Annotated in this window: 49 protein-coding genes (2 of these 49 only partly in view); 31 read left to right on the forward strand and 18 right to left on the reverse strand. The window is 57.7% G+C overall.

Annotated elements, in window-relative coordinates; all coding sequences use genetic code 11:
• The 3 genes from L350_RS07700 to L350_RS07690 all read right to left on the reverse strand — a co-directional run.
• On the reverse strand, positions 1-225 hold the start of the coding sequence (locus tag L350_RS07700) for a nuclear transport factor 2 family protein (RefSeq protein WP_015571629.1). It extends 918 nt beyond the left edge of the window; only the first 225 of its 1,143 coding nucleotides appear in the window; the start codon lies at positions 223-225; its stop codon lies beyond the left edge, outside the window.
• Between the two features lie 106 nt (positions 226-331).
• Positions 332-1,303 (reverse strand): nuclear transport factor 2 family protein, encoded by a 972-nt coding sequence (locus L350_RS07695; RefSeq protein WP_032625868.1) that lies wholly within the window; start codon positions 1,301-1,303, stop codon positions 332-334.
• Positions 1,300-2,370, reverse strand: a complete 1,071-nt coding sequence (locus L350_RS07690; protein ID WP_032625871.1) for a LacI family DNA-binding transcriptional regulator — start codon at positions 2,368-2,370, stop codon at positions 1,300-1,302. Before L350_RS07690 ends, L350_RS07695 begins: the two co-directional genes overlap by 4 nt.
• A gap of 308 nt (positions 2,371-2,678) precedes the next feature.
• On the opposite strand from L350_RS07690, the gene L350_RS07685 reads away from it, so the two are divergent.
• From L350_RS07685 to L350_RS07660, 6 genes are all read left to right on the forward strand, one after another.
• A complete protein-coding gene (locus L350_RS07685) occupies positions 2,679-3,917 on the forward strand; it encodes an MFS transporter (RefSeq protein ID WP_022649095.1) in 1,239 nt (412 codons plus the stop codon).
• 75 nt (positions 3,918-3,992) lie between these two features.
• Positions 3,993-5,315, forward strand: coding sequence for a histidinol dehydrogenase (hisD, locus tag L350_RS07680; RefSeq protein WP_032625873.1), 1,323 nt, complete (start codon positions 3,993-3,995; stop codon positions 5,313-5,315).
• 3 nt (positions 5,316-5,318) lie between these two features.
• On the forward strand, positions 5,319-6,083 hold the full coding sequence (locus L350_RS07675; protein WP_032625875.1) for an SDR family NAD(P)-dependent oxidoreductase: 765 nt from the start codon (positions 5,319-5,321) through the stop codon (positions 6,081-6,083).
• A gap of 8 nt (positions 6,084-6,091) precedes the next feature.
• Positions 6,092-6,835: an alpha/beta fold hydrolase gene (locus L350_RS07670; protein ID WP_023298422.1), complete on the forward strand. Its 744-nt coding sequence runs from the start codon at positions 6,092-6,094 to the stop codon at positions 6,833-6,835.
• Positions 6,817-7,608 carry an HpcH/HpaI aldolase family protein gene (locus L350_RS07665; RefSeq protein WP_022649099.1) on the forward strand — a complete coding sequence of 264 codons (792 nt, stop codon included), beginning with the start codon at positions 6,817-6,819 and terminating at the stop codon, positions 7,606-7,608. Before L350_RS07670 ends, L350_RS07665 begins: the two co-directional genes overlap by 19 nt.
• Positions 7,609-7,619: 11 nt before the next feature.
• Positions 7,620-8,798, forward strand: coding sequence for a cupin domain-containing protein (locus tag L350_RS07660; protein WP_032625878.1), 1,179 nt, complete (start codon positions 7,620-7,622; stop codon positions 8,796-8,798).
• Between the two features lie 14 nt (positions 8,799-8,812).
• On the opposite strand, the gene L350_RS07655 is transcribed toward L350_RS07660, so the two are convergent.
• Complete coding sequence (locus L350_RS07655; RefSeq protein ID WP_032625882.1) at positions 8,813-9,742, reverse strand: LysR family transcriptional regulator; 930 nt, start codon at positions 9,740-9,742, stop codon at positions 8,813-8,815.
• 108 nt (positions 9,743-9,850) lie between these two features.
• On the opposite strand from L350_RS07655, the gene L350_RS07650 reads away from it, so the two are divergent.
• The 3 genes from L350_RS07650 (at position 9,851) to L350_RS07640 (ending at position 12,204) form a co-directional block, all read left to right on the forward strand.
• Complete coding sequence (locus L350_RS07650; RefSeq protein WP_032625884.1) at positions 9,851-10,456, forward strand: NADPH-dependent F420 reductase; 606 nt, start codon at positions 9,851-9,853, stop codon at positions 10,454-10,456.
• An 18-nt stretch (positions 10,457-10,474) separates the two neighbouring features.
• Positions 10,475-11,356: a helix-turn-helix domain-containing protein gene (locus L350_RS07645; RefSeq protein ID WP_050595080.1), complete on the forward strand. Its 882-nt coding sequence runs from the start codon at positions 10,475-10,477 to the stop codon at positions 11,354-11,356.
• Between the two features lie 101 nt (positions 11,357-11,457).
• Positions 11,458-12,204, forward strand: coding sequence for an SDR family oxidoreductase (locus tag L350_RS07640; RefSeq protein WP_032625890.1), 747 nt, complete (start codon positions 11,458-11,460; stop codon positions 12,202-12,204).
• A gap of 39 nt (positions 12,205-12,243) precedes the next feature.
• Here L350_RS07640 and L350_RS07635 read toward each other — a convergent pair whose 3' ends face one another.
• Complete coding sequence (locus L350_RS07635; protein WP_032625891.1) at positions 12,244-12,966, reverse strand: SDR family oxidoreductase; 723 nt, start codon at positions 12,964-12,966, stop codon at positions 12,244-12,246.
• Positions 12,967-13,064: 98 nt separating this feature from the next.
• Between L350_RS07635 and L350_RS07630 the strand changes: the two genes are divergently transcribed.
• The 6 genes from L350_RS07630 (at position 13,065) to nudI (ending at position 31,090) form a co-directional block, all read left to right on the forward strand.
• A complete protein-coding gene (locus L350_RS07630; RefSeq protein ID WP_023306787.1) occupies positions 13,065-13,982 on the forward strand; it encodes a LysR family transcriptional regulator in 918 nt (305 codons plus the stop codon).
• A gap of 894 nt (positions 13,983-14,876) precedes the next feature.
• Entirely contained in the window at positions 14,877-25,676 is a 10,800-nt protein-coding gene (locus tag L350_RS07625; protein ID WP_032625894.1) for a BapA/Bap/LapF family large adhesin, read from the forward strand.
• 82 nt (positions 25,677-25,758) lie between these two features.
• On the forward strand, positions 25,759-27,162 hold the full coding sequence (locus tag L350_RS07620) for a TolC family outer membrane protein (RefSeq protein ID WP_022649108.1): 1,404 nt from the start codon (positions 25,759-25,761) through the stop codon (positions 27,160-27,162).
• Positions 27,159-29,351, forward strand: a complete 2,193-nt coding sequence (locus L350_RS07615; protein WP_023306789.1) for a type I secretion system permease/ATPase — start codon at positions 27,159-27,161, stop codon at positions 29,349-29,351. Before L350_RS07620 ends, L350_RS07615 begins: the two co-directional genes overlap by 4 nt.
• Positions 29,332-30,531, forward strand: a complete 1,200-nt coding sequence (locus L350_RS07610) for a beta-barrel domain-containing protein (protein ID WP_032625897.1) — start codon at positions 29,332-29,334, stop codon at positions 30,529-30,531. The genes L350_RS07615 and L350_RS07610 overlap by 20 nt, the downstream gene beginning before the upstream one ends.
• A gap of 133 nt (positions 30,532-30,664) precedes the next feature.
• Positions 30,665-31,090 carry a nucleoside triphosphatase NudI gene (nudI, locus tag L350_RS07605; RefSeq protein WP_032625899.1) on the forward strand — a complete coding sequence of 142 codons (426 nt, stop codon included), beginning with the start codon at positions 30,665-30,667 and terminating at the stop codon, positions 31,088-31,090.
• Here nudI and L350_RS07600 read toward each other — a convergent pair.
• Positions 31,062-31,793 carry a helix-turn-helix domain-containing protein gene (locus tag L350_RS07600; protein WP_032625901.1) on the reverse strand — a complete coding sequence of 244 codons (732 nt, stop codon included), beginning with the start codon at positions 31,791-31,793 and terminating at the stop codon, positions 31,062-31,064. The genes nudI and L350_RS07600 overlap by 29 nt on opposite strands.
• Before the next feature lie 95 nt (positions 31,794-31,888).
• Between L350_RS07600 and L350_RS07595 the strand changes: the two genes are divergently transcribed.
• Positions 31,889-32,308 (forward strand): nuclear transport factor 2 family protein, encoded by a 420-nt coding sequence (locus L350_RS07595; protein WP_023298434.1) that lies wholly within the window; start codon positions 31,889-31,891, stop codon positions 32,306-32,308.
• A 54-nt stretch (positions 32,309-32,362) separates the two neighbouring features.
• Here the strand turns inward: L350_RS07595 and L350_RS07590 are convergent, their stop codons facing one another.
• Together L350_RS07590 and L350_RS07585 are read right to left on the reverse strand one after the other, a co-directional pair.
• Positions 32,363-33,544 (reverse strand): aminotransferase-like domain-containing protein, encoded by a 1,182-nt coding sequence (locus L350_RS07590; protein WP_032625904.1) that lies wholly within the window; start codon positions 33,542-33,544, stop codon positions 32,363-32,365.
• A gap of 20 nt (positions 33,545-33,564) precedes the next feature.
• The gene (locus tag L350_RS07585) at positions 33,565-34,452 is read right to left on the reverse strand and encodes a LysR substrate-binding domain-containing protein (protein WP_022649115.1); all 888 of its coding nucleotides are present in this window, start codon (positions 34,450-34,452) and stop codon (positions 33,565-33,567) included.
• Positions 34,453-34,549: 97 nt separating this feature from the next.
• Between L350_RS07585 and L350_RS07580 the strand changes: the two genes are divergently transcribed.
• Entirely contained in the window at positions 34,550-35,152 is a 603-nt protein-coding gene (locus L350_RS07580) for a short chain dehydrogenase (RefSeq protein ID WP_032625906.1), read from the forward strand.
• Here L350_RS07580 and L350_RS07575 read toward each other — a convergent pair.
• The 7 genes from L350_RS07575 to L350_RS07545 form a co-directional block, all read right to left on the reverse strand.
• Positions 35,149-35,880 (reverse strand): class I SAM-dependent methyltransferase, encoded by a 732-nt coding sequence (locus tag L350_RS07575; RefSeq protein ID WP_032625908.1) that lies wholly within the window; start codon positions 35,878-35,880, stop codon positions 35,149-35,151. The genes L350_RS07580 and L350_RS07575 overlap by 4 nt on opposite strands.
• A gap of 125 nt (positions 35,881-36,005) precedes the next feature.
• Positions 36,006-37,385 (reverse strand): amidohydrolase family protein, encoded by a 1,380-nt coding sequence (locus L350_RS07570; RefSeq protein WP_032625910.1) that lies wholly within the window; start codon positions 37,383-37,385, stop codon positions 36,006-36,008.
• Between the two features lies 1 nt (position 37,386).
• Complete coding sequence (locus L350_RS07565; protein WP_023306797.1) at positions 37,387-38,343, reverse strand: carbamate kinase family protein; 957 nt, start codon at positions 38,341-38,343, stop codon at positions 37,387-37,389.
• A complete protein-coding gene (locus L350_RS07560; RefSeq protein ID WP_022649120.1) occupies positions 38,340-39,920 on the reverse strand; it encodes a hypothetical protein in 1,581 nt (526 codons plus the stop codon). Before L350_RS07560 ends, L350_RS07565 begins: the two co-directional genes overlap by 4 nt.
• Before the next feature lie 11 nt (positions 39,921-39,931).
• The gene (locus tag L350_RS07555; RefSeq protein ID WP_032625911.1) at positions 39,932-41,347 is read right to left on the reverse strand and encodes a YlbE family protein; all 1,416 of its coding nucleotides are present in this window, start codon (positions 41,345-41,347) and stop codon (positions 39,932-39,934) included.
• Positions 41,347-42,888 carry an acyl-CoA synthetase FdrA gene (gene fdrA / locus L350_RS07550; RefSeq protein ID WP_032625914.1) on the reverse strand — a complete coding sequence of 514 codons (1,542 nt, stop codon included), beginning with the start codon at positions 42,886-42,888 and terminating at the stop codon, positions 41,347-41,349. Before fdrA ends, L350_RS07555 begins: the two co-directional genes overlap by 1 nt.
• 108 nt (positions 42,889-42,996) lie before the next feature.
• A complete protein-coding gene (locus tag L350_RS07545) occupies positions 42,997-43,602 on the reverse strand; it encodes an ankyrin repeat domain-containing protein (protein ID WP_032625916.1) in 606 nt (201 codons plus the stop codon).
• Between the two features lie 320 nt (positions 43,603-43,922).
• Between L350_RS07545 and L350_RS07540 the strand changes: the two genes are divergently transcribed.
• On the forward strand, positions 43,923-44,852 hold the full coding sequence (locus L350_RS07540) for a LysR substrate-binding domain-containing protein (RefSeq protein WP_032625925.1): 930 nt from the start codon (positions 43,923-43,925) through the stop codon (positions 44,850-44,852).
• Here the strand turns inward: L350_RS07540 and L350_RS07535 are convergent.
• Entirely contained in the window at positions 44,849-45,007 is a 159-nt protein-coding gene (locus L350_RS07535) for a YqaE/Pmp3 family membrane protein (protein WP_003862203.1), read from the reverse strand. The genes L350_RS07540 and L350_RS07535 overlap by 4 nt on opposite strands.
• A 179-nt stretch (positions 45,008-45,186) precedes the next feature.
• On the opposite strand from L350_RS07535, the gene L350_RS07530 reads away from it, so the two are divergent.
• Entirely contained in the window at positions 45,187-45,705 is a 519-nt protein-coding gene (locus L350_RS07530; protein ID WP_032625926.1) for a rhodanese family protein, read from the forward strand.
• An 82-nt stretch (positions 45,706-45,787) separates the two neighbouring features.
• Positions 45,788-45,967, forward strand: coding sequence for a YodC family protein (locus L350_RS07525; RefSeq protein WP_006811690.1), 180 nt, complete (start codon positions 45,788-45,790; stop codon positions 45,965-45,967).
• Between the two features lie 37 nt (positions 45,968-46,004).
• Here L350_RS07525 and stpA read toward each other — a convergent pair whose 3' ends face one another.
• On the reverse strand, positions 46,005-46,409 hold the full coding sequence (gene stpA / locus L350_RS07520; RefSeq protein WP_022649126.1) for a DNA-binding protein StpA: 405 nt from the start codon (positions 46,407-46,409) through the stop codon (positions 46,005-46,007).
• Positions 46,410-46,906: 497 nt separating this feature from the next.
• On the opposite strand from stpA, the gene alaE reads away from it, so the two are divergent.
• On the forward strand, positions 46,907-47,356 hold the full coding sequence (alaE, locus tag L350_RS07515) for an L-alanine exporter AlaE (RefSeq protein WP_022649127.1): 450 nt from the start codon (positions 46,907-46,909) through the stop codon (positions 47,354-47,356).
• 32 nt (positions 47,357-47,388) lie between these two features.
• Here the strand turns inward: alaE and L350_RS07510 are convergent, their stop codons facing one another.
• Positions 47,389-47,733 carry a DUF2002 family protein gene (locus tag L350_RS07510; protein ID WP_006811693.1) on the reverse strand — a complete coding sequence of 115 codons (345 nt, stop codon included), beginning with the start codon at positions 47,731-47,733 and terminating at the stop codon, positions 47,389-47,391.
• A 158-nt stretch (positions 47,734-47,891) separates the two neighbouring features.
• On the opposite strand from L350_RS07510, the gene L350_RS07505 reads away from it, so the two are divergent.
• The 10 genes from L350_RS07505 to emrR all read left to right on the forward strand — a co-directional run.
• The gene (locus L350_RS07505; protein ID WP_017382769.1) at positions 47,892-48,218 is read left to right on the forward strand and encodes an ElaB/YgaM/YqjD family protein; all 327 of its coding nucleotides are present in this window, start codon (positions 47,892-47,894) and stop codon (positions 48,216-48,218) included.
• 243 nt (positions 48,219-48,461) lie between these two features.
• Positions 48,462-48,701, forward strand: a complete 240-nt coding sequence (nrdH, locus tag L350_RS07500; protein ID WP_017382770.1) for a glutaredoxin-like protein NrdH — start codon at positions 48,462-48,464, stop codon at positions 48,699-48,701.
• Positions 48,698-49,108 (forward strand): class Ib ribonucleoside-diphosphate reductase assembly flavoprotein NrdI, encoded by a 411-nt coding sequence (gene nrdI / locus L350_RS07495; protein ID WP_022649128.1) that lies wholly within the window; start codon positions 48,698-48,700, stop codon positions 49,106-49,108. Before nrdH ends, nrdI begins: the two co-directional genes overlap by 4 nt.
• Positions 49,081-51,225 carry a class 1b ribonucleoside-diphosphate reductase subunit alpha gene (gene nrdE / locus L350_RS07490; protein ID WP_032625927.1) on the forward strand — a complete coding sequence of 715 codons (2,145 nt, stop codon included), beginning with the start codon at positions 49,081-49,083 and terminating at the stop codon, positions 51,223-51,225. The genes nrdI and nrdE overlap by 28 nt, the downstream gene beginning before the upstream one ends.
• A 9-nt stretch (positions 51,226-51,234) precedes the next feature.
• Positions 51,235-52,194: a class 1b ribonucleoside-diphosphate reductase subunit beta gene (nrdF, locus tag L350_RS07485; RefSeq protein WP_022649130.1), complete on the forward strand. Its 960-nt coding sequence runs from the start codon at positions 51,235-51,237 to the stop codon at positions 52,192-52,194.
• 333 nt (positions 52,195-52,527) lie between these two features.
• Complete coding sequence (gene proV, locus L350_RS07480; protein ID WP_032625928.1) at positions 52,528-53,730, forward strand: glycine betaine/L-proline ABC transporter ATP-binding protein ProV; 1,203 nt, start codon at positions 52,528-52,530, stop codon at positions 53,728-53,730.
• Positions 53,723-54,787 carry a glycine betaine/L-proline ABC transporter permease ProW gene (proW, locus tag L350_RS07475; RefSeq protein WP_022649132.1) on the forward strand — a complete coding sequence of 355 codons (1,065 nt, stop codon included), beginning with the start codon at positions 53,723-53,725 and terminating at the stop codon, positions 54,785-54,787. Before proV ends, proW begins: the two co-directional genes overlap by 8 nt.
• Positions 54,788-54,796: 9 nt before the next feature.
• Positions 54,797-55,792, forward strand: coding sequence for a glycine betaine/L-proline ABC transporter substrate-binding protein ProX (gene proX, locus L350_RS07470; protein ID WP_017382774.1), 996 nt, complete (start codon positions 54,797-54,799; stop codon positions 55,790-55,792).
• 209 nt (positions 55,793-56,001) lie between these two features.
• Positions 56,002-57,186: an MFS transporter gene (locus tag L350_RS07465; RefSeq protein WP_032625930.1), complete on the forward strand. Its 1,185-nt coding sequence runs from the start codon at positions 56,002-56,004 to the stop codon at positions 57,184-57,186.
• A gap of 314 nt (positions 57,187-57,500) precedes the next feature.
• Positions 57,501-57,671, forward strand: partial view of a multidrug efflux transporter EmrAB transcriptional repressor EmrR gene (gene emrR / locus L350_RS07460; protein ID WP_017694792.1) — the start only. The gene runs 360 nt beyond the window's last position; the window shows 171 of its 531 coding nt (coding positions 1-171); the start codon lies at positions 57,501-57,503; its stop codon lies beyond the right edge, outside the window.

Raw genomic sequence — 57,671 nt, forward strand, 5'->3', positions numbered from 1 at the left:
ATCGCGCTCGTCCCATATTTTATGGGTGCAGCGAACTATATAATCGACAATATCGGTATAGCAGTCATCAAAGCCGCGTAATGATTGCACGCGCGGTCTTTTTTCCGGTACCAGATCGACAAAATCACGACGTTCCACCTGTAATACAGGCTCCTCTTTCAGCGATTTCACGCTGCTTTTTTCGGGTACGGCTGGTGCTTTATTTGTTGCTTCGGTGGAAGACATATAAACTCCTGCTCTGTTTTCAGACAATAAGAACCCGCACCCGTAAGTGAGGGTGAATTAAACTCGATTATTTTCGGCAGCCAGAATAAGGGGGCTGCCGCCCCTGTTAATTCACTATTTGCGACCAGATCGCTAATTCATCGATCCCCAGATATTCACGGAAAATTAAACCATCACGTAATTCAAGCTGGCTGATACCGGTAATTGATATGGGTTTACGGGTTGGCGCACCAAATTTGCCGTAACCGTCATGCCAGGTTAATAACGACCAGCGCAGGGAAAGCCGAATCGGCTCGTTAGGATCTTTACGCACAATCAGATGATGGAGCTGCGTTTCGCTGTCGGCAAATGAAGCGCGGTAGCCAGAAAGCTGTGCGCTAATTTCCTGCTCACCGGTGCAGAGGCAATGACCCGGCGCGTAAAGCGTCGCCGCCGGGTGATAGAGACCGGGCACCACGCCACTGTTACCGCCCGCCCACATGGTTAAGTAGCGCTCAACGACGCCTGCCAGCGCCCCTTCTACGTCGTCGCCCTCGGGCCCGCCCGCCCAGCGGGCATCCAGCGTCTCGGCAGAGACCGCCTCCACGCCAAGCTGCTGGCGCATGGTCGCCAGGTTAAAGGCAAATTCGCGGATATCCAGCCCCAGTTGCGCCACAATCGCTGCACGATCCTGAAGCAGCCACTCCTGGCGTACGGCCCCATCAACACAGATGCGATCGGCCCAGGTGCGGACCCAGACATTTTTCCCGGTCGGCGGGCCAAAAAACCCCTCCCCCTGATGCTGAATGCGGGCTACGGTACGCTGAGCCGCATAGTACTCGTCCCCCGGGTTCTGGCTGCACAGAATATCCTCCGTCAGCACCGCTCGCTGCGGGAAGCTGTGCATCGCCTCAAGCGTCAGGCGCATAAACTGGGAAAGCTCATGCAGCTGTTTTTCGGGGGTAGTGAAAACCACCGGCGTGGCGTAAAAATCCGCCAGCTGGCCGATATCTTTCTGCTCCCAGACGACATGCGTCAGCGTCAAAATGAACTGCTGGATAGAGTCGAATTGAGGGCTGAAGCCCCGCAATCTGGTCATGTGCGCTCCTTAGACTGGAATAGCGTTAAACCATTGGTTTCGATAACGCCGCTGCGTGGGCGACGCGCCGAGTGGCGTATCACCAGCGTACCGGGCACCGTAATCTGTTCAGGCTCTATGGTTCCGCTGTCAATTTGCTTCATTAACAGTTCCACCGTGGCATCTACCATCGCGCCGACCGGCTGCGACGCCGAGGTCAACGCATAAGAGGGCCAGCCGGAAGGGCCGATGTCGTCATACCCGACAATGGAGACCTCCTCCGGAATGCGCAAACCAAACTCATAGCGCGCCACATCCATTACCGTGACGGCCATATGATCGTTGGCGACAAAGACCGCATCCGGCGCTGGCGACGCCGAAAACAGGGTATAAGCCGCCCGGGTGGTTTGCTGAGCGTCGTAATTCCCGTGCACCACCCGCACATCGGTGATGCCATGTTCTTCCAGCGTGGAGATGAACCCGTGCTGGCGGGCGATATTGACCGGGGAATCAGCCACGCCGCCCACGTAGGCAAAACGCTTGTGCTCCCCCGCCAGCAGAAACTCGGCAATCTGCCGCGCGGCCGCTTCGTTATTACTGTTGACGCTGGAGGCCATGCCACTCTCTTCGCTGCGGTTAAACAGCACTACCGGGATCCCGGCGGCAAGACACTCCTCGGACAACTCCAGCGACAGCGTCACCGAGGCCAGCACAATGCCATCCACCCGGTACTGCATAATCTGGTCAAAAATACGGTCAACGTTACCGTCCCGGTCGCCAACGAACAGCAGCAGGTGATAGTTCAGCGTATCCAGCTTTTGTGCCAGCGCCTCCAGCACCTGCGAGTAAAAGGGGTTATCAAAGTAAGAAATGACGACACCGATAATGCGCGAACGCGCCGTGTTGAGCGAACGGGCTATCGCATTCGGGCGATAGCCCAACTCGCGCGCCGCCTTCAGCACTTTTTCACGCGTTGCCGGTGAAATGCTGGCCCCCGGCGTGAACGTTCGCGACACCGCAGATTGTGATACCCCCGCCAGTTGAGCGACCTGTTGGGATGTGACTGCTGCAAAAGTCTTACGTTTCATTACCCCTGATTCCTTATCAACGTCCTGCCCATTTGCGCGTGCTTCAAACGCCTCAGCAAGTGGGTGTTTTTTATACTTACACCACCTTTGCATGCGTATGCAACACAAAAAATTAAAATTCTCACAACAAGATCGAGATCACTTTACAAACATGAAACCTTTTCGTAACTTCAAATCTTGAATACGTATGCAAAGAGTTTTCATACCGTCAAAGGTACCGGAGAGAACAGGAGTCGCCCAAAGGATTGAACCGGTAAACGTCGTCCCTGACTGGTTATAACCCATTAATTCTTAAGAGGTTCAAAACCATGTTTCAAGCACTGTTACGCCGTCGGGAAGCCCGGCTCTTTTTCATCATCAGCATCCTGTTCTTTATCTGCATCCATAGCATTGATGCATTCCTGGCCCCCATGATGATCAACCAGGGCATTGAGCCACAGATCATGGGCATCATCATGGGCGCATCCGGGCTGGCAACCCTTCTGATACGCTTCCCGTTAGGCATTATTTCCGACGTGGTTAAAAGCCGCAGGATCTTCATCCAGATTGGCCTGCTGCTGCCAATTATCGCCTGGCCAATTGCCTGGCTTGAACCCAATGCCATTACGCTGTATCTGGCGAAAGCGGCAGACGGCGTCACGGCGGCGACATGGGTGCTGTACAACATCCTGTTCATGCGTTACTTCGGTCGCAACGAAGCCCCTGCCGCCGTCGCGCTGCTGGCGCTGGCAGGGCCCATCGGCGTGTTTCTCGGCAACTGTATTGGCGCGGTGCTGATTCACTATTTTGCCAATAACATCGCCTTTTTTGTCTCCTGCATCTCCGCCCTGGTGGCGTTGATCCTGACGACCCGCATTCAGGACGTGCACGACCCGGTGCAGGCCCCCACGCTTAAAGCCTGCATCACCGGCGCGCGCCAGCAGCTGGCCGACCGTTCCGTCTGGCTGATTGGCATCCTGGCGACCGTCGTCATTCTGGTGCCCTTCGCCACCCGGGACACGCTGACGCCGGTCTACGCCGAACAGCTCGGCGCCCGGGCGGGGATCCTCGCGGTGCTCGGAAACATCCACCTTCTGTTTTACGGGCTGGCCATCGCCCTGTGCAGCTCGGTGTTTTATCAGCGCCTTGGGCTGGTAAAAACCGCCGTGCTCGGCATCGTTTTACAGGTGATCTCCACCTTCGGCATTCCCTTTACCAGCAATATGTACGTCATTTACCTGTGGCAGGCGCTGGCAGGTTTTTCGTTCGGTATGGCCTTTGCCGCATTCATGTCGCTCAGCGTAGTGAATACCTCGTCTGATGAACAATCCACGCGAATGGGACTATTCCAGACCATTTATTCCTGCGGCATGTTTGTCGGGCCGGTAATGATGGGCGTAATGATGCAACATATTAACCTGTCGTCCGGTTATATATTGATTGCCGCCCTTTCCGTTGTGGCCGCTATTGCCACGCCGCTGTCCGCTCGATGGGTATATGCCCGTAAAACGCAAACCTCAGCCCAATTATTAAAAAACGGTGCGTACGCCGCCGCGCCGGATCAATAACCCACTCTGAAGTAAACACCCTTTCCCGGTCTGCCGGGAGGACAACTGACATCTAAAAAAGGTAAGGAGAAGCGTGTGTCCTGGAAATTAAAAACCGGTAAATCTACCGAAGAGCGCCAGCAAGCCAACCAGCAAATAAGAGAAACGGTTGAGCAAATACTTGCGGATATTGAAAAGCGTGGAAATAAAGCCATTCGCGAATTATCCATTAAATTCGATCGTTATGACCGTCAGGATTATCGTCTGGCCCCCGCGGAGATCGACCGCTGCATAAAACAGTTAAGCCGCCAGGATATTCAGGATATTGAATTCGCCCAACAGCAGGTGGCGAATTTTGCCCGCGCGCAGAAAGAATGCCTGCGGGATCTGGAAATTGAAACGCGTCCCGGCGTTATTCTCGGGCATAAAAATATTCCGATTAACGCCGTGGGATGTTACGTGCCTGGCGGAAAATATCCCCTGCTCGCCTCCGCGCACATGTCGATTATCACCGCCAGCGTGGCGGGGTGCTCAAGAATTATCAGCTGTGCCCCGCCGTTTAACGGTCAGCCCGCCCCGGCGATTGTCGCGGCGCAAAAAATGGCTGGCGCAACGGAAATCTATGCCCTTGGCGGCATTCAGGCGATAGGCGCCATGGCGCTGGGCACGGACTCGCTGGCACCGGTCGACATGCTGGTCGGCCCCGGTAACGCCTTCGTCGCGGAGGCCAAACGCCAGCTGTTCGGCCGGGTAGGTATCGATCTGTTTGCCGGTCCGACGGAAACGCTGGTGATTGCCGATAACACCGTTGACGCGGAAATGTGCGCCACGGATCTGCTGGGCCAGGCCGAACACGGCGTCACCACCCCTGCCATCCTGCTGACGAACTCGCTCCAGCTTGCCAAAGAGACGCTCAGCGAAGTGGAACGGCTGCTGAAAAAGCTCCCTACCGCCGACATTGCCCGCCAGTCCTGGCAGGACTACGGGGAAATCATCGTCTGCGACAGCTACGAAGAGATGCTGCTGGAGGCAGATCGTATCGCTTCCGAACATGTTCAGGTGATGACCGACCGGGACGACTGGTTCCTGGCTAACCTGACCAATTACGGCGCGCTGTTCCTTGGGCCGCGTACTAACGTGGCCTATGGCGATAAGGTGATCGGAACCAACCACACCCTGCCGACGCAAAAAGCCGCACGCTATACCGGCGGCCTGTGGGTGGGCAAGTTCATGAAAACCTGCACCTTCCAGAAAGTCCTCAGCGACGAAGCCACCGCCGAAATCGGCAGCTATTGTTCGCGTCTGTCGTTGCTGGAGGGTTTCGCCGGACATGCCGAGCAGGCCAATATTCGCGTGCGCCGTTATGGCCAGACGGAGGTTCCCTACGCCACACCGGCCCCGGTCAGGGAAAAGGTGTAAGCCATGACGCTTTTGCAAACGCCCTCTTTCACCCTGCACGGCAAACGCGCGCTGGTAACCGGCGGGTCAAGAGGGATTGGCTTCGCTGCCGCCGTCGCCCTCGCACAGGCGGGCGCAGAGGTATGGATCGCCGCCCGGGGCCGCGAGGCGCTGGCGCATGCCGCAAGTCTGGCAGCGGAACACAGGCTCGCATTTCACCCGCTGGAGCTGGATATTACCGACGCTCAGGAGGTGGAGCGTGTGCTGGCGACATTGCCCACGCCCGACATTCTGGTGAACAGTGCCGGGCTGGCACGCCACCAGCCGTTTCTTGAGGTGAACGAGGACAATTTCGATGCGGTGATGGCGCTTAACCTGCGCGCCACCTTTTTTGTCAGCCAGCGCGTGGCGCGCAGAATGCGGGCGGGCGGTAAGGGAGGGTCGATTATTCACATCTCATCGCAAATGGGACACGTTGGTGGCCCCGAGCGTAGCGTGTACTGTGCCTCCAAATTCGCGCTTGAAGGGCTAACCCGAACGATGGCGCTGGAGCTGGGCGATGCGGGGATCCGCGTTAATACGCTGTGCCCAACCTTCATTGAAACCGACCTGACGCGCCCGGCGCTCGCCGATCCGGCGTTCCGCCACTACGTGCTGGACAACATCAAGCTGCGCCGGTTAGGCAGGCTGGAGGACATTATGGGCCCGGTAGTGTTTCTCGCCTCAGATGCCGCCGGGCTGATCACCGGCAGTGCCCTGATGGTTGACGGCGGCTGGACGGCTACGTGAGGGATGCAATGGAATATCCGCTTCTGGACAATACCGATCTGCCACTGGTGCTGCTTGGTGGCACGCTTTGTAACGCCCGGCTCTGGCAGCCCGTTATTGAACGGCTGAATGTCGCAGCGGTGTCGTGTATTACGCTGACGGGTGCGGAGTCCGCGCCGCAGGCGTCACGGCGGTTATTAGAGGTTCTGCCGCCGCGCTTTCTGCTGGCAGGGTTTTCTCTCGGTGCCATAGTCGCGCTGCAAATGGCCGCCGACGCGCCAGAAAGAGTGAACGGGCTGACGCTGATTTCCGTTAATCCGTTGCCCGTTGCGCCAGACACCCTCGCTTCACGCCGGGAAGCGGTACGCACCGCACAGGCGCGGGGCCTGGCCGACTGGCTGGTCTCCTCGCTGTGGCAGAGCTATGTCGCCCCGTCACGTCTGTCCGATCGGATCCTGCAAGAGACTATTTGCCGAATGGCGCAAGAGTGCGGCATTGAGACCTTTGCCGGGCAAACGGAAATGGCCATTCACCGGCAGGACAACCGGACTGCGTTTAACGCCCTCTCCTGCCCCACATTACTTCTAAACGGCGCGCAGGACGTTATCTGTACGCCCCATCATCATCAGCTACTGGCAGCAGGCAACGCGAACGTGACCAGGCATACGGTGGAGGCTGGCGGGCATTTTATTCCGCTGGAAACCCCGGATGAGATCGCGCCGCTGCTGCGTCAGTGGATAACGGAGTGCATACAGTGCGCAAAAACAGTTTAAAGACCGCATTTCTGGAAAATACTCCCATCATAAACGGCTGGCTGGCGATCCCGTCCGGTTATAGCGCGGAAATTATGGGCCATCAGGGTTACGACGCCGTCACCGTCGATTTGCAGCACGGCATGATTGATTTTGCCAGCGCGCTGTCAATGCTACAGGCGCTATCGGCCACGCCTGCCGTGCCGCTGGTGCGGGTGGCAGATAACGATCCGGCGCAAATCATGCGCGTATTAGACGCAGGAGCCTACGGCGTAATCTGCCCGATGATCTCCAGCGCGGAACAGGCTCGCCGTTTTGTCGCTGCCTGTCGCTATCCACCGCTGGGTGTTCGCTCCTTTGGTCCGGCCAGAGGTCTACTCTACGGCGGCAGTGATTATCCACAGCACGCTAACAACGAGATCCTGACGCTGGCGATGATCGAAACCCGCGAAGGGCTGGCTGATCTTGACGCCATCCTTGATACCGAAGGGCTGGACGGTGTGTTTATTGGCCCCAACGATCTCTCACTGACGCTGACCGGCAGCGCCAGCGCCGAATCCCAACATCCCGAAATGCTTGCTGCTATTGAGCGGGTGATTCACTGCTGCCGCCAGCAGCAGAAGATTGCCGGAATTTTCTGCACTTCCGGCGCGGCCGCCGCAGCGCGCATTGATCAGGGTTTTCAGTTTGTTACCCCTGCAAACGACGTCATGCAACTGGGTCGCGCCTCGCGTGAAGCCATTGCCCTCGCCCGCGGCAACGCTATCCCTACCACCGGTGCATCCGGTTATTAAAAGGAGAAATAATGAAAACCATCCATCTTACCCAGAGTCAGGCACGAACACGGTTAATCGCCCCCGAGGACATGGTTTCCTGTAATCTTGCTTTTATTGATTGCAAGCTACCCGGCTCGCATCTCAAACAAAACTATTCCTTCATCGGCCCGGGTGTAACCCAGTCCAGCGAGCAGGTCGTCAATATTCCCGAGCCGCACGGCTTTAACATTGGCGCGGCGGCTATGCCGAAAGGGGTAACGAATAATCTGCATCTGCATTTCACCGCCGAGGTGTTCCTGATCCATGAAGGAACATGGCGTTTTCGCTGGGGTGCCAACGGCGAGCATGAAGCTGAATTTAGCGCACCCACTATCCTTTCAATACCGACCTGGATCTTCCGCGGTTTCACCAACGTCAGTAAAGAAGAGACCAGCGGTATGGTGTTTACGGTGCTCGGCGGGGACAACACGGGCGGCATCATCTGGCATCCTTCCGTGCTGGCGGCAGCCAGCGAATACGGAATGTATTTGAGTAAAGACAACATGCTCATCACACAGGAAACCGGCGACCCGCGGCCTGACCCCGCCGCGCTGCTGACGCCGCTGTCAGAGGAATATATTGCCGGGCTGCGTGACTACAGCGTTGAGGAGATGCGCCAGCGTGCGGTAACCGGCGATGACCGCTGCTGGTCAGCCCAGGGACTGCTGGATTCGGTGCTGCCAGGACACGGCGGCGAAATTGCGCCGGTTATCGGTTTCGGCATTTCACAGGATCGGGATTCCGCTCCCGCTATCGTGAGCCCGCACGGTTTTTCCGTCGAATGGCTGCGTCTCGCCGAGGATCACGTTGTGGGCCGCCATCTCTGCCCGGATATTCAGGTCATTATGGTCTTTAAAGGCCAGCTGGAGGTCACCTGGAACGAGGCGGGCGAAGAAGTGAGCGTTATCGCTCCGGAACGTTCGGTGATCTCTGTTCCGGCAAACAGCTGGCGTCGCTACCGCGCGGTTGACGGCAAAACGGAGTTTATTCTGACGACCCGCGGCGATCAGCGTAAGCGCCTCTACTGGGATGAAGCGATCCTGCAACAGGCGAGAGAACACAATCGCTGTCTCGATCCCGATGGCTACGTAGCCGATGCCGACATCCTGCCTGCCACGGCCCGTCGGGCCGGTGCGATACTGGAGACATGCAACAGCAACAAAACCTGAATTATCCGTTGAGCTCACTTGCCGGATCCGCTGCGTTCGTTGAGAGGCATGCCAGCCTGCATTTTCAGCCTGTTAACGAACCAGCGTCCGGCCGGGCCGGGCGGATGTTCCTCCAGGTGCACCGCCTGCATGGAAAAACCGGGCCCGACGTCGGGCTGCATCGGCACGTTCAGCGTAACCAGTTTTCCCGCTGCGAGATCTTCCTCGACCATTGGCAGCGGCATATAACCCCACCCCAGTCCGGCACGCAGGAAGGCGTGCTTCGCGCCCATATCCGCTAAATGCCATGTCTTTGACGACATGACGCCAAAGCTTCGGCCCACGGTGAGAGAGGAGCGATCGGTCAGCACCAGCTGGACGTGTTCCTGTAAAAGTGAACGAAGGATCGGACCGGACGCGGTCGCCAGCGGATGCTCAGGGGAGACAACGGCCACCGCAGGCACGCTGAGAAGGAATTCTGAGATGCATCCCGCCGGAAGATGCGGCAGCGATCCGGTTATCGCCACCCGGCAATGACCGTCCAGTAAAGGCTGGAACACCGCCCCCAACGCTTCCACATACAAACGCAGCGGGGTGTCAGGAAATGCCTGCTGAAACGCCTGCACCGCAGCGGTGAGCTGCGCTACGGGAAACATCACGTCGACGGACACCGCCAGTTCAGGCTCAAGACCTTCGGCTAAGGTGCGCGCCTTAGCCTTAAAGGCGTCCATCCCGGCAGTGGCAAGACGCGCCGCTTCCAGCATGGCGACGCCCCCCTCCGTCAGCGTCGGATAACGCCCGGTACGATCGAATAATGGAAACCCGACCTGTGCCTCAAGGTTTGCCAGCGTCGCGCTGACAACCGACTGCGCGCGCCGCAGCCTGCGACCGGCGGCGGAAAAACTCCCTTCATCAACGGCAGCAATAAAGGTGCGGAGTTGATCAACAGACATACCGTCCAGCATGTATCGCTCCAGCAGATGGATCCCATCTAATTATATAGGCTATTCAGATAGGTCAAAGATTACTACTCTCAGTGCATGTTCACTACTCTTCAATGAAGGAAATACAATATGAAAACGACTACTGTAGGTATCATCGGCGCTGGCGCTATCGGACAAGCCTTTGCAGAACAACTGGTTAAAGCGGGCATGAACGCTATTCTGAGTAACAGCCGCGGGCCGGAAAGCCTGACTGCGGTGGTTGAGAAACTGGGCCACGGGGCTCGCGCTGGCACCGTAGAACAGGCCGCCCAGGCCGACATCGTTTTTGTCAGCACAAACTGGGACAAAACCGAGGCCGCGTTACGCGGCATCAACTGGGAGGGGCGTATCCTGATCGACGCGACCAACCCGGTCATACTGCCAGGCTTCACGCTGGCTGAACTGGGCGGAAAAAACTCAAGCCAGGTGGTGACACAGTGGGCTCCGGGTGCACGCGTCGTTAAAGCCTTCAATACTCTCCTTGCAGGGGTGCTGGCTCAGGATCCGGCGCAGGCGGGTGGCCGTCGTGTCGTCTTTATCTCCGGAGAACATCCTGACGCAAAGGCGGAAATAACAGCCTTAGCCGGGCAACTGGGCTTCGCAAGTATTGATTTAGGCAGCCTGGAGGTTGGCGGTACGCTACAACAATTCCCCGGAGGGCCTCTTCCGGCGGTGAACCTGGTGCAACTGGCATAGCTAAAGGCAACGATAAATATGACGCAGCGTACTTCCGCAGAGACCTTTGAAGAATACCTTCCCGGCAAGCTGATCAGGGAACATCGGGCGCAATCTTCCCGGGATGTATTCGTGCAAATTCTGGCGCGCAGACACGTGCAGGAAAACGTCATTATTCCGGCAGTGCCGGAGCCTTTTATCGTCTGGATCCTCTCAGGTAATGCCGTCGTTGAGGAGCGTTCCCCCGGTGAGCCGTGGTTAGCAAACCGCGTTACCGCAGGCGATTTCTTTCTCACAACGGCGGCTTCTCCTACTGAAATGCGCTGGCACGCCGGGCCAGATACGCCTTTCGTCGTTATGCATGTTTATATGGGAGTGGCTATGATGCAGGAGTATGAACTGCGGGAAGTCTCCGGCGCGCGCGACGACACGCTATCCGCCCTGCTGGAGCAGATACGTCAGGAGCTGTATCTGCAAAATCCACCCAGCGGCCCGTTTATCCAGGGCATTGCGCAGGCGCTGGCAGTACATCTGATTCGCACCTATGGCACACCTGCGAAACGACACCGCGGGGGCTTGCAGGCATTTAAGCTGCACCGGGTCTTCACGGCAATGCGTGAAGGGTTAGCCCAGCCGTTTGACCTGGCACGCCTGGCTGAACTGACCGATCTTAGCGAATACCATTTTAGCCGCGCCTTTAAACAGTCAACCGGACTTTCCCCTTCTCACTACTTTATCCGGCTACGCATGGAGGAGGCGCGTCGCATGCTATCGGAAAGCAATGATTCCATTATCAATATTGCACTGAACGTCGGATACACCAGCCCCAGCCACTTTGCTGCCGTATTCCTCAGGCATAACGGCGTGACGCCCTCCCACTATCGCAGCGATGCCGTTCGCAGCAAAAGCCCGACAGTTTGAGCAAAAGCCCGCGCGAAGCGATTGCCAGAAAGATCCATTATTGACCCGTACTTCAGACATTCTTTCTGAAGCGTTGAAATCAACTCTCAAGAGGATCAACTATGGAACTCAACGGTAAAGTCGCGCTCATCACCGGTGCTTCAAGCGGAATTGGTGCCTCCACGGCCAAAAAGTTAGCGGAACAGGGCGTCAGGGTGGGTCTCGCCGCCCGCCGTCTGGATCGTCTTCAGGCGCTGGTGTCTGAAATTGAGGCTGCTGGCGGGGAAGCCATGGCGCTGGCCATGGATGTCACTGACCCGGCCTCAGTTAATAAAGGGGTGGAGGCACTGCACAAACGCTATGGCCATATTGATATCGCCTTTAATAACGCCGGGCTGATGCCGATTTCGGATATCGCCAGCCTCCGGGTTGACGAGTGGCATCGAATGGTAGATGTAAACGTAAAGGGCCTGTTTAACACGGTCGCGGCCGTACTGCCGATTATGCAGTCACAGCGCTCTGGTCATATTATCAATACCTCGTCGATCGCCGGGCGTAAAACCTTTCCCGGACTGGGCGTATACTGCGCGACGAAGCACGCGGTTGCCGCCTTCTCGGATATTTTGCGTATGGAGCTGGCCCCTCAGTTCAACATTCGCGTCACCTCGCTTCAGCCGGGTGCCGTTGAAAGTGAATTATTCGAGCATATCAGTGACGAAAATTATCGTGCACAGATGGAACAGCTGAAAGAGAAGATGACGTTCCTGAAAGCCGCTGATATCGCCGACTCGATTCTTTACGTATTGCAGGCACCGGAACATGTGGACGTGGCAGAGCTGTTTATTATGCCGACCGAACAGCCGTGGTAAGAGGGTGAAGCGGGTCAGGCTGGTGCCTGACCCGCAACGTTAGTTTGCAGAGGCCGTAGGTCTGATGGTGATTTCGGTGGTATCGACACTCTCAGGCGCCTCGATGATGTGGCGCACGGCGCGAGCGATATCAGCCGGTTTGAGAGCAATAGCCCGGAACGCATCCATCACCGCCATGGTTTCTTCGTGCGTAATGGTCGAGGCCAGTTCACTTTCAACTACCCCAGGGTTGACGCAGGTCACACGGATGTTCGAACTTTCCTGACGTAAACCATCGGAAATGGCCCGTACCGCAAATTTGGTCGCGCAATAGACGGCGGCCGTGGGCACGACGGACAAGGCACCAATCGAGCCTATATTGACGATCTGCCCCGAGCCCTGGGCTTCCATAATCGGCAAAACAGCACCAATACCCCACAGTACGCCCTTGATATTTACGTCAATGGTGCGCTCCCATTCATCCTGCTTGCCAGCCGAAAGCGGAGAGAGAGGCATAATGCCCGCGTTGTTAATAAGTACGTCAATGCGGCCCCACTTATCCCGTGCTGCCTGAACGAAGGCGGCCATCGACTGGCGGCTGGTAACGTCTAATACCTGAGCCTCTGCCTCCCCTCCTGCGCTGCGGATTTCATCAGCCAGAGCGTGGATGCGATCCAGCCTGCGTGCACCCAGGAACACTTTTGCGCCTGCCTTGCCGAGCTCTCTGGCGATACCTTCTCCGATACCGCTGGAGGCGCCGGTAATTAAGATGACTTTGTTCATGTTTTACTCCTTCAGTTGAGTTCACTGCAATCATAGATACAGACCATTGTTTCTTGTATCCTGCCTTTACTGGACTCACTGGTTAGCAATGTTAAACAATGAAAATCGATCTTAATTTGTTACCGCTTTTTCTGGCGGTCGCCGAAGAACGCAGCTTCAGCGCTGCCGCCGGGCGCCTGGGCATAACCCGTTCCGCTGTCAGCCAGGGAATAAGACGTCTCGAAGATGGGTTTCAGACCCTGCTGGTGATGCGCACCACGCGCTCGGTAAGGCTCACCGAAGCGGGTGAACGGTTGCATAAATCGTTGCTGGGGCCCATCGCCAACATTGAGGCGGCCTTTGACGACGTCACCTCGGACAGCATACCGCGCGGACAGCTCAGGATCGCTGTCACCTCAATTGCGGAAGCGTTTCTTTCGGGCCCACTGCTCGCCTCGTTTACGGCCGCGCATCCTGCGGTATCGCTTGATGTTTTCGTGTCAGATGAGGAATTCGATATCGTGGCAGCGGGCTATGATGCCGGGGTGAGGCTGGGCGAAGTTATCGAAAAAGACATGATCGCTATTCCCCTTACGGGCCAGCAGCGTGAACGGGTGGTGGCTTCACCTTCCTATCTGGCGACACACAGCGCACCGACGCACCCCCGTGAGCTGGTCGCTCATCGGTGTATCGGCTGGCGCCCTTCCCCGGACGTTGCCCCCTATCGCTGGGAGTTTGAGGAAGCAGGCGTCCCTTTCGATGTGGCAATTGAACCACAAATCACCACTAACGATCTGCGTCTTATGCTCAGCCTCGCGCTGGCCGGCGGTGGTATAACCTTTGCCACGGAGGACACCTTCACACCGTACATTGAATCAGGACAGCTGGTTTCCTTACTGGATGCGTTTCTTCCATCTTTTCCTGGTTTTTATCTCTATTTTCCCCAGCGCCACAATATGGCCCCCAAGCTCAGAGCCCTGATCGAGCACATCCGCCAGTGGCGACAGCTCCCCGCCACGCAACCCACACAGCGTTAAATGGTTCCAACCCTGAATGCAGATTTTCCTCAATCTACTGCATCCCTTTGATGAGCATCAACGACAGCACGTCATTACCATGGAAAATGACAACGGACACGATGGGCAGGACTTCACACAAGGATGGAACCTTAAAAATGTACAGACCAATAGTTGTTATCCTCTTTATTCTTTTGACATTAGCTGCCCTCGTGGAAATCGGCATAATTTCTTTAGGCTAATACCGATAGCCTCTGAAAGGCCACGCTTGCGGCCTTTTATTTATTAAACATGAGAAGAAAATACGTAATTTTTTTGAGTAGCAGAAATTAACCCGCCCGTAAAAATATATTTTATAAATGAGAGAGTTTTAAATATATCATACACCAGATATTTTACCCTAACTTAAACTACAATTAAGCAGCAATTAAACCTAACCAAAATTAGATATTTATCGCATATTATAATTATTAATATCGCCCCACCAGCACCGTTTTAAGGGTTGCACCTTTTACGCCGAAACCCTTTATCCACGCGCCCTCATAGCTAACGAAATATATTCACGCTATCAATTAATCTCCCCTGCAATAGCCGCGTTGGGTTTACGAACACTTAATTTGCGTATTCAGACATTTATAGCTATATCATTTTTATAACGAAATAATTTAATACCTGCACAAATAATAAGGCTTATAAATCGCAAACATATAAATAAACAACTATTTCCTATGTAAATAATTAGCTTTGCCCTGAGGTTGCCACTTTTAATCCTGGCGGGCATCGGTCGCGCTAAAGAAAGTAACGGTAAATCCTGTTTATTAAACAGTATTTTCGCCGGGAGCGCGTTCATCCCTTCAGAAACGATGGCTTTGTTTGACACGCCGTAACCAATCACTCTGCTGGAGTAATAACTGTATGAGCCAAATATCTGTTATATCTAAATTAACTGGCGTGGAAACGACCACGGAAGGGACACAGATAACACTCGATCACTCCTCAATCGTTAAGCTTAACGTGGATCGAGCCAACATCGCAGATTACTCCCGCAGCGGAAACGATCTGGTGATTACCCTCAATTCGGGCGAAGTGATTACTCTCAAGAATTTCTACGTCACTGATGCGCAGGGCGTAAGCCAGCTGGTGCTTGAAGAGAGTGACGGAGCGCTGTGGTGGATTGAAGATCCAACCGGTGCCGCGACCTATGAATCCATCGCCTCCACCGATGCATTACTGGCGGCGTCAGGGAGTGATGCCGGCGGCGCCGCTGCGTGGCCCTGGGTGTTGGGTGGCCTGGCCGCCGCAGGTGGGATTGCTATTGCGGCGGGAACCGGCGGTGGAGGTGGCGGAGATGACGATAACAACAACCCGAATCCCGGTAATCCGGGAAATCCTTCCGAACCTGATACTACGCCTCCGAATGCTCCCACTAATCTTCAGGTCTCACCTGACGGCAAAACCGTAACAGGTACGGCTGAACCGGGCAGCACGATTACCCTTAAAGATGCCGATGGCAACACCATTGGAACGGGCAAGGTCGGCAGCGACGGCAAATTTACTATCGATCTCGGTACGCCGCTCACCAACGGGGAGCAGATCACCGCCACGGCCACCGACCCGTCCGGCAATACCAGCCAGGGTGGTCAGGTCACAGCACCGGATCTCACCGCGCCGGATGCACCTGCCAATCTGGAGGTTTCGCCCGACGGCAAAACCGTCTCCGGTACGGCTGAGCCGGGCAGCACCGTGACACTGAAAGATGCCGATGGCAACACCATCGGAACGGGCAAGGCTGGCAGCGACGGGAAATTTACTATCGATCTCGGCACGCCGCTCACCAACGGGGAGCAGATCACCGCCACCGCCACCGATCCGTCCGGCAATACCAGCCCGGGCGTTCAGGTCACGGCACCGGATTCAACCGCGCCGGCTGCCCCCGAGATTGTCACCGTCAATGATAACGTGGGCACCGAAGCGGGCCCGCTGAGCAACGGACAACGCACGGACGATGCACGCCCGACGTTCAGCGGCATCAGTGAAGCTGGCACCGTTATTACCTTCTATGACAACGGCAAGCCGATCGGCACCGCCACGGCCGATGCTACCGGGAAATGGAGCTTTACCCCGTCGACCAACCTGTCTGAAGGAAACCACGCCATTACCACCACCGCGACCGATGCGGCAGGCAACCAGAGCGGCCTGTCTCAGCCGATCAACTTTACCGTCGATCTTACGCCGCCAGACATGCCGGAGGCGACGCTCAATTCGACAGGCACGCAAAGCACCGGTACTGCCGAGCCGGGCAGTAAAATTGTCATCACCAACAACGCCGGGGTGCAAATCGGGACCGCCACTGCCGACAGCAACGGCAACTACATCGCCAACCTGAACCCTGCACAAGTGAACGGCGAGATCATCTCCGTGGTCGCCTCCGATGCCGCAGGCAACCAGAGTTCCCCGGCGCTGGTTAACGCAGCGGACATCACCGCGCCTGCCGCACCGGGTAACCTGGTGGTGGCGGAAGACGGGGCAAGCGTCAGCGGAACCGCCGAGCCAAACAGCACGATTATTATTAAAGCGCCGGACGGTACGATCATCGGCCAGGCCACCGCCGGTCCGGACGGCACCTTTACCATCCCGATTTCGCCAGCCCAGACCAACGGCGAAGCCCTTGCAGTGACGGCCACCGACGGCAGCGGCAACACCAGTCCGTCCGGCTTTGCCGACGCGCCAGACAGCACGCCACCGCTGGCACCGGAAAACGTGGTGATCTCTGCCGACGGCACCACGGTAACCGGTACAGCCGAGCCGGGCAGCACCGTCACCATTCGTGAAAATGGCGTTAAGGTCGGGGAAGCGGTCGCCGACGATCAGGGTAATTTCAGCGTTGATCTGATCCCGCCGAAAGCCAACGGCGAAGCCCTGACCGCAGATGCCACCGATACCGCCGGAAACACCGGCCCGACCGCGCCGTTTGACGCGCCGGACATCACCGCGGCACAAACCCCGGTCATCACAGGCGTGGAGGATAATGCGCTCGACGTCACCGGTCCTGTCAGCCAGAACGGTCTCACCAACGACAAAACCCCGACCATCAACGGAACGGGCGAGCCCGGCACGACGATCACCCTCTACAGCGGCACCACTGAAATCGGAACCGCGGTGGTTGGGCCTGACGGCCAGTGGTCCATCACGCTGGAAACGGATCTTCCCGACGGCGGGCACGTGCTGACGGCGACGGCGGTTGACGCCAACAATAACCTCAGCGGGACATCGAACACCTGGAGCATCACGGTGGATACCGCCGCGCCGGGTGCTCCAGCCATTACGCAGGTCATTGATGACGTACCGGGCCGCACGGGGCCGCTCGACAACAACCAAATCACCAACGACACGCTCCCGACGCTGAACGGTACCGGCGAGCCGGGCTCCACCGTGACGATCCGCCTGGACGGACAGGATATTGGTACTGCCATTGTGAACAACGGCGGCGCATGGACCTTCACGCCCACTACCGCATTAGGGAACGGGCAGCATACGTTCACCGTCGTCGCGAGCGATGCGGCCGGCAACACCAGCGCATCATCACCCGGCTTTACCTTTACCGTCGATACCACTCCGCCACCGGCGGCCACCCTTGACACCGTCTCCGATAACATCGGCACTGTGCAGGTTCCGCTTAACAGCGGGGATACTACCGATGACACGCTGCCGCAGCTGCAGGGAACCGCACCGGAAGGCACCACCATCACTATCTATGACGGGACCACCCTGCTCGGCACGGCCGTGCTTGACGGTAGCGGCGGCTGGAGCTTTACGCCAACCACGCCGCTGACGGACGGCCCGCATTCGCTGACGGTCCACGCGACGGATGAGGCGGGTAATACCACCATCTCGCCACCGTTTGAGCTGGCGATCGACACGACCGCGCCTGCAACGCCGGATATTCCTGAGATCACCGTGAACCCGGACGGCGCCACACCGGGGACGGCTCTGAATCCTGGGGAGACCACCCGCGATACCACACCAACCCTGAGCGGCTCGGGCACGCCGGGAGATACCGTAAACATTTACGATGGCGCAACCAAAATAGGTGAAGCCGAGATCGATGGCGACGGTAACTGGAGCTGGACACCGGAAGATCCGCTCCCTGACGGCACCTACGATCTCTCCCTGACGGTGACCAATCAGGACAGCGCCGGGAACGAAAGCGCACCGTCCACGCCAGTGACCATTACCATTGATACCGACGCGCCGGGCCAGCCGGGGATCCCGACGGTGACAGACAGCGTAAGCCAGATCACCGGGCCAGTGGACAACGGCGGAACCACCAACGATCCGCGCCCGGTACTGAGCGGCACCGGTACGCCGAATGACGTCATTACCATCTATGACCAGGTGGGTACAGGCGAGCCGCAGGCCGTGGGCAGCGTCACGGTGGACGGTAGCGGTAACTGGAGCTGGCGTCCTGAGAGCAACATTGGCGAAGGGACGCACCAATACACGGCGACCGCCACCGATGAAGCCGGCAATGAATCTCTGCCATCAACCGGTATCACGATAACGGTCGACACCCTCGCCCCGGATACCCCGCTCATCGGTTCCATTGGCGGCGCTCAGAATGGAGGCTCAACCAACGATAACACACCTGTCATTGGCGGAGGCGGCACGACCGGCGAAACGGTGATTATCTACAACAACGGCGTGGAAGTGGATCGCGTTGAAATCGCCAATGGCGAGTGGTCATACACCCTGCCGACACAAACCGATGGTCCGCTGAATATCACCGTCGCCGCGGTGGACGACGCGGGTAACCTGAGCCCGCTCAGCCCGGTCTTTAGCGTGACGGTCGATACGCAGGCACCGACCGTGCCGCAAATTGACGCCGTCTCTGACAGCCAACTGACTAACAGCGTGCTTTACACCCGCGACGGTACCCCAACCCTCACCGGGATTGGCGAGCCGGGTTCGAGCGTAACCGTTTCTGTTGATGGCACGCCGTCTCCGGTGGTCGTGGTGGTTCAGCCGAACGGGACATGGTCCTGGACAGCCGACCCCGCGCTTGCGGAAGGGCCGCACACCTTCTCGGTTGCCGCAAGTGACGCGGCGGGGAATACCTCCGCCAGCTCCGGCGATCTCAGCGTGACGGTGGATACGCTGCTTCCTGCAACGCCAACCAATATCACCATTGCCGCAGAGGGCACGCCGCTGACCGGTACGGCAGATGACGGAACCACGGTGACGGTGCGTGACGCCGGCGGCAATATCATCGGGACCGGGGTCGCGACGGGAGGCATCTTCTCCATCGCCCTCTCCCCGGCCCAACTGGATCCCGCGACGCTGACGCTGTTCGCCACGGACGCCGCAGGTAATGCAAGCCCGACAACCACCTTTGACGTACCGGACTCCCCGCTTATTCTGCCAGGGGTGCCGGTGATTACGGCAATCAACGATGATGCCGATCCCGTCACTGGCGATGTGAAAGATAAAACCACCAATGACACCACGCCTACCCTTACCGGCACCGCCGATCCGGGTAGCGTCATCACCATTTATCTGGATGGGGCGCTGGTTCCGCTGACCGAAATTGTTGCGGATACAGACGGCAACTGGAGCTACACGCCGCTGCTGCCGCTCGCGGAAGGCCCACACACCTTCGCCGTCACCGCCACGAATACCGGCACCGGCGCGACCAGCGGGCAGTCGCCGATCGCGACCGTCACCGTCGACCTCACCGATCCGACCGCACCAGCCATCGGTGCGGTGACCGATGACGTAGGCCCGGTCACCGGCCCAATCGCTGACGGGCAGAGCACCAACGACAACCGTCCTACCCTGACCGGAACAGGCACGGCCGGGGACACCATTACGGTGTACGATGACGGCGACCCGCTGGGCACCGTTGTTGTCGGTCCGACCGGCACCTGGAGCTACACGCCGACTGCGCTGGACGACGGCAGCCACACCCTGACCGTGACCGCCACCGACCCGGCAGGCAATGAGAGCGCCCCGTCGGCCGGGATCACCATCGTTGTCGACACCGTTTCCACCACGCCGGTAATTACCAGCGTGACGGATAACGCAGGGAATGCGGCAACGCCTGTCCCAAGCGGCGATCCAACCAACGACACTACGCCAACCCTGACCGGTAGCGCCGAGCCGAACAGCGTCGTCGCCATTTTTGATGGCGCTACGCAAATTGGTACGGTGGCAGCAGACGGCACCGGTGCCTGGACATTTACCCCTGAAACCGCCCTCGGCGAAGGGACGCATGACTTTACCGTCAGAGCGACGGATCCGCAGGGCAACGTCAGCCAGCCATCCAACGCCTGGAGCGTCGAAATCGATCTGACTGCGCCACAGGTGCCGACGATCGTTACGGTCAGCGACAATGCCCCGGGAGGCACAACCGGCCCGCTTACCGCCGGGCAGGTGACCAATGACACCACGCCAACCCTCAGCGGCTCCGGCCAGGCGGGTACCATCATTCACGTGCTGAATAACGGCGTGGAGATTGGCACCACCACGGTCGACGGCAGCGGCAACTGGACCTTTACGCCGGATCCGGTACTGACTGACGGGACGTATAACCTGCGCGTTAATGCCAGCGATGATGTCGGAAACGTCTCCGCCAACTCGCCAGTGTTCGCCTTTACGGTGGATACCGCCGGGCCTGCGGCCCCGGTGGTTACCACGGTAATAGACGATGTCAGCCCGGGAACGGGAACCCTCGCCAGCGACGGCTCCACGAACGACACCCGTCCAACCTTCAACGGTACGGGGGAAGTGGGCGCAACGGTACACGTTATTGTCGATGATGTGGAAATTGGCACGGCGGTCGTCAACGCCCAGGGTAACTGGACCTTCACGCCGACCACTGAACTGGGCGAAGGGCCGCACGTTATTACCTTCAACGCCACCGATGCCGCAGGCAATACCGGGGTCACCTCACCACCGTTCAACCTGACGGTGGATACCTCGGTGCCCGAAGCACCGGTCTTTACCCCGGCCACTGACGATGCAGGTACCGTGCTGGGCCCGGTCGCCTCGGGACAAAGCACAGACGACACCACGCCAACGCTGAACGGCACCGCGGCGGCCAACGCGACCATCACCATTTATGAAAGTGGCCGTGAAGTGGGTACCGCCGTGGCGGACGCAAACGGCGTATGGAGCTTTACCACCGGTACGCTGGCAAACGGCAGCCACACCTGGACCGCCACGGTAACCGATGCCGCGGGCAACGTCAGCCCTGCCTCACCAGGCTTTACGCTGGTGGTAGATACGGCTGCGCCTGTCGCGCCGGTTATCACCCAGGCGATTGACGACGTTGGCACCATCACCGGGGCAATAGGTTCCGGCCAGACCACCAACGATCCTCTCCCGCGTCTGGTGGGGACCAGCGAGCCGCTGGCCACCGTGAATATTTATGAGGACACCACGCTGGTGGGCACCGGTACTGCCGATGCCGATGGCAACTGGACCGTCGATATCACCGTGCCGCTGGACAGTGGGTCACACACCTTTACCGCAGAAGCAACGGATCAGGCGGGTAACACCAGCACGTCGTCCGCCGACTTCAGCCTGACCATTGACACCACACCGCCAGCGCTGCCGGTGCTGACCAGCATCACCGACGATGTCGGTAACGCCGCTGCGCCTGTCGCCAACGGCGGGTTAACCAACGACGCGCGGCCAACGCTCACCGGTACGGCAGAAGCCGGCGCAACGGTCACCATCTTTGATAATGGGGTACAGATTGGCACCGCAGTCGCCACCGGCGGCGCGTGGAGCTTTACGCCTTCCACCCCGCTGGCTGACGGGCCGCATAATCTGACTTTCTCCGCTACCGACGCGGTGGGCAACGCCAGCGCGCAGACCGGCGGTTACACCATTAATGTGGATGCCACCGCCCCTGTCGCACCGGCAATCACCTCGATTGAGGATGATGTGGGGACCGTCACCGGACCTGTTACTGGCACCAACCCAACCAACGATACCCGTCCGACCTTAAACGGTACGGCAGAAGCCAATACCACCGTACGTATTTACGACGGCACGACGCTGGTGGGGACCGTCACTGCCGATGCCAACGGCAACTGGACGCTGCCGCAAACCAGCACCACGCTGACGGAAGGCGCGCATAACTTCACCGCAACCGCCACCGATGCCGCGGGCAATACCAGCGTGGCTTCACCGATTATCACGATTAACGTTGACCTGACGCCGCCACCAGCCCCAACCGGGCTGGCGGTGATCACCAACGGGACGCAGGTCACCGGTACAGCAGAAGCGGGAAGCACCGTCACCATCACCAGCAGCACCGGAACCGTGCTTGGAACGGCCGTCGCGGACGGTAGCGGAAGCTTCAGCGCCACCATCACCCCTGCACAGACCGCCGGTGAATCCCTGATCGTCTTTGCTACCGATAAGGCCGGTAACGCGGGTATCACCACCTCCGTGATTGCCCCGATCACCACAATCCCGAACGCGCCTGTTATCGCTAATATTGACGATAACGTTGGCACGGTGACGGGCAACCTGACCAACGGGAATACCACCGATGACACCACGCCAACCCTGAGCGGCACGGCACAGCCGAACACGACCATCACCCTCTATAACAACGGGGTGCTGATGGGCACGGTCACCGCGAATGCCAGCGGCAACTGGAGCTTCACCACGCCGGTGCTGAGTGAAGGCCCGCATGCCTTCACCGCCACGGCGAGCAACGGCTCGGGCACCAGCCCGATTTCCACGTCGACCACCGTCATTGTCGATCTCACTGCGCCAACGGCTCCAACCGGGACCTTCAACGCAGACGGCAGCGTATTGACCGGTAGCGCTGAAGCGGGCAGCACCGTCACCATCCGCCTGGCGGATAATTCAACGGTCACCGCCACGGCGGACAGCAACGGTTCCTGGAGCTACACCTTCCTCAATAAACAGACGGAAGGTCAGACGCTGCAAATCACCGCCACCGATGCGGCAGGCAACGTTTCGCTGCCCGGCTCAGCCCTTGCGCCGGTGGTGCCGCTCTCTGCCAGCACCAACGCTGAAGAACTGGCGCTCACGACCACCGCCACGGTGACCAATTCGCAGTACAGCGACTATGGTTTCCTGCTGGTAGGCGCCTTAGGTAACGTGCTGACGCTGCTCGGCAACGACACCGCGCAGGTAGGTTTCACCGTCGGCAACGGCGGCAGTGCGGATATTGCCGTGAACGCCAACGCCACGGGTGCCGTTCTTTCCCTGCTCAATACCCTTGAGCTGGTAGTACAGCGCTTCGACGCCGCCAACAACACCTGGACTACCGTGGTCGATACCGGACAGCCGCAGTTCGCTGACCTGTTGACCCTCGGCGCGACGGGGGTGTCGCTGAACCTGAACGGGCTGGCGAATGGTCAGTATCGCGTCCTGAGCTACAACACTAACCTGCTGGCAACCGGCTCTTACACCAGCCTCGATGTGGCGGTGAAAGAGACCAGCGCAGGCACCGTGTCCGGCGAGACCAGCGTTGTCGGGAACGTCATCACTGACGTGGATCCAACCGCAGGCAGCGACAACGCCCCGGCGGGCACCACCGTCACTACGGTCACCAACGCCCAGGGCACCACCACCAGCGTTACGGCTGACGGCACGGTGATTCAGGGGCAATACGGCACGCTGACCATCAACCTGGACGGCAGCTATACCTATAACCTGACCAACACCAGCGCCGCCGTCATTGGCCGCACGGAGAACTTTACCTACACCATCACCCATAACGGCACCAGCGCCTCGGCAAATCTGGTTCTGTCGCTGGGCGAAGGCACTACCAGCAGCGGGATCGTGGCCGTGGACGATACCGCCTCGCTGACCTTCGACACCACCGTGGAGGCGATCAACAACGGCACCTCGTCGCAGGGCGGCTTTACCCTGGTGGGGATCAACCTTGGCAATACCCTGGGGCTGAACCTGCTGGACGATCTGGCCAACCCGATCATTTATAACGTGGAAGAAGGCACCACCCGCACCATGACCGTTCAGGCGTCCGTGGGCGGCGTCGCGCTGGCCTCGGTGTTCGACCTCTACATCTATAAGTTCAACAATGCGACGCAGACCTTCGAGCAGATGCGCGTTGAACCCGGCTGGCTGCGCGCGCCGCTGCTGGGCGGCACCTCCCCGCAGCTGACGTTGAACCTGCCCGCTGGCGAGTACCTGTTCCTGCTCAATACGGCGGCGGGGATCACCGCGCTGACGGCCTACACGCTGAACGTCTTGCAGGATCATGTCTACAGCGTGGCAAGCGTGAGCGAGAGCACGACCGGGGATGTGCTGGCGGATGATATTGCGCCAGCAGGTACCGTGGTCTCCGACGTTAACGGCGTGGCGGTGAACAGCAGCGGCCTGACGGAGATCACCGGCGAGTACGGTACGCTGCGGATCAACGCGGCCGGGGAGTACACTTACACCCTGGATAGCGGAGTCGGCGCTGACAGCATCAGCACCCCAGATACCTTCGTCTACACCATCACCGCGCCGAACGGCTCGAAAGACACGGCATCGCTGAACATCACCCCGACCGCGCAGCCAATGGACGCGGTGAACGATGTCAGCACGGCGATGGACGTGAACTCGGTGCACCGCACCGCCGCATACTCGGATACCACCGTCGGGTCGGCGAGCTGGAACGCCGCGCTGCTTGCCTCAACCCAGGGCAGCGGGAGCGGGACCTTCGTGGTGGATCCTAATACTGCACTGCATAACGTGGTTCTGTCGTTTAACGTCGCCTCGCTGCTGACCCTTACCGGGTTAACGGTCGACTGGACGCTGACCAACGGCACCACCACCCTCAGATCCGGCTCATTTAACGGCGGGCTGCTGCTGGGCGGCAGGGCGACGATCAACCTGACGGGCCTCGATCTGGAAGCGGGAACCTATACGCTGAACTATACCGGCAGAATGGGACCGCTGGGGGTGGGAAATATCACCGTTACCCCAAGCGTCACCGGGACCAGCTACTCCCTGTCGCAGTTTGACGCCACGGGCACCCACACCGTTGACGGCAATATCTTCGACGGCACCGGCTCCGCGGGCGCGATGGACCAGCTGCACTCGGTCGATACCCGTCTCAGCATTACCGGCTACGACGGCGTAACCACCACGCTGGATCCTTACACCGGCAGCACGCAGGTAAACATCACGGGCCACTACGGCACGCTGGCGATTGCCGCAGACGGCAGTTACACCTACACACTCAACCCGGGGATATCGTTCTCTACCATCACCAGCAAGGAGGTCTTTAACTACACCCTGACCGACGCTAACGGCACCCGGGATACCGCCTCGCTGACCATCAATATGGCACCGAAATTTGTCAGTTCGGAACATAACGATGTGATTAGCGGCACGGCCTACGGCGACACGCTGATTTATCAGGTGTTGAACACTACGGCGGGTAACGCCACCGCAGGTAACAGCACGGGTGACCACTGGACGAACTTCTCCCTGTCGCAGGGAGACAAGATCGACATTAGCGATCTGCTGGTGGGCTGGAACGGTAGCGCGTCGACGCTGGGGAACTATGTCTCTGTTTCACAAAGCGGTAACAATACTGTGATCTCCATCGACCGTGACGGCACGGGAGCCGCCTACACTAAATCTACGCTCGTTACGCTGGACAACGTTCAGACCACCTACGACGAGCTTGTAAACCAGCAACACATCATTACCTGATAGCACCTGCAAGAAATGACCCGGGCGCGCACAGCGCCCGGGCATAAACAAAAAAGCAGTACTTTTTTATTAGGGACAAGACATGGGAAAGAAGATGCCTTACTGGTGGCTCTCGTGCTGCCTGATATCTGTGCCCGCTATCGCGGCAAACCCTGCGGCGATGATTAATACCGGACAATTAAGCGAAACGCAGGAACTCCCCTCTTTAAATGGCCGCGTGGCGCCCGTAGCCAGCAAAGCCGCCCCCGGCACGCTACAGCTGGATGAAGCCGTAAACCGCGCCGTGACCTGGCATCCGGCCATCAGTGAAGCCGTCGGCAAACTCTATCAGCAGAGCGAAAATGTGGACGTCGCCAAATCGAAATATTATCCGCAAATTAACGCCGGCATGGATAACGGCTATAGCCACGACGGCGACGATAATGGCTTTACCCCCTCGCTGGTGCTTTCTCTTTCGCAAATGCTTTACGACTTCGGCAAAGTCGCAAGCCAGGTGCGCGCCGAAAACGCGGGCGTCGCCCAGCAGCAGGCCAACGTGCTGGTGAGCATCGACACTATCGCCCACGATACCGCCATCGCTATGGTGCAGGTGCAGACCTGGCAGCAGATGGTCGAGACCGCTAAAGAACAGCTGGACGCCCTGACCTCCATCGGCACACTGACGAAGCTGCGTAATGACGAAGGCGCCACGTCGCTCTCTGACGTGGTGCAGACCGATGCCCGTATCGAAGGCGCGCGAGCGCAGCTGATGCAGTATCAGGCCAGCCTCGACAGCTCACGCGCCACGCTGATGAGCATGCTGGGCTGGGACGGCCTGAACGCGGTCAGCAATGAATTTCCGCAAAGTCTGGCCCGCAGCTGCGATATTGCCGAGCCGGACGATCGCCTGGTACCCTCGGTTTTAGCGGCCTGGGCGCAGGCCAACGTCGCGCAGGCCAATCTCGACTATGCCAACGCGCAGATGACCCCTACCGTCTCGCTGGAGCCGGAAGTCCGCCACTATCTTAACGACCGCTACTCAGGCAACGAAACGCGGGACCGCACCCAGTACTCCGCGTGGGTAAAAGTGCAGATGCCGCTCTATCAGGGCGGCGGCCTCACCGCCCGGCGTAACGCCGCCGGACACGCGGTGGAATCGGCCCAGTCCACCATTCAGCGCACCCGTCTTGAGGTGCGGCAAAAACTGCTGGAAGCGCGCAGCCAGGTGATGAGCCTGATGAGCACGCTTCAGATCCAGGGCCGCCAGGAAGCACTCAGCGCCCGTACCCGCGAGCTGTATCAGCAGCAGTATCTCGATCTTGGTTCCCGCCCGCTGCTCGACGTGCTCAACGCCGAGCAGGAGGTGTATCAGGCGCGCTTTACCCAGCAGCAAACCGCCGGACAGCTCCGCCAGCTTCAGCTGAACTGTCTCTACCAAACCGGGCGCATACGTCAGGCGTTCGATCTTGAAAACCGCACCATCCAGACCGTGGAGATCCAGCCATGAAGCAACGCGATATTCCGCAGGGTGAAAACATGACGGATGAGGCGCTGGAGCAGTGGGCGCAGGCGTTTGGCTATGTGGCGACGCGCTATCGCGTTGCCTGCTCGCCAGGCTCGCTGATCGCGGGCGCGCCGTGGCTGAAAGGCAAACCGATGGTGCCCGCGCTGACGCAGCTCGCCCGTGAAGCCGGGCTGACGTTCCAGCTACTGACGGCCGATCAGCACGCCATCAACAGCTGGCGTCTGCCGGTGGTGGTAGAGCTAAACGACGGTAAAATCGGCGTGATCGACAATTTCGACGGCGAGGATACGCTTGAGGTCAGCTTTTTCGACGACAACACGCACACCAACCGCCTGTCGATGAGCGCGATGCTGCCTGCCATCCGCCACGTCATCGCCCTGCGTCCGCTGGCGGCGCTGAAGGACAGCCGCGTGGACGCCTATATCTCAAAATACCGCCCGGACTGGCTCTACCGGCTGGTGATGCGCGACCTTCGCCCTTACAGCTGGGTGATGCTGGCGGCGCTGTTTATCAACGTGCTCTCCCTCTCCGGCATTGTCTTTTCCATGCAGGTGTATGACCGGGTGATCCCCGCCCAGTCCTACCCGACGCTCTACGTACTGACCATTGGGGTACTGATCGCCACGCTGTTTGGTTTTGTGCTGCGCGTGGCGCGCGGGCACATTATGGATCTGCTGGGCAAACGCTCGGATATGCGCGTCTCGGATCGGGTCTTCGGCCACGCGCTGCGGCTTCGCCACAGCGCCATTCCGCGCTCCACCGGCAGCTTTATCTCCCAGTTGCGCGAGCTGGAGCAGATCCGCGAGATGGTCACCTCCTCCACCATTTCCACCATCGTCGATCTGCCGTTCTTTATCCTGTTTGTGATTGTGCTGGCGATCATCGCCCCGCAGCTGGCGTGGATCGCCCCGGTGGCGGCGGTGATCATGGTCCTGCCTGGCCTGCTGCTGCAAAAGAAGCTGGCAGAGCTGGCGAAGCAGTCGGCGCATGAATCTACCCTGCGCAACGCGGTGCTGGTGGAGAGCGTGCAGGGGCTGGAGGACATCAAGCTGATGCAGGCGGAGAACCGCTTTTTGCAGCAGTGGAACAGCTATATCCAGATCACCGCCGAATCCGGCCTGCGCACCCGCGAACTGACGCAGAACCTGATCAGCTGGGGGATGACCATTCAGAGCCTGGTCTATGCCGGGGTGATCGTGGTGGGCGCGCCGATGGTGATCGACGGCACCTTAACCACCGGTTCGGTGGTGGCCGCCTCGATGCTCGCCTCACGGATGATCGCCCCGATGGCGACGCTGTGCGGCGTGCTGGCCCGCTGGCAGCAGGTGAAGGCGGCCAAAGAGGGGCTGGACAGCATTATGCAGCTGCCGACCGAGAACCAGCGCGAAGAGACGCCGATCCGCCAGGACGTGCTGCGCGGCCACTATCTTTTCGAGCAGGCGCAGTTCCGCTATCACCCGGAAGATCCCCGCATGGCGCTGCGCATTAACCGCCTGGAGATCAAAGCGGGCGAAAAAGTGGCGATCCTCGGGCGCAACGGCGCGGGTAAATCAACCCTGTTGCAGGCGATGGCGGGCGGGATGGATCTGGCGGGCGGTGAACTGCGGCTCGACAACCTCAGCCTGCCGCATCTGGACGTGGCTGACGTGCGGAGAAACGTCGGCTTTATGACCCAAAACGCCCGGCTGTTTTACGGCACCCTGCGCGAGAACATCACGCTCGGCATGCCCCGCGCCACCGATGAAGAGATCTTCGAGGTGCTGGAGATGTGCGGCGCGGCCAGCTTTGTGCAGAAGCTGCCAAAGGGGCTGGATTACCCGATTATGGAAAATGGCGTCGGGCTGTCCGGCGGGCAGCGGCAGTCTATTCTGCTGGCGCGGATGCTGCTGCGCGACCCGAATATCGTGCTGATGGATGAACCGACCGCCTCCCTAGATGAACATACCGAGCGGGAATTTATTCAACGACTCGGGGCGTGGCTCGGCAACCGCACGCTGGTTGTCGCGACCCACCGCGTGCCGGTACTGGAGCTGGTGGAGCGCGTGGTGGTACTCAAAGATGGCATGCTGGTGATGGACGCGCCAAAAGCGCAGGCGCTGAACAACAGCCGTATGCAGCAACAGCAGCAGGCAACCGGACGGGAGTGGAATAATGAAAATCAATCAGCGTGACGTTGCCGCAGTAGAAGATCTGGATAACGCGCTCGACTCCGAGAGCGGTTATACCGGTGCCCGGCGCATCGTTTTCTTCTCCCTGCTGATGTTTGCGGTGCTCGGCGTCTGGGCGTGGTTCGGGGTGCTGGATGAAGTCTCAACCGGCACCGGAAAAGTGATCCCCAGTTCACGCGAGCAGGTATTGCAGTCGCTGGATGGGGGGATCCTCACCGAGCTGAACGTACACGAAGGGGATCAGGTGCAGGCCGGACAGGTGCTGGCGCGGCTGGATCCTACCCGCTCGGAATCTAACGTCGGCGAAAGCGCGGCGCGTTACCGCGCGTCGCTGGCCTCCAGCGTGCGCCTGTACGCCGAGGTGAACGATCTCCCGCTGAAATTCCCGCCTTCCCTGGCGAAATGGACCGACCTGACCGCCGCAGAAACGCGGCTTTACAACTCTCGCCGCGCCCAGCTGGAGGATACGCAGCGTGAACTCCGCTCCGCGTTAGCGCTCGCCAATAAAGAACTGGCGATCACTCAACGGCTGGTGAAAACCGGTGCCGCCAGCCACGTGGAAGTACTGCGCCTGCAACGGCAGAAAAGCGACCTGGAGCTGAAGCTCACCGACGTACGTTCCCAGTATTACGTGCAGGCCCGTGAAGCGCTGTCGAAGGCCAACGCCGAGGTGGATATGGTGTCAGCGATCCTGAAAGGCCGCGAGGATTCCGTTACCCGCCTGACGGTGAAGTCGCCGGTGCGCGGGATCGTGAAAAACATCAAGGTGACCACCATCGGCGGCGTCATACCGCCCAACGGCGAGTTAATGGAAATTGTGCCGGTGGACGATCACCTGCTGATTGAAACCCGCCTCTCGCCCCGGGATATCGCCTTTATCCATCCTAATCAGGAGGCGCTGGTGAAAATCACCGCCTACGATTACGCGATTTACGGCGGGCTGCACGGAGTGGTGGAGACCATTTCGCCGGACACCATTCAGGACGAAGCGAAGCCGGAGGTGTTCTACTACCGTGTATTCATTCGCACCAGCCAGGATTATCTGGTGAACAAGGCGGGCAGGCACTTTTCGATTGTGCCGGGGATGATTGCGACGGTGGATATTAAGACCGGGGAGAAAACGGTGCTGGATTATCTGATTAAGCCGTTTAACCGGGCGAAGGAGGCGCTGAGGGAGCGGTAGTCAAACGCCGGGTGGCGGCTTCGCCTTACCCGGCCTACACCGCTGTTCCGAGTGATGAGGATCCAACACACCTAACATGATCTCCATCACCAATCTGCTATAGTAGCCCAAATTTATTTTTCAGGAAGAAATCATGCGCCAACGAACCATTGTCTGCCCCATCATCCAGAATGACGGAGCCTACCTGCTATGTAAAATGGCCGACGATCGCGGTGTATTCCCCGGTCAGTGGGCACTCTGCGGTGGTGGAATGGAACCAGGCGAAACCATGGAACAGGCGCTGCGCCGTGAAGTCCGTGAGGAGCTGGGCGACGCGCTGGACATTATCGACGTCAAGCCCTGGGCTTTTCGCGATGACATCAGGGTCAAAACTTACGCCGAGGGTACCACCGAGGAAATTTATATGATTTATCTGATCTTCGACTGCATCAGCGCCAATCGGGATGTTACGTTTAACGACGAGTTTCAGGAGATCGCCTGGGTTTATCCGGAATCGTTAAGAGAGCTGGATCTCAACGAGGCCACGCGCATTACCTTTGCGCAAAAGGGCCTTCTTTAATCGCCCACTGCCCCGGCGTTTTACCGGTCCACGTTCTGAAAACTTCAATAAATGCGCTGACGCTGCTGTATCCGCACGAGAGCGCAATCCACCCCACCGGCTTCCCCGCCGCCAGCCACTCCATCGCCTGCATGACGCGCGCCAGCTGGCGCCAGTTGACGAAGTTCATCCCCGTCTCCGCGCTAAACCGCCGGTTGAATGTACGTACGCTCATCCCGGCACGGCTGGCATGGCTTTCCACCGTCTGATTATCATCGACGGATTGCAGCAGTTTCCTGACCACATTTTTCAGCCGGGGATCGGTCGGTACGGGCAGATAAAAGCGGACCTGAGACGCCAGAGCCAACTCCTCCAGCAGCAGGATGAGCTTTCGGGGATCGTATTCACTCCCGGCAACGCTTAAACGGGAAAACAGTGCATCGGTAAAATCGTCAGACTCGAAAAGCGTGGCCTCTTCCGGAAGCCCTTCACAATGGGCAGGGTCAAGATAGACAGCGCAACCTTCAATCGCACTTTCCGAAAAGGCAGCGTGCTGCTGACCAGGCGGGATCCAGCCGATATGTTTTGCGGGTACCACCGAACGCCCCAGCGGCGTCTCAATCACCAGCAGCCCCGCAGCAATGCGCCAGAGCTGGCCGGCATGATGGCTGTGCCACGGGGTGTGATAGCCGCCGGGATGAACAAGCCTCTCAGTTGTCAGCATGAATTTGACCGAAAATCGTTATTCTTCGACTTATTACAGAAACTACGCCTTATGCTGTCAAGGATAATAGCGGCTCAACATCACGAGGAGCTAACATGACCATCATTACATCCCTGATAAACCAGCCCGACAACACCGCGCAGCGCGAGCAAATGGCCTGTCTGTTAACCCGCTTATTCAATGGCAATGTAGATCCGGCAGAGGTGTTTACGCCCGATTACCAGCAGGTTACGGACGGTCACATGCTTGATTATCAGGGATTTATGAAACACCTGAACCATGTGCGTGCGCAGATCCGCGAGATTACGTTTACCGTGGAAGCGTTATGTTGCCATAACGAATGTGTGGCAGACCGGCACAGAGTGGCCGTGACATATCCGGATGGTCGCCAGGCAGAATTAGAGGTGTATATGTTTGCCACGCTGCGCGAGGGGAAAATTTGTCGGATCCATGAAGTCACACAGGCGCCAGACGGCGATGCATTTGACCGCACCCTCGCCCACGCCACGCAATAACCTTACCCTACACGGGAACAGCGCATAACGGCATCTGCCATTATGCGCATCCGCTTACAGGGAAATTTTCAGACGTCGAACCGCTTCTTTAAGCTGCTCATCTGTTGGGGTAACGAAAGACATGCGCAGCGTGGTGTGGTCCGGCTCGTTGCAGTAGAAGAACTCACCCGGCACAAACACGACGCCGTTGCTCAACGTTTTTTCCAGCCATTTCGTCGTATTGATGCCGTTATCCATTTTCGCCCACAGGAACATGCCGCCCTTTGGCTTGTGGAACGACATCACATCGCCCAGCTCCGCTTCCAGTTCACTGGCAAAGGTCTGGTATTTCTGGCGATAGGCTTCGCGGATCATTTTAATCTGATTCGCCAGACGACCGGTTTTCAGATATTCGTACGTCATCAGCTGCGACAGCGTGCTGGTGTGCAGATCGGTGGTTTGCTTGAGGTTCACCACCGCACGCTTCAGCCACTCCGGTACCAGCACCCAGCCCACGCGGGTGCCCGGCGCGAGGATTTTAGAGAAGGTGGAGGTGTACACCACGTTATCCTCATTGCCGATATCTTTGGCATGAGCAATCAGCGGGCGGAACGCTTCCTCGGTATAGTTGATTTCGCTGTACGGATCGTCTTCGATAGTCACGAAGTCATAGCGCTTCGATAATTCCACCAGCTGTTTACGACGCGCCTCGGAGAGCGTCACGCCGCCCGGGTTACCAAAGGTTGGCACGATATAAACCGCTTTGATGGTTTTGGTTGCCACCAGCGCTTCAAGTTCATCTACTTTCATGCCGTCGCCGTCGGTGCCGACGGATTCAAAATTCGCCTGTGCCAGGCCAAAGACCTGCAACGCGGCGAGGTAGGTCGGACGCTCAACGACGACCGTATCGCCCGGGTTAATTAACGCACGCGCCAGCACGTCAAGCGACTGTTGAGAGCCGGATGTAATGACCACGTCATCGGCTTTACAGGCGATGCCGCGACCTTCACAGATGCGTTGGATCTCTTCGCGCAGCCCCGGGACGCCTTCCGTCAGGCCGTACTGGAACGCTTCGCCAAAATGCTGAGACAGCACGGCATCAGCGGCAATTTTTAAACCTTCATGATCGAACAGATCCGGGTTTGGAATACCGCCCCCCAGCGAAATCACGCCTGCCATTTTGCTATGTTTTAATAATTCACGGATGGCAGAGGATTGCAGGCCCTGCGCGCTGCTGGCGAGTTTGTTTGCAGACATTCTTTACTTACCTTCTTTTTTTATATTGTGCCCAATCTTAGCAGAATATGGGCAATAAATTCCGTTAGCTTAGGCAGCGGACGCAAATCCTGGCGCCACAATAAATGCACCGGCCTCGGCGCGGGCGTAAACGCTTCCAGAACCCGAACCAGCCTGCCGTTTGCCAGCTCTTCAGCCACCAGCACTTCCGGTTGCAGCAATAGTCCTGCCCCGGCTCGCGCCGCCATGCGTAAGCCGTAGCCGTCATTGCATCGTAAGACGGCATCACGCTTCCAGCGCACCTCGCCTTCCACACCGGGCAGCCGCCACTCGTTACGCGCCGTCCATACCGTGTGCGACAGACACAGGTGATCCACCAGATCGGCTGGCGTTTGCGGCGTACCGTGACGCGCCAGATATTCCGGCGCGGCGCAGATCGTCATGTTGTAGGGACACAGGTATTTCGCCACCAGATCCTCATTTCGGATCTCCCCGATGCGAATGGCCAGATCGACCCCTTCCTCCACCAGATCCACCATTCGGTTGGTGAGATCCAGTTCGATGCGCACTTGCGGGTAGCGCTGTAAAAACGTGGCCGTCAGAGGCGCGATAACGCAGCCGCCAAACGAAGTGGGTGCCGTCACGCGCAGGGTGCCGGCGGGCGTGGCTCGCAGACGTTCAACTGCGTTTTCAGCAATCGAGACCTGCTCCAGCACGCGCCTGGCCTCTTCGAAATAAACGCGTCCGGCGTCGGTCAGGCTCTGGCGACGGGTGTTGCGTTCCAGTAGCCGCGTGCCGAGCTGCGATTCCAGCAACGCAATATACTTCCCGACCATCACCGCCGACATCTCCAGCCGGGCCGCCGCGCCGGTGAAGCTGCCGCTTTCCACCACCGCGATGAACGTCTCCATCCCGCGAAGCTTATCCATATTCCAAACCTCTGGTTAGTAATCTTCTAACGTTAGCCCAGTTTATCTGAGTTTTTATTTATTAAAGAATGAAGGCTCACAACATAAGGAGTCTGCTATGAAAATCGTCATTATTGGTGCCAGCGGTACGGTCGGTCGTGCAGTCACAGAAGAGTTAAGCCAACGCCACGAGACGATCCGCGTGGGTCGCACGCAGGGCGAGCATCAGGTGGATATCACCTCGCAGGCGAGCGTACAGGCGCTGTTCGAAAAGATCGGCCCGGTGGATGCGATTGTCTCCGCCAGCGGTGGGGTACACTTCGGCCCGCTCGCAACCATGACCGACAGCGAGTTCAACCGGGGCTTGCAGGATAAGCTACTGGGGCAGGTTCGTCTGGCGCTGACCGGCCAGCACTTCCTGAACGAAGGCGGCTCGATCACGCTGATAAGCGGGATTGTGGCGCACGAGCCGATTGCTCAGGGCGTCAATGCCACCACCGTAAACGCGGCGCTGGAAGGGTTTGTGCGCGCCGCGGCCTGTGAACTGCCGCGCGGGATCCGCATTAACCTGATCAGCCCGACGGTGCTGACGGAATCCGTCGAAGCATATGATGGCTTCTTCCCGGGCTTTGAAAGCGTTCCCGCTGCGACCGTTGCGCAGGCCTACCGCCGCAGCGTGGAAGGGGTACAGAGCGGGCGGGTATATAAAGTCGGCTATTAAGCCTTACGGGCGGCGATCAGCACCAGCATCGGGCGTTCCGCCTCTTCGGCCAGCGCGGGCCAGGCGTCAACCTGCGTCTGCGTTGGTCCCCACTCATTGACTTCGCTTATCGTCAATCCGGCCTTGATCAGCGCGTTAAGCGTGGTACCCAGCGTGCGGTGGTATTTGATTACCCCCTCTGCCAGCCAGTTGCTGACGCGCTTGCCTTCGTCCTGATAATGGTTCACGCCCCAGAACCGCTCACCGTTGTCGTCGGTGAGCCAGCCCTGACGGGTGGCGCAGGTATAAATCGGGTGCTCCATCGAGAAGACCAGGCTGCCGCCGGGTTTAAGCGCACGCTGCACCCTGGCGAATAACGCGTCCAGTTCCGGCAGATAGTGCAGCGCCAGCGAGCTGTAGACCAGATCGAGACTGTTTTCGCGAAGCTGAAGAGATTCCAGATCGCTACGCTGATAGTGGATCTGCGTGTCATCCGTCAGTTCTGCCGCGCGGGCGAGCATCTTTTCAGAGATATCGACGCCCGTGACGTCGCAAGCGCCCAGCTCGCGCGCCACGCGGCAGAACCAGCCGTAGCCGCACCCAAGATCGATAATCGATGTGCCAGTTAAATCCGGCAGCATCGCCTTAAGCGCAGGCCACTCTGGCGCGCCGTCCAGCCCCTGAACCGAGCGCGGAAGCTGGGCGTAGCCTTCGAAAAACGCCGGATTGTCGTAGATGTTTTGTGCCATGGCAGATCCCTCTTTAAGAATGTGCATAGCAGTATACTGCATTGTCGGGTGGCGGCTTCGCCTTACCCGACCTACAAAATCTCCGAACCGTAGGCCGGGTAAGCGCAGCGCCACCCGGCACCACATTAGCCCACAGAGCCCCAGACCAGATTCCCCTTGTGGAACGTCGCGGTACGCGGAGAGATACGCGCCACGGCCTCAGCGGAACAGGAGGCATCCACCAGCACGAAGCTGGCGTCGTCCTGCGCTTTAGGCCACACGCGCTCACCTTTGTCGTTCAGCGGCAGCACGTCGCCGGTGGCGATGCCCAGCGCCCGCGAAAGCGTCTGTTCGTTCGGGCGAATATAGAGCTGGGCGTAGAGGTTGGCTTTCTCCAGCATGTCCCCCAGACCGTACGGGGACCAGTGGTCAATCACGCTGTCGGTACCGGTCATGACAAACACGCCTTTATCACGCAGCTGCTTCAGCGGCATGTGCAGGGTGCCAATCGGCACGGTCGAGGCGATGGTCACCTGCTGCGCCGCCATGCGGGTGGCGATCTCATCCACCTGCTGTTCGTTAAGCGTCGCCAGCGCGAAGGCGTGGCTAATGGTCAGCTTCCCCTTCAGCGCCGGCGTTTTCTCCACGGTTTCTACCATGTAGTTCACCGCCGCCACGCCCGCCGGGCTGGTTTCGTGCAGATGGATATCCACCCCTTTGTCATAATCCAGCGCAATCTGGAACATGGTGTCGAGGGATTTCTCCATCGCGCCGTCGACGCTGGTTGGGTCCAGCCCGCCCACATAATGCGCCCCCGCCTGCATCGCCTCGCGCATCAGCTTTTCAGAATTCGACAGCAGCAGACCGTGCTGCGGGAAGGCAACGATTTCACAGTCAAAACCTGGCTTACGGCGCGCCAGTACCGCCTGCAAATTTTCCAGGTTTTTCAGGCCGGAAACCGGCTCTATGTTGCAGTGGCTGCGGGCGATGGTGGACCCTTTGGACTGGATCAGGTCGATCAGCTTTTCGGCGCGTTCTTGCGTGTAAGGCTGTAATTCCGGCAGCAGCTTCTGCTCCAGGCGGATCATGTCCTGAATGGTGGTACCCGCCGGACGGTTCAGGGAGCGCCACGGGCCGCCATAGAAGGTTTTGTCCAGATGGATGTGCATGTCGCGCATCGCCGGGAGCATCAGCTTTTTGCCCGCGTCGAAGTGCGGCAGGGCCGCATCGGCGTGGCTGTTGTTATCGCGCAGGGCGACGATTTTCCCGTCTTTGATCTCAAGCGTTTTCAGCTCGGTGCGGGTACTTGTCGCCACGCTGCCTTCGAAGTTAAACCCGGCTTCCAGCAGCACGTTGTCGAGATAGTAATGTTTTGCGGTGATGTTCATCGGTTTACCCGTCTCGCAGGTTGCCTTAGCAGAATCGGCAGCATACGCGACGGAACCCGTGGCGCCAAAAAGCGCGCAGGCGGTAACCATTTTACCGCTCTGGCTAATAAACTCGCGGCGGCTTTTATTCTCACTCATCTTATCTTCCTTCGTTAACAATGTGGGTACCCGTTTCACCGCGCAGCGCTGCGGGCAGGCAGTCCGGCGAGGTGATGATCACGCGCCTGCCGCCATGGCGTAAAAATTCCAGCGAGGCGACGATTTTCGGCAACATGCTGCCCGCCGGGAAGTGGCCTTCATCCCTGTAGCGCGTCATCTGCGCCACGTTGACGGTATCCAGCGCCTGCTGGTTCGGCTTGCCGAAGTTCACGCACACTTTCTCCACGCCGGTGGTGATCACCAGCACGTCGGCGCCGATCTCGCGCGCCAGCAGCGCGGTGGAGAGATCTTTATCTATCACCGCGTCCACGCTCTGATAATCGCCCTGGTCACTGCGCACCACAGGAATGCCTCCGCCGCCCGCGCCGATCACCACAAATCCTTTCTGCGTCAGCGCCTTGATGGCATCCGCCTCGACAATGCGCCGCGGCTGCGGTGAAGCTACCACGCGGCGATAGCCCCGGCCTGAATCCTCGACAAAATGCCAGTCCGGGTGCGCAAGTTGCAGTTCGTCGCGCTGCGCCTCGCTGAAGAACGCGCCGATGGGTTTCGTCGGGTGCATAAAGCCAGGATCATTTTTATCCACCTCCACCTGCGTGACGACCGTGACCGCTTTTTGTTCCCCGCGCGCCGCCAGGCGGTTGTTGAGCGCCTGCTGGATCAGGTAGCCGATGCCGCCCTGGGTATCCGCCACGCAGTTTGCCAGCGGGGTCAGCGGCAGCCCTTCCCGCTCGTGGGCGATCTCGGCGCGGCGCAGATCCAGCCCCACCTGCGGGCCATTGCCGTGGGTGAGCACGATGTCATAGTCCGAGGCCAGCATTTCGAGCACCGACTCAGCCACCGCTTTGACCGCCTGCGCCTGATGCTCAATCGACTGGCTGGCGTTGTCTTTGATAATGCTGTTGCCGCCGATGGCAACGACCATAAGCTCTTTCATTTTGTTTCCTTTAGAAGGTGCGTTCTGGCGCCCTCACCCTGGCCCTCTCCCACTGGGAGAGGGGGATTAACAGAGATATCCAGCACATGCTTCACCACAAACATCCCGCCCATCATCAGGTAGGCCGTGACGAACATCAGGGAACTGCCCTCGGCAAAGCCCACCACCGGCGCGTGGATCACGCCAAACAGCGCCAGCAGCGCGCCTCCTGCGGCGGCGACGGCCCCCCGTAGCGGTTTGTTGATGATGGCGAAGATGGCGATACAGCCCCAGAGCATGCTGGCGAGCGGCGCGCCGTTGCCGAGATGCATCAGGCCTTCGTAGTAGATCCCCTTGCTGTGCAGCACGTCGGTGCCAATTTTCGCCGCGCTGGTCCCCGCCGCGCTCATCACGCTGTTCATCATGGTCAGCGCCCAGTTGGCGATCCACGGGAACAGGCAGATGAAGATGACGGGCACCTCCACTTTCGGGGTTTCCCTCACCACCTGGTTGGCGGTGACGACGCCGATAAACACCAGAATCGGCACGATGGCGGTCATCGGGATGATGGCGAGCATAAAGGCCCCCAGCCCGAACAGCGGCACGATGAACATGGTCACGCCGGACGCCAGGGTGTAGCCAATACTGGCGCCCATCGCTTTCCAGCCAGGATGGCCGACGTAGACCGTGACCGGGAACGGATTGCCCATCAGGCAGCCGAGCATGGAGGCCAGACCGTTCGCCAGCATTACCTTGCGGGTCGGGTATTCATCCCCCGCCGCATGGGCGCTTTCGATGTTCTCCAGGTCAAAGATGTAGTTCGCCAGCCCCAGCGGTACGGCGGACGCCAGATACGGCAGCGCATGCGGCAACCCCTGCATAAAGCTGTCCACATGCACTTCCGGCGGGTTAAAGCCGAAGGATGACATGGACGCTTTAATGGCATCCGGGCTTTGCAGGCCGGAGATCCACGCAAGCAGAGTACCGGCAATCAACAACAGCAGGCCGGTCGGGATGCGGGCGAAAATCGGCTTTTTACCGAACCAGTTAATGAAGATCAGCAGCAGGACGATAAACGACACGGTCGGCGCTTCGAACGCCTGCAACATCGGGTTCATCGCCAGCAGGAGCAGGCCAAGACCGGACAGGCACGACAGCAGCACGGTACGCGGGATCATCTTGCGGATGGTTTCCCCCAGGAAGGAACCGCCCGCGAGGATCATCGCTTCCACAAAGCACCACACCAGGCCAATCTGAATCGCGAAATCCGCATCGCCGGTTTGCTGGTAAACCGGCATTAAGACCAGGAAGGTCACGGTAAAAATCGACGGCGCGCTCGGGCCGGACGGCAGCGCGGTGACGTCCGTTCGTCCGGTGGCGCGCGCCATTTGCAGGCCAAACCACGTATAGCAAAGACTCGCCACCAGCACCGCCAGCCCGAAGGCTGGCGCGATGCGTCCATAAACAATCTCCTTCGGGATGCCGACGACAAAAATGAGCAGCCCCATCATGGTCAGCAAATTGGTCAGGTTGTTGGTCATCAACCCGAAATAAGCTGCCCAGTCACCTCTTTTCCACTCCAGTTTCATGTTTTTCATGGATGCATACCTTATAGAACGTAGCGATCGCGGAAGGTTAACAGCGCCTTTTCAAAACAGCTAAACGGCGGGTGAACGATGCCCGCCCCAATCATGCCGATACCGGCGTCCTTATGGGCAATGGCGGTATTAATGACCGGCAGAATGCCGCTGCCCGCGACCTTCGTGATGTCGATGGCGGACGGGATGCCCATAAACGACAGCAGCGGAATGGTGACGTTCGGGTTTTCGCCGAGAGTGATTTCGCGCATCTGGCGGGAGAAATCGATGGCTTCCTCCACCGTGCCGCCCACCAGCGCCACGATTGCCGGTGCCGTCGCCATCGCAAAGCCGCCGATGCCGTAGGTTTCGGTAATCGCGCTGTCGCCGATATCCAGCCCGGAGTCTTCCGGCTTATAGCCCGCGAACATCGGGCCGAGCACCTGCTGCGCCGGGCCGGTGAACCACTGCCCCGGCAGGCCGGAAACGCGCAGGCCGAACTCGTAGCCGTTGCGCGCCATGGTGGTGACGACGGTGCTGTACTCAATGCCGTGGGCGGCATCCAGCGCGGCCTTACACATTGCCATCCACGTCGGACCGGAGAAGTAGTCGCTGCTGGCGACAAACTCGAACACTTCACGCTGCTGCGTCACCGGATAGCCCGCCTGGATCAGCCCCGGCGTCAGCGCCTGGATAAGCAGCGTGGTGCCCGCGTTGTTGCGGTTGTGGCACTCGTCGCCCATGTGCAGCGCCTGGGCCAGCATCAGTCGCAGGTCGATTTCGCCGATAATCTTCATCGCGTCGCGCAGCATTGGGCCGAGCACGTCGCGCATCCAGTTCAGGCGGTCGATCACGCTCTGATCGTTGGCCCCCATGCGCAGGATCTTCGCCATCTGCTCGCTGAGGTTGGTGAAGGCGCGGTTGCCGTAGGTTTTGTTCTCAACGATGTGCATAAACATCGACGCGGAGGTGACGCCCGCCATAGAGCCCACACAGTCGTGCTCGTGGCACGGCGAGAAGGTGATGTCGCCTGAAGCCGCCAGCCTTGCGGCGTCCTCCAGATCCGTCGCCAGCCCTTCAAACACCAGCGCGCCGGTGACCGCGCCCTTCATCGCCCCGCACATGTTTTCCCAGGTAACAGGCGGACCGGCATGCAGAATGGTGGTGCGGGTCATGCCCGGCACCACGTTAATCGCCTGGTCATAGCCCACCAGCACCGGATGGGACTGAATAATGCGCTCAAGGGCAATGTTGTTCGCGGCGGCAATTTTCTCCGCCAGCAGTTTTTCCGCCAGCCGATCCAGCGCGTCCACCACCTGCATATTGCCCTGCCCCGGCGGCGTCCAGTCGAGCTGGGTCACGGGAACGTGCTGTTTTTTGAGGTCGTCGCTGAACATCGCAATCCCGACGTTAATCACGTTCAGCGGCTGGTTGAATAAGGTCGTCATTATGCTCTCTCCCCTTTGCAGACAAATTCGCGTGCCAGTAATCCGGTATTGGTGCTGCTGCTGGCCCAGATGACGCCTGCGTCGGTCAGCAGCTGGCACTGCTGGGCCAGCGACTGCGGATCCTGATCGGTGCCGAGCACGTAGCCGAGAATTTCCAGCGGACGGTTGTCGGCTTTCGCGATTGCCTGTGCCTCTTTGATCGCCTCGATCATCACCCCCACCGGATCCTCGTGTGCGCCAAAGCCAAGCACGAAGTCCATCACGATGACGCCCACCTGCGGATCGCGCGCCTCCTGTAGCAGGCGGCTGATGCGGTTGGTCGGGTCGATCATCGGGTGTGGTTTGCCGTTGGTGAAATCGTCGTCACCGAAATCAAGGAAGGTGTGGGCCTGGCTGACGCTGATGTCCTTCAGACGCCTGGCCGGATCCGGCTGGATGTTGCTGTAAACATCGTCAAACTTCTCCAGCGCGGCAAACATCGCTTCGTCGCACAGGGTGCCGCCGCAGAACAGGCCGCGAATGTACTTCTGCCGCGGCGTCAGGCGGGCGCGCACCTCTTCGATCAGCGGCCAATTGAGCGGATGTAAATCCAGGGAGTCTTTTTTAATGCCGGTAAGCAGCACCGCTTTCAGGGCCGCCTCTTTGGTGCCACGAGCAAACTGCAAGCCGTCTTCATCGGCTGGCGGTTCGTTGCGGCCCAGGAAGCACACAACCACAGGCTTGCGGCAGGCGCGTGCCCGGGCCAGCACCTTCTCTGCCACCGCGGGTGCAGGCGGTTTGGAGATGAGCGCTATCACCCGGGTCGCGTCGTCCGCCTCCAGCATGTCGATGGCGTCGAGCATCATCAGGCCGCCAATCTTCTCGCTGAGATCGCGCCCGCCGGTGCCGATCAGCTGCGACACGCCGCCGCCGAACTCGTGAATGCGCACGCTCAGCTCCTGGCTACCGGTGCCGGAGGCGCCAACGATGCCAATCGGCCCGCGACGTACCGCGTTGGCAAAGCATAGCCCCGCGCCGTTGATAATGGCGGTGCCGCAGTCCGGCCCCATCATTAGCAATCCTTTGTCATGCGCCAGCTGCTTCAGCGCCAGCTCGTCGTCGAGCGACACATTATCGGAAAACAGCATCACGTTGAGATCGTTTTCCAGTGCCTGGCGCGCTTCGCGGGCGGCGAAGGTGCCGTTGACGGATATCACCGCAAGGTTGCTGTCCGGACGATGGGTTTTGGCGCTGGCAATTGTCGCGTAGCGTGCTTCATGGGAGCCAGCGCTCTCTTTACGCGTGAATAACGCTTCAATGGCGGCAAGGGTTTCCTCATTCGCCGCGTCGCCTTTAATAACGATCATCAGGTCGCCGTTTTTCGCGTCCGCTAATTCCGGCGTTAATAGCCCGAGGTTTTTTAATACCCCTTTGTTCATTTCCGTCGCCATCGCCACAAACGCCTGCTCGACGCCCGGCAATTTATTGGCTTTGGTGGAAACCGACATTAAGGAAACCGAATCGAAATACGTATTCTTTTTTATGACGATTTTGGTTGGCATTATTTTCACCTGTTTAAGATAAAAGGGGGCCGCCGTCGTGCTAAATGCACGTCGGTAACAATGCGTTTTTTGATTCACGGCCAGCCAGGGGAAGGCTGACCGAATGCGCTATGCGCCTGCCGCCAGCAGCAGGTCTGCGATCGCGTTGAAGCCTTTTTCCCGCGCCAGTTCGAGCGGGGTTTTGCCGTATTTATCAGTCATGTGCGGATTCGCGCCGTGATCCAGCAGCAGCTTCACAATTTCCTGCTGCTTTGCGCCGCCGTCGTTTAACACGATGGCCTCCAGCAGCGGCGTCCAGCCGACAAAATTGGTGTGGTTGACATTAATGTCGGTTTTTTCCAGCAGCTCGCGCACGATTTCAACGTGCCCTTTTTCACTGGCAGGGGTAATGCCCACGCCGCCAAAGCGCGTCAGACGGTCGAGATCCGGATCCGCCGGAAGGACAATGCGCAGCAGGGTTAAATCATTGGTCAGGCAGCCGATCAGGAAGGGGTTAAAACAGGTCTGGTCCTGTTTATCAATATCCGCCCCGGCGGAAATTAAAAATTCCACACAGGCGTAATGCTTTTTCAGGCTGGCAATAATAATGGCGGTTCTTTTCTGTCGGTTGGTCGCGTTAATATCCACGCCTTTTTCCAGGCAGGCTTTTAGCGCGTCGATATTACCCTCTTCTGCCGCCAGCAAAAATTCTGTAACCAGTGCAGTTGCAGACATAATCAGACTCCCTATGTTTCACTTCTGATGACCTGAGAATAGCAACAGCCTGGTCATAAAAGAATCCGCTTAAAAATGATTCATCGACACGCAATTCATTGTTGAGTTAAATTCAACAGTCCGGCAAAAACGTGCGTCTGTGCAACCTTTTTCTTATGGTTTACCGCTTTTACGCGCCTCGGGCTGCATTATCCTTATGAATGAAAAAGCCTTACACAGCGCGGCTCTACGTAAAAACCCAGAACTGTGATCGACATCAACTATGATGTAACGCCGGTGTTAAAATATGTTCAAAACTGATGGTAACCAGGAGCCATAATATGAATTCCATCTTTACCGAAGAGAATTTGCTGGCCTTCACCACCGCGGCACGTTTTGGCAGTTTTAGCAAAGCGGCTGCCGAGCTGGGCGTGACCACTTCCGCCATCAGTTACACCATCAAACGCATGGAGACCGGGCTGGACGTGGTGCTGTTTGTACGCAACACGCGCAGCATTGAGCTGACCGAATCCGGTTTTTATTTTTATCGTAAAGCGACCGACCTGCTGAATGACTTTCATGCCATCAAGCGCGGGATTGATACCATTTCGCAGGGCATTGAGACGCGGGTGCGCATCTGCATAAACCAGCTTTTGTATACGCCACGCCATACCGCGCGTTTGCTCCAGGTGCTGAAAAAACAGTTTCCCACCTGCCAGATCACGGTGACGACCGAGGTGTATAACGGCGTCTGGGATTCCATCATTAATAATCAGGCCAATATCGCCATTGGCGCGCCGGATACGCTGCTGGATGGCGGTGGCATCGATTACACCGAGATAGGCGCGATCCGCTGGGTATTTGCCATCGCGCCCACGCATCCGCTGGCGTTCGCCCCGGAGCCCATTTCCGAAAGTCAGCTGCGTCTGTATCCCAATATCATGGTCGAGGACACCGCGCATACCATCAACAAGAAGGTCGGCTGGCTGCTTCACGGTCAGGAGGCGATTCTGGTACCGGACTTTAACACCAAATGTCAGTGTCAGATCCTGGGGGAGGGTATTGGATTTTTACCGGAGTATATGACGCGTGAGGCGGTGGAGGACGGGCTGCTGGTAAAGCGGCGAATCAATAATCCGCGCCAGGACTCGCGCATGCTGCTTGCCACGCAGCATGCGGCGACCGGTCAGGTCACGCGCTGGATCAAACAGCAGTTTGGCCCCGAGGGCGCGCTGACCCGGATCTACAGTGATCTATTGTGGCGTACCTAGCTTTTCGTCTGAACCCAAAACGCGTGGATAAGACCCGGGAAGTAACCCAGGATGGTCAGAAGGATGTTCAGGATAAACGCCCAGCCCAGTCCCTTGCCAAGCAGCACGCCTAGCGGCGGGAGAATAATCGTAAAAACAACGCGCCAAAAACCCATAAATAACTCCGTGCAAGCTAACCAATTGAAAATTATAAAAGACACTTCTCTAAGCGTAGCCAGTTTACGGGTAACTGCCATTCGTCTCTCGCGCTTTTACCTGCCTTTACCCTCTTTACACTGGCTGAAACCCTGCCTTAAATACTCTACTGTTCTGAAATTGACCGTAAGGAAACACAATGTCTCTTCCTCTTATTTCGCCGCAGCAGGCAAACGCGCTTATTGCTGAAGGCGCCAAACTTATCGATATTCGCGACCCCGACGAGTATGCCCGCGAGCATATTCCAGTGGCGCACTCCATTCCGCTGGATTCGTTACCCGGCGGGCTTAACGCAGCACCGGGAGAAACGGTGATTTTCCACTGTCAGTCTGGCGCAAGAACCGCAAACAATGATGCTCGTCTTGCCCGGGCAGCGTCCCCTGCGAACGCCTTTGTGGTTGAGGGAGGCATTCAGGGCTGGAAGCAGGCCGGGCTGCTGACCGTTGAAGATAAATCGCAGCCGCTTCCGCTGATGCGTCAGGTGCAGATCGCCGCCGGGCTGCTGATTCTCTGCGGCGTGGTGCTGGGTTACAGCGTCTCCAGCGGCTTTTTCCTGCTAAGCGGTTTTGTGGGCGCCGGGCTGCTGTTCGCCGGAGTGACAGGTTTTTGCGGTATGGCGCGACTGCTGAAAGTGATGCCGTGGAACCGACGTACCTGATAAGGGGTATCTGAAAGATTAGGCTGTACCCCGCCCCGGACGTGGGCTATGGTGAAGATCGTGACAATGATGAGGAGGTGCTATGTTTTCTGTCGGTGATTATGTCCAACCGCGTCAGGGCGGTCCGAAACTGAAAGTGCTCGAAGTGAATGGTGAAAACATTGTGGCCGTACAGGCCAGCAATGAGCAGGGCGAGAAATATCACCTGAAAGCGGCGGACGTAGTTCTGTACTCCGAAGAAGGTGACTTTGGCGTCTGCTAAGTCAATAATCGGGCGGAATACACCGCCCGAATAATCATCAGATCAGGAAATCGTCCAGCGATTTACCGTTTGCCAGTGCGTTCGCAATTGGCTTTGGCGTACGTCCCTGACCGGTCCACGTTTTCTCTTCACCGTTCGCGTCGATGAAACGATATTTCGCCGCACGCGCTTTACGTTTTTTAGCCGGCTGGCCCGCATGAGCCAGTTCTCCGCCTAACAGATCGCTCGGGGAAATACCGTCTGCCTTCATCAGTTCCAGCAGAGCATTAATTTTATCCTGCTGTTCAGCGCGCTGGCGCTCTAATTCAGCCTGCTCGCTGCGTTTTTCTTCTGTGACAATCCGAACTTTTTCCAGCACTTCTTCCAGAACATCCATGGATAATTCACGCGCCAGCGCCCGGAGGGTACGGATATTATTAAGATTCTGTAACGTTAAAGCCATAATAATGAGAAACCTTTCTTCGTGTGTATAACATAAATCAGGCAACAGAATAATTGATTTTTGTTCTGATATCTACCCACTCTGTCGTTTTGACATTATTGTAAATGTTTTAGAATATCCCGTTAATATAACCCCGAATTACCTGTCAGTTTTAATGCGTAATATTCCGTCCTGCACCTGGTCAAAAATCCCTGTTTAATGCCGTTCAAAAAACCGCCCGGCATCCTCCGAATAACAAACGTTATACGCTTGCTCAGATAAGCTAATAGTTTGATTTCGTTTAATAAAACGGTGAATGGGAAAGAAAATAACGACTCGCACAAAAAACAGCCAACTTTAGAGAATTTTATGGACAAAGCGCCCATAAATAAAAATTAATCACTACTTGTTAGTTAAAAGCCAGAGGGATACGCTATACACTCAAAACAAACCAACCTAAAGCACTAAACGCCGCAGGTTAAAACGCCACTTTTTTGTCCTGTTCGAGGAGTTCAGACATGTTCTCACCGCAGTCTCGCCTGCGCCATGCGGTAGCGGATACGTTCGCGATGGTCGTTTACTGTTCCGTCGTAAACATGCTGATTGAAATTTTCCTGTCCGGAATGACCTTTGAGCAGTCCCTCTCATCGCGCCTGGTGGCCATTCCGGTGAATATCATGATTGCCTGGCCGTACGGAATGTATCGCGATGCGGTGATGCGTTTCGCCCGGCGTATTAGCCCGGCAGGTTGGGTAAAAAACCTGGCGGACGTGCTGGCTTACGTGACGTTCCAGTCCCCGGTGTATGTGGTTATTTTGCTGACGGTGGGCGCAGACTGGCATCAAATCGCCGCCGCGGTAAGTTCAAATATCGTGGTATCTATGCTGATGGGTGCGGTGTACGGTTACTTCCTTGACTACTGCCGCCGCCTGTTTAAAGTCAGCCCTTATAGTCAGGCAAAAGCGTAAGATAAGGCGACTGGCTCATGCCAGTCGCTGAGTTATTGTACGTCGCCAAACAGCCCTTTCAGGAAACGCTCCAGCGCCATACGCGAGCTGAAACCGTGCGGAATACCATAATGTTCATGCGTCTCGCCGCCTAAATAGAGCGGAAATTGCTGATAATGATCGCAGGTTTTAATATCCGAGGCGGGCTCAGCAAATGACAGGCTTCTGTCTTTGAGTGTCGGGTGAATAATGAGAGCAGTACGCCCCATTCTTGCTTCACGGTTGACGTAAACATAATTCTCACCACGGCGATATCCGTACGCTTTTGATGTTACCTCATCCATGGTGAACCCTTCTTTTTCAAGAACGCGCGCCACCTCATCGGGTCGTAAATACATATCTTTTCCTCATTATCATACCTGCCGGGCAACCTTACAGTATTCAGCATTAGCAGGGCTTTCAGAATATTCCATAAACTGCCCGATAAGCCGTGACTCGCTTCAGATATTACATTTCTGGACTAAACTAAACGGGAACACAAATTATGGAGGATCGTATGTTTAACAGACCGAACCGAAACGATATTAACGACGACACCCAGGATATTCGTAACGATGTCAGCCAATTAGCGGACACGCTGGAAGCCGTATTGAAATCCTGGGGCTCTGACGCGAAGGACGAAGCAGATGCCGCGAAACGTAAGGCTCAGTCTCTGCTGCGTGAAACGCGAGCAAGGATGAATGGCCGCTCACGTACCACTCAGGCGGCCTGCGATATGGCCAGCTGCGCCACCACCTTCGTACGAGAGAAACCGCTGTGTACGTTGGGAACGGTCGCGGCAGTCGGGATTTTTGTCGGCGCCCTGCTTAGCCTGCGTAAGTAAGCACGCGTTTTCAGCCCCGGTAGCCTCAGGCGCCGGGGCTTTTCTTTGCCTGAAAGCCTGAAAAACCCGCGCAGTTCGCCCTGCCCCGCCAGGCTCATCATTGGGGCCTTATCAATCTGAATTTCCCATATCTTGTGTGGTTGAAAGTTATCTCAACTACATCTAGTATTCCCTTTAGCAAGACAGACACAACATGACGCGTTTACTCGCGCCGTTCTCTCATTCTAAATGGAAATACGAATCATGAGCATTATTATTTACACTCGTAACGATTGTGTTCAGTGCCACGCCACGAAACGGGCGATGGAGAGCCGCGGCGTGGCATTTGAGATGGTCAATATTGATCAGGTGCCCGACGCGGCAGACACCCTGCGGGCGCAGGGTTTCCGTCAGCTTCCGGTCGTGGTTGCTGGCGACACCAGCTGGTCTGGCTTTCGTCCGGACATGATCAACCGCCTTGCCGCTCAGGGCGTCAGTGCATGAGCAGGCTGGTCTACTTTTCCAGCAGCTCGGAAAACACGCTTCGGTTTATGGAGCGTCTCGGGCTGCCCGCGATTCGCATTCCGCTGAACGAGCGGGAGCGTATTCAGGTAGACGAACCCTACATTCTGGTAGTGCCCAGCTATGGCGGTGGCGGCACCGCGGGGGCTGTGCCTCGTCAGGTGATCCGCTTTCTGAACGATCCCCATAACCGGCAGCTGATTCGCGGCGTGATCGCGGCAGGCAATCGTAACTTCGGCGAGGCCTTTGCCCGCGCCGGGGATGTCATCTCTCAAAAATGCGGCGTGCCGTATCTCTATCGTTTTGAACTGATGGGGACACAGCAGGACGTAGAGAACGTGCGTAAAGGAGTGAACGAATTTTGGCAACGACAACCGCAGAGCGCGTGATTCAGGCGACGCCGGATTACCATGCATTAAACGCCATGCTAAACCTCTATGACCGGGAGGGGCGCATTCAGTTTGGCAAAGATCGTGAGGCGGTGGACGCCTTTTTTGCCGCTCATGTACGCCCGAACAGCGTCGTCTTTGGCAGCCAGCAGGAACGTCTCGACTGGCTGGTAAAAGAGGGTTATTACGAAGAGCGCGTCCTGACCCGCTACGACCGCGCCTTCGCGGTGGCATTGTTTGAACGGGCGCACGCCAGCGGTTTTCGCTTCCAGACGTTTCTCGGCGCGTGGAAGTATTACACCAGCTACACCCTGAAAACCTTCGACGGCAAACGCTATTTAGAAAGCTTTGAAGATCGGGTGGTGATGGTAGCCCTGACGCTGGCGCAGGGCGATGAAGCCCTGGCCGAAAGGCTGACGGAGGAGATCCTCTCAGGCCGCTTCCAGCCTGCCACGCCAACCTTCCTTAACTGCGGCAAAGCCCAGCGCGGCGAGCTGGTCTCCTGCTTCCTGCTGCGTATTGAAGACAATATGGAGTCGATTGGCCGTGCGGTGAATTCGGCGCTACAGCTGTCGAAACGCGGCGGCGGCGTGGCATTTCTGCTTTCGAACCTGCGGGAAGCGGGCGCGCCGATCAAGCGCATCGAAAATCAGTCCTCCGGCGTCATCCCGGTGATGAAGATGCTGGAAGATGCCTTCTCATACGCCAACCAGCTTGGCGCACGTCAGGGCGCGGGCGCGGTTTATCTGCACGCGCATCATCCGGACATTCTGCGTTTTCTGGATACCAAACGTGAAAACGCCGACGAAAAGATCCGCATTAAAACCCTGTCGCTCGGCGTGGTGATCCCGGATATCACGTTTAAGCTGGCCAAAGAAAATGCCGACATGGCGCTTTTCTCGCCGTATGACGTCGAGCGTATCTACGGCAAAGCCTTTGGCGATGTGGCCATCAGCGAACTGTATGACGAACTGGTGGCGGACGAGCGCATTCGTAAGAAATACATTAACGCCCGCGACTTTTTCCAGACGCTGGCCGAAATTCAGTTTGAGTCCGGGTACCCGTACATCATGTACGAGGATACGGTGAACCGCGCCAACCCGATTGCCGGGCGCATCAACATGAGCAATCTGTGCTCGGAGATTTTGCAGGTCAACAGCGCGTCCAGTTACGACGAGAACCTCGACTACGCGGATATCGGCAAAGATATCTCCTGCAATCTCGGTTCGCTGAATATTGCCCACACCATGGATTCCCCCGATTTTGGCCGCACGGTAGAGACCGCCATTCGCGGGCTGACGGCGGTATCGGACATGAGCCACATCCGCAGCGTACCGTCCATTGAGGCGGGCAACGCCGCGTCGCATGCCATCGGCCTTGGGCAGATGAACCTGCACGGCTATCTGGCGCGGGAGGGTATCGCCTACGGCAGCCCGGAAGGGCTGGATTTCACCAACCTTTATTTCTATACCATCACCTGGCATGCGCTGCATACCTCAATGATGCTGGCGCGCGAACGCAACCAGCGGTTCGCAGGCTTTGAGCAGTCCCGCTACGCCAGTGGAGAGTATTTCAGCCAGTATCTGGAAGGCGACTGGCAGCAGAAAACCGAAAAAGTACGCGCGCTTTTCGACCGCGCCGGCATTACCCTGCCGACGCGTGAGATGTGGCAACAGCTGCGTGAGGATGTGATGCACTACGGCATCTATAACCAGAACCTTCAGGCGGTTCCTCCAACCGGCTCCATTTCCTATATAAATCATGCCACGTCGAGCATCCATCCGATCGTGTCGAAGATTGAAATCCGCAAGGAAGGCAAAACCGGACGCGTCTACTACCCTGCCCCGTTTATGACTAACGAGAATCTGGCTCTGTACCAGGACGCCTATGAGATCGGCCCGGAAAAGATCATTGATACCTACGCCGAGGCGACCAGACATGTGGACCAGGGGCTGTCGCTGACGCTCTTCTTCCCGGACACCGCCACCACGCGGGACATCAATAAAGCGCAGATCTACGCCTGGAAGAGAGGCATCAAAACGCTGTACTACATTCGCCTGCGCCAGCTCGCGCTGGAAGGTACCGAAATTGAAGGCTGCGTGTCCTGCGCGCTGTAAGGAGAAAGGATGAAACTGTCACGCGTAAGTGCCGTTAACTGGAACAAAATTCAGGATGATAAAGACCTGGAGGTCTGGAACCGCCTGACCAGCAACTTCTGGCTGCCGGAAAAGGTGCCGCTCTCCAACGATATTCCGGCCTGGCAAACCCTGAGCCATGCCGAGCAGCAGCTGACAATCCGCGTCTTTACCGGCCTGACGCTGCTGGACACCATTCAGAATACCGTGGGTGCGCCCGCGCTGATGAGTGATGCGCTGACCCCGCACGAAGAGGCGGTAATGTCGAATATCAGCTTTATGGAGGCGGTCCATGCCCGCTCTTACAGCTCGATTTTCTCCACCCTGTGCCAGACCAGAGACGTGGACGCGGCCTACGCCTGGAGCGAAGAGAGCGCGTCATTGCAGCGCAAGGCAGATCTGGTGCTGGAATATTACCGGGCCGACGAGCCGCTGAAGAAGAAGATCGCCAGCGTGTTCCTGGAATCTTTTCTCTTCTATTCCGGCTTCTGGCTGCCCATGTACTGGTCGAGCCGGGGCAAGCTCACTAATACCGCCGATTTGATTCGCCTCATCATCCGCGATGAAGCGGTACACGGGTATTACATCGGCTATAAGTACCAGAAAGGACTGGAGAAAGTCACCCCGGAAAAACGCGAGGAACTCAAAGGTTTTGCCCTCGATTTACTGATGGATCTGTATGACAACGAGCTGAGCTATACCGAGGAGCTGTACGCCGGAACGGGCTGGGAAGAGGACGTAAAAGCCTTCCTCTGCTACAACGCCAACAAGGCGCTGATGAACCTGGGCTACGAAGCGTTATTCCCACCGGAAATGGCGGAAGTGAACCCGGCGATCCTCGCGGCGCTGTCGCCCAACGCCGATGAAAACCACGACTTCTTTTCCGGGTCCGGCTCGTCGTACGTGATGGGTAAAGCGGTGGAGACGCAAGACGAGGACTGGGATTTTTAATGAATGAATTAACGTTCATTAATTAACTCTACATTTCATTATTTTCAGCCGAATATTCCACTACGTACTACACTGTAATTTCTCCTTCATATTCGCCTGAATCACACCGATTCAGGCGAAATTCTCCCATGCAGTAGCAAAAAATTGAGAAAAATTCAAAGCGCCCTCAGCCCTTTATTCATGGGAAATTCAGCCGTTTCGCTTGCGGTAAAATTCCGACCTCAGGCAGGTCCAGGGTTGTCTCAGATTCTGAGTATGTTAGGGTAATGCCAGTTAACTATTTACCATGGTAATCATATCGACATAAACAAATAACAGGACACTCTCTATTGCATGGCAATTAAATTAGAAGTGAAAAATCTTTATAAAGTATTTGGCGAGCACCCGCAGCGTGCTTTCAAATATATTGAGAAAGGCCTTTCGAAAGAGCAAATTCTGGAAAAAACCGGGCTATCGCTTGGCGTTAAAGACGCCTGTCTGGCCATTGAAGAAGGCGAGATTTTTGTCATCATGGGATTATCCGGTTCGGGTAAATCCACTATGGTTCGCCTTCTCAATCGCCTGATTGAACCCACCCGCGGACAGGTGCTGATTGACGGCGTTGATATCGCCAGAATATCAGACGCGGAACTCCGCGAGGTGCGCAGAAAGAAAATTGCGATGGTGTTTCAGTCATTTGCACTGATGCCGCACATGACGGTACTCGATAATACCGCCTTTGGCATGGAGTTAGCCGGCACGCCCGCTCAGGAACGTCAGGAAAAAGCCCTTGATGCACTGCGTCAGGTCGGGCTGGAAAATTATGCTCATGCGTATCCGGATGAGCTCTCCGGCGGTATGCGTCAGCGCGTAGGATTAGCGCGCGCATTAGCGATTAATCCGGATATTTTATTAATGGACGAAGCCTTCTCGGCGCTCGATCCCTTAATTCGCACCGAGATGCAGGATGAGCTGGTAAAATTACAGGCCAAACATCAGCGCACCATTGTTTTTATTTCTCACGATCTGGATGAAGCCATGCGTATTGGCGACCGTATCGCCATTATGCAAAATGGTGAAGTGGTGCAGGTCGGCACACCGGATGAAATTCTCAATAATCCGGCGAATGATTATGTGCGCACCTTCTTCCGCGGCGTGGATATTAGCCACGTATTCAGTGCGAAAGATATTGCCCGTCGAACACCAAACGGCATTATTCGAAAAACGCCAGGTTTTGGTCCGCGCTCCGCGCTGAAGCTGTTGCAGGACGAAGACCGTGAATACGGTTATCTGGTTGAACGCGGCAATAAATTTGTCGGCGTTGTCTCCATCGACTCCCTGAAAACCGCCCTGAGCGAAAACCAGGGAATCGATGCGGCGTTGATTGACGCTCCGCTTGCCGTGGACGCCGAAACGCCGCTCAGCGAGTTGCTCTCTCACGTGGGTCAGGCGCCGTGCGCCGTGCCGGTTGTCGGTGAAGAACAACAGTACGTTGGCATCATCTCAAAACGGATGCTGCTACAGGCTTTAGATCGCGAGGGGACAAACAATGGCTGATCAATCAAACCCATGGGGCACCACTGAAGCAGCGGACAGCGCGGCGCAATCTGCCGATGCGTGGGGGTCGACGCCTGCGCCTGCCGATGGCGGCGGCGCGGCAGACTGGCTCAACAGCGCACCGGCGCCTGCCCCAGAGCATTTCAATATTATGGATCCGTTCCACAAGACGCTGATCCCGCTGGATAGCTGGGTAACGGAGGGGATCGACTGGGTCGTTACCCACTTCCGTCCGGTGTTCCAGGGGATCCGTATCCCGGTGGATTACATCCTGAACGGCTTCCAGCAGCTGATGCTGGGCATGCCCGCGCCGGTGGCGATTATCCTGTTCTCGCTGATCGCATGGCAGTTCGGCAGCGCGGGTATGGGGATCGCCACGCTGATCTCCCTGATTGCCATCGGCGCGATTGGCGCGTGGTCTCAGGCGATGATCACCCTGGCGCTGGTGCTGACCGCCCTGCTGTTCTGCGTGGCGATCGGCCTGCCGATGGGGATCTGGCTGGCGCGCAGCCCGCGGGCCGCAAAAATTATCCGCCCGCTGCTGGATGCAATGCAGACCACGCCAGCGTTCGTTTACCTGGTGCCTATCGTGATGCTGTTCGGCATCGGTAACGTACCGGGGGTGGTCGTGACCATTATCTTCGCCCTGCCGCCGATTATTCGCCTGACCATTCTGGGCATTAACCAGGTGCCTGCGGATCTGATAGAGGCATCACGCTCGTTTGGCGCCAGCCCGCGTCAGATGCTGTTTAAGGTTCAGCTTCCGCTGGCGATGCCGACCATTATGGCAGGTGTTAACCAGACGCTGATGCTGGCGCTGTCGATGGTGGTGATCGCCTCAATGATTGCCGTTGGCGGGTTAGGTCAGATGGTACTGCGCGGCATTGGCCGTCTCGATATGGGGCTGGCGACCGTCGGCGGCGTCGGGATTGTGATCCTCGCCATCATTCTTGACCGCCTGACCCAGGCTGTCGGTCGTGATTCACGCAGTCGCGGCAACCGTCGCTGGTATACCACCGGCCCTGTCGGGTTACTCACCCGCCCATTCACAAAATAAGGAACAACGATGCGACATAACGTACTTTTTGCCACAGCGTTTGCGACCCTTGTCTCCACCAGCGCAGTTGCCGCTGACCTGCCGGGCAAAGGCATTACCGTGCAGCCGGTGCAGAGCACCATTTCGGAAGAGTCCTTCCAGACCCAGATTGTCAGCCGTGCGCTGGAGAAACTGGGCTATACGGTGAATACCGCCAGTGAAGTGGATTACAACGTGGGCTATACCTCTATTGCCTCCGGCGATGCCACCTTTACCGCTGTGAACTGGCAGCCGCTGCACGACGATATGTATGCCGCCGCAGGCGGTGACAAGAAATTCTACCGCGAAGGCACCTTTGTGACCGGCGCTGCGCAGGGATATTTGATCGACAAGAAAACCGCCGATAAGTATCACATCACCAATATTGAACAGTTGAAAGATCCGAAGATCGCCAAACTCTTTGATACCAACGGTGACGGCAAAGCCGACATGATGGGCTGCTCGCCGGGCTGGGGCTGTGAAGCGGTGATTAACCACCAGAACAAAGCCTTCGATCTGGCGAAGACCGTCGACGTGAGCCACGGCAATTACTCTGCGATGATGGCCGATACCATCGCCCGCTTTAAAGAAGGCAAGCCGGTGATCTACTACACCTGGACGCCGTACTGGGTGAGCGACGTGCTGAAGCCGGGCAAAGACGTGGTGTGGTTGCAGGTGCCCTTCTCCTCCCTGCCGGGCGAGCAGAAAGATATCGACACCAAACTGCCAAACGGCATGAACTATGGCTTCCCGGTGAATACCATGCATATCGTGGCGAACAAAGCCTGGGCCGAGAAAAACCCGGCGGCGGCGAAGCTGTTCTCGGTGATGAAACTGCCGCTGGCAGACATTAACGCCCAGAACGCGATGATGCATGCGGGTAAATCATCCGAAGCTGATATCAAAGGCCACGTGGATGGCTGGATCAAAGCCCACCAGCAGCAGTTCGATGGCTGGGTGAAAGAGGCGCTTGAGGCGCAGAAGTAAAAATACTACCCCTCACCCTGCCCTCTCCCCAAAGGGGAGAGGGTGTATAAAATCCCCTCTCCCCTTTGGGGAGAGGGATAGGGTGAGGGGATCAAACCGCACCCAACCTAAACCGCACAATCCACCACGTAACAATCCCCCAACATTCACAATCATTGGTTATTATGTTTCCGGAAAAATAATCACTTAACTTACGATTCCTGAAACAAATGACAAAAACAACTCAAGGGCTTAGCCCCGCACTCATCCTTTTAATGTCCGTGGCAACGGGACTGGCCGTCGCCAGCAACTATTACGCACAACCTCTGCTTGATACTATCGCGCGTGCTTTCGATCTTTCAGCCAGCTCCGCCGGCTTTATCGTCACCGCTGCGCAGCTCGGCTATGCGGCCGGGCTGCTGTTCCTGGTGCCATTAGGCGATATGTTTGAGCGCCGGATGCTTATCGTCTCCATGACGCTGCTGGCCGCAGGCGGGATGTTGATCACCGCCAGCAGCCAGTCGTTAACGATGATGATTATCGGTACCGCGCTGACGGGGCTGTTCTCGGTGGTGGCACAAATTCTGGTTCCCCTCGCGGCGACGTTGGCTTCCCCGGAAAAACGCGGCAAAGTGGTTGGCACTATTATGAGCGGCCTGCTGCTGGGCATCCTGCTGGCGCGAACCGTTGCCGGGCTGCTGGCGAGCCTCGGCGGCTGGCGCACCGTTTACTGGGTGGCAAGCGTGTTGATGGTTATCATGGCGCTGGCCCTGTGGCGCGGCCTGCCAAAGGTGAAGCAGGAGAATCACCTGAACTATCCGCAGCTCCTCGCCTCCGTTTTCAGCCTCTTCACCCGGGATAAACTCCTGCGCACACGCGCCGTTCTGGGGTGTCTCACCTTCGCCAACTTCAGCATCTTATGGACGTCGATGGCGTTTCTGCTCGCCGCGCCGCCGTTTAACTACCCAGAAGGCGTGATTGGCCTGTTCGGGCTGGCAGGCGCGGCTGGCGCACTGGGCGCGCGCCCGGCGGGTGGCCTGGCCGACAAAGGTAAATCTCATATGACCACCTCCGCAGGGCTGGTTTTACTCCTGCTCTCATGGGCGGCTATCTGGTACGGACACGTCTCAGTGCTGGCGCTAATTGTCGGTATTCTGGTACTCGACCTCACCGTGCAGGGCGTACATATCACCAACCAGACCGTGATTTACCGCGTGAAACCAGACGCCCGTAACCGTCTGACGGCCGGGTACATGACCAGCTACTTTATCGGCGGCGCGGCGGGCTCGCTAATCTCAGCCTCCGCCTGGCAGCATGCGGGCTGGACGGGCGTGTGCGCAATCGGCGCCATCGTGGCGGCGATAAATCTGCTGGTATGGTGGCGCGGCTATCACCGCCAGGAAGCAATTCACTAAGTTTTACATTGCTTTGGGCCCCCTGGGGTGTAAAGGGGGCCTGCATCTGTTAAGGTAACGGTAATCATTTATCCCAGAAATTTTACTGTGGGTGACATATTTACTACCGGCATGAATAGTTCAGACCCCTGTCCTCACATCCCCTCTTTCGCGGGTACACACCCCACACTTTCTGTGCTCACCGGGTCACGGATTTACCCGGCGCTTTCTGATGGTGACATACGTTTGGCGGATATAACCGCACAAATAATTCATTTACATTATTTGTCACTATCGTTACTATATCGGCTGTAATTAATGAGGTTATGCCCAAAATGGATAGTTCGTTTACGCCCATTGAACAAATGCTTAAGTTCCGCGCCAGTCGTCATGAGGACTTCCCGTATCAGGAGATCCTGCTGACCCGCCTGTGCATGCACATGCAGGGTAAGCTGCTGGAAAATCGTAACAAGATGCTGAAAGCGCAAGGGATTAACGAGACGTTG

This window comes from Enterobacter sp. MGH 4 (assembly GCF_000534735.1).
Lineage (GTDB): Bacteria > Pseudomonadota > Gammaproteobacteria > Enterobacterales > Enterobacteriaceae > Enterobacter > Enterobacter intestinihominis.

Excerpts from the sequence above, each read along its gene's own strand:
- L350_RS07695 (WP_032625868.1), bottom strand. The coding sequence starts at position 1,303 with ATGACCAGATTGCGGGGCTTCAGCCCTCAATTCGACTCTATCCAGCAG.
- L350_RS07690 (WP_032625871.1), bottom strand. The coding sequence starts at position 2,370 with ATGAAACGTAAGACTTTTGCAGCAGTCACATCCCAACAGGTCGCTCAA.
- L350_RS07685 (WP_022649095.1), top strand. The coding sequence starts at position 2,679 with ATGTTTCAAGCACTGTTACGCCGTCGGGAAGCCCGGCTCTTTTTCATC.
- L350_RS07675 (WP_032625875.1), top strand. The coding sequence starts at position 5,319 with ATGACGCTTTTGCAAACGCCCTCTTTCACCCTGCACGGCAAACGCGCG.
- L350_RS07670 (WP_023298422.1), top strand. The coding sequence starts at position 6,092 with ATGGAATATCCGCTTCTGGACAATACCGATCTGCCACTGGTGCTGCTT.
- L350_RS07660 (WP_032625878.1), top strand. The coding sequence starts at position 7,620 with ATGAAAACCATCCATCTTACCCAGAGTCAGGCACGAACACGGTTAATC.
- L350_RS07655 (WP_032625882.1), bottom strand. The coding sequence starts at position 9,742 with ATGCTGGACGGTATGTCTGTTGATCAACTCCGCACCTTTATTGCTGCC.
- L350_RS07650 (WP_032625884.1), top strand. The coding sequence starts at position 9,851 with ATGAAAACGACTACTGTAGGTATCATCGGCGCTGGCGCTATCGGACAA.
- L350_RS07645 (WP_050595080.1), top strand. The coding sequence starts at position 10,475 with ATGACGCAGCGTACTTCCGCAGAGACCTTTGAAGAATACCTTCCCGGC.
- L350_RS07640 (WP_032625890.1), top strand. The coding sequence starts at position 11,458 with ATGGAACTCAACGGTAAAGTCGCGCTCATCACCGGTGCTTCAAGCGGA.
- L350_RS07635 (WP_032625891.1), bottom strand. The coding sequence starts at position 12,966 with ATGAACAAAGTCATCTTAATTACCGGCGCCTCCAGCGGTATCGGAGAA.
- L350_RS07630 (WP_023306787.1), top strand. The coding sequence starts at position 13,065 with ATGAAAATCGATCTTAATTTGTTACCGCTTTTTCTGGCGGTCGCCGAA.
- L350_RS07625 (WP_032625894.1), top strand. The coding sequence starts at position 14,877 with ATGAGCCAAATATCTGTTATATCTAAATTAACTGGCGTGGAAACGACC.
- L350_RS07620 (WP_022649108.1), top strand. The coding sequence starts at position 25,759 with ATGGGAAAGAAGATGCCTTACTGGTGGCTCTCGTGCTGCCTGATATCT.
- L350_RS07615 (WP_023306789.1), top strand. The coding sequence starts at position 27,159 with ATGAAGCAACGCGATATTCCGCAGGGTGAAAACATGACGGATGAGGCG.
- L350_RS07610 (WP_032625897.1), top strand. The coding sequence starts at position 29,332 with ATGAAAATCAATCAGCGTGACGTTGCCGCAGTAGAAGATCTGGATAAC.
- nudI (WP_032625899.1), top strand. The coding sequence starts at position 30,665 with ATGCGCCAACGAACCATTGTCTGCCCCATCATCCAGAATGACGGAGCC.
- L350_RS07600 (WP_032625901.1), bottom strand. The coding sequence starts at position 31,793 with ATGCTGACAACTGAGAGGCTTGTTCATCCCGGCGGCTATCACACCCCG.
- L350_RS07595 (WP_023298434.1), top strand. The coding sequence starts at position 31,889 with ATGACCATCATTACATCCCTGATAAACCAGCCCGACAACACCGCGCAG.
- L350_RS07590 (WP_032625904.1), bottom strand. The coding sequence starts at position 33,544 with ATGTCTGCAAACAAACTCGCCAGCAGCGCGCAGGGCCTGCAATCCTCT.
- L350_RS07585 (WP_022649115.1), bottom strand. The coding sequence starts at position 34,452 with ATGGATAAGCTTCGCGGGATGGAGACGTTCATCGCGGTGGTGGAAAGC.
- L350_RS07580 (WP_032625906.1), top strand. The coding sequence starts at position 34,550 with ATGAAAATCGTCATTATTGGTGCCAGCGGTACGGTCGGTCGTGCAGTC.
- L350_RS07575 (WP_032625908.1), bottom strand. The coding sequence starts at position 35,880 with ATGGCACAAAACATCTACGACAATCCGGCGTTTTTCGAAGGCTACGCC.
- L350_RS07570 (WP_032625910.1), bottom strand. The coding sequence starts at position 37,385 with ATGAGTGAGAATAAAAGCCGCCGCGAGTTTATTAGCCAGAGCGGTAAA.
- L350_RS07565 (WP_023306797.1), bottom strand. The coding sequence starts at position 38,343 with ATGAAAGAGCTTATGGTCGTTGCCATCGGCGGCAACAGCATTATCAAA.
- L350_RS07560 (WP_022649120.1), bottom strand. The coding sequence starts at position 39,920 with ATGAAAAACATGAAACTGGAGTGGAAAAGAGGTGACTGGGCAGCTTAT.
- L350_RS07555 (WP_032625911.1), bottom strand. The coding sequence starts at position 41,347 with ATGACGACCTTATTCAACCAGCCGCTGAACGTGATTAACGTCGGGATT.
- fdrA (WP_032625914.1), bottom strand. The coding sequence starts at position 42,888 with ATGCCAACCAAAATCGTCATAAAAAAGAATACGTATTTCGATTCGGTT.
- L350_RS07545 (WP_032625916.1), bottom strand. The coding sequence starts at position 43,602 with ATGTCTGCAACTGCACTGGTTACAGAATTTTTGCTGGCGGCAGAAGAG.
- L350_RS07540 (WP_032625925.1), top strand. The coding sequence starts at position 43,923 with ATGAATTCCATCTTTACCGAAGAGAATTTGCTGGCCTTCACCACCGCG.
- L350_RS07535 (WP_003862203.1), bottom strand. The coding sequence starts at position 45,007 with ATGGGTTTTTGGCGCGTTGTTTTTACGATTATTCTCCCGCCGCTAGGC.
- L350_RS07530 (WP_032625926.1), top strand. The coding sequence starts at position 45,187 with ATGTCTCTTCCTCTTATTTCGCCGCAGCAGGCAAACGCGCTTATTGCT.
- L350_RS07525 (WP_006811690.1), top strand. The coding sequence starts at position 45,788 with ATGTTTTCTGTCGGTGATTATGTCCAACCGCGTCAGGGCGGTCCGAAA.
- stpA (WP_022649126.1), bottom strand. The coding sequence starts at position 46,409 with ATGGCTTTAACGTTACAGAATCTTAATAATATCCGTACCCTCCGGGCG.
- alaE (WP_022649127.1), top strand. The coding sequence starts at position 46,907 with ATGTTCTCACCGCAGTCTCGCCTGCGCCATGCGGTAGCGGATACGTTC.
- L350_RS07510 (WP_006811693.1), bottom strand. The coding sequence starts at position 47,733 with ATGTATTTACGACCCGATGAGGTGGCGCGCGTTCTTGAAAAAGAAGGG.
- L350_RS07505 (WP_017382769.1), top strand. The coding sequence starts at position 47,892 with ATGTTTAACAGACCGAACCGAAACGATATTAACGACGACACCCAGGAT.
- nrdH (WP_017382770.1), top strand. The coding sequence starts at position 48,462 with ATGAGCATTATTATTTACACTCGTAACGATTGTGTTCAGTGCCACGCC.
- nrdI (WP_022649128.1), top strand. The coding sequence starts at position 48,698 with ATGAGCAGGCTGGTCTACTTTTCCAGCAGCTCGGAAAACACGCTTCGG.
- nrdF (WP_022649130.1), top strand. The coding sequence starts at position 51,235 with ATGAAACTGTCACGCGTAAGTGCCGTTAACTGGAACAAAATTCAGGAT.
- proV (WP_032625928.1), top strand. The coding sequence starts at position 52,528 with ATGGCAATTAAATTAGAAGTGAAAAATCTTTATAAAGTATTTGGCGAG.
- proW (WP_022649132.1), top strand. The coding sequence starts at position 53,723 with ATGGCTGATCAATCAAACCCATGGGGCACCACTGAAGCAGCGGACAGC.
- proX (WP_017382774.1), top strand. The coding sequence starts at position 54,797 with ATGCGACATAACGTACTTTTTGCCACAGCGTTTGCGACCCTTGTCTCC.
- L350_RS07465 (WP_032625930.1), top strand. The coding sequence starts at position 56,002 with ATGACAAAAACAACTCAAGGGCTTAGCCCCGCACTCATCCTTTTAATG.